The organism is Nonomuraea antri (assembly GCF_013283785.1).
GTDB classification, from domain to species: domain Bacteria; phylum Actinomycetota; class Actinomycetes; order Streptosporangiales; family Streptosporangiaceae; genus Nonomuraea; species Nonomuraea antri.
Window position 1 is genome coordinate 1 of sequence record NZ_JABCPZ010000083.1, and the last position, 41,695, is coordinate 41,695.

42 protein-coding genes, 1 tRNA gene and 2 riboswitches are annotated in these 41,695 nt (G+C 70.6%); of the genes, 28 read left to right on the forward strand and 15 right to left on the reverse strand.

The genetic code is table 11. From position 1 onward, the window contains the following. Positions 1 to 425 precede the first annotated feature (425 nt). Positions 426 to 1,010: an NYN domain-containing protein gene (locus tag HII36_RS25775; protein WP_173525820.1), complete on the forward strand. Its 585-nt coding sequence runs from the start codon at positions 426 to 428 to the stop codon at positions 1,008 to 1,010. 149 nt (positions 1,011 to 1,159) lie between these two features. Here HII36_RS25775 and HII36_RS25780 read toward each other — a convergent pair whose 3' ends face one another. From HII36_RS25780 to HII36_RS25790, 3 genes are all read right to left on the reverse strand, one after another. Then, positions 1,160 to 1,657 (reverse strand): NUDIX domain-containing protein, encoded by a 498-nt coding sequence (locus HII36_RS25780; RefSeq protein ID WP_328807889.1) that lies wholly within the window; start codon positions 1,655 to 1,657, stop codon positions 1,160 to 1,162. A 207-nt stretch (positions 1,658 to 1,864) separates the two neighbouring features. Next, positions 1,865 to 3,205, reverse strand: a complete 1,341-nt coding sequence (locus tag HII36_RS25785) for a hypothetical protein (RefSeq protein WP_173525821.1) — start codon at positions 3,203 to 3,205, stop codon at positions 1,865 to 1,867. A 26-nt stretch (positions 3,206 to 3,231) separates the two neighbouring features. Then, the gene (locus HII36_RS25790) at positions 3,232 to 3,627 is read right to left on the reverse strand and encodes a hypothetical protein (RefSeq protein ID WP_217369967.1); all 396 of its coding nucleotides are present in this window, start codon (positions 3,625 to 3,627) and stop codon (positions 3,232 to 3,234) included. 308 nt (positions 3,628 to 3,935) lie between these two features. Here HII36_RS25790 and HII36_RS25795 point away from each other — a divergent pair, with 308 nt between their 5' ends. The 4 genes from HII36_RS25795 (at position 3,936) to HII36_RS25810 (ending at position 5,250) form a co-directional block, all read left to right on the forward strand. Beyond that, the gene (locus HII36_RS25795; protein ID WP_173525823.1) at positions 3,936 to 4,184 is read left to right on the forward strand and encodes a hypothetical protein; all 249 of its coding nucleotides are present in this window, start codon (positions 3,936 to 3,938) and stop codon (positions 4,182 to 4,184) included. Then, positions 4,174 to 4,434, forward strand: coding sequence for a hypothetical protein (locus HII36_RS25800; protein ID WP_173525824.1), 261 nt, complete (start codon positions 4,174 to 4,176; stop codon positions 4,432 to 4,434). The genes HII36_RS25795 and HII36_RS25800 overlap by 11 nt, the downstream gene beginning before the upstream one ends. Positions 4,435 to 4,495: 61 nt before the next feature. Next, positions 4,496 to 4,711 (forward strand): DUF397 domain-containing protein, encoded by a 216-nt coding sequence (locus HII36_RS56885; RefSeq protein WP_173525825.1) that lies wholly within the window; start codon positions 4,496 to 4,498, stop codon positions 4,709 to 4,711. 140 nt (positions 4,712 to 4,851) lie between these two features. After that, a complete protein-coding gene (locus HII36_RS25810) occupies positions 4,852 to 5,250 on the forward strand; it encodes a hypothetical protein (protein ID WP_173525826.1) in 399 nt (132 codons plus the stop codon). Here the strand turns inward: HII36_RS25810 and HII36_RS25815 are convergent. After that, positions 5,247 to 5,792, reverse strand: a complete 546-nt coding sequence (locus tag HII36_RS25815; protein ID WP_173525827.1) for a GNAT family N-acetyltransferase — start codon at positions 5,790 to 5,792, stop codon at positions 5,247 to 5,249. The genes HII36_RS25810 and HII36_RS25815 overlap by 4 nt on opposite strands. A gap of 230 nt (positions 5,793 to 6,022) precedes the next feature. Between HII36_RS25815 and HII36_RS25820 the strand changes: the two genes are divergently transcribed. Further along, the gene (locus HII36_RS25820) at positions 6,023 to 6,334 is read left to right on the forward strand and encodes a hypothetical protein (protein WP_173525828.1); all 312 of its coding nucleotides are present in this window, start codon (positions 6,023 to 6,025) and stop codon (positions 6,332 to 6,334) included. Between the two features lie 67 nt (positions 6,335 to 6,401). On the opposite strand, the gene HII36_RS25825 is transcribed toward HII36_RS25820, so the two are convergent. Next, complete coding sequence (locus HII36_RS25825) at positions 6,402 to 7,196, reverse strand: ArsR/SmtB family transcription factor (protein WP_173525829.1); 795 nt, start codon at positions 7,194 to 7,196, stop codon at positions 6,402 to 6,404. A 231-nt stretch (positions 7,197 to 7,427) separates the two neighbouring features. Between HII36_RS25825 and HII36_RS25830 the strand changes: the two genes are divergently transcribed. The 4 genes from HII36_RS25830 (at position 7,428) to HII36_RS25845 (ending at position 10,706) form a co-directional block, all read left to right on the forward strand. Next, entirely contained in the window at positions 7,428 to 7,634 is a 207-nt protein-coding gene (locus tag HII36_RS25830; RefSeq protein ID WP_173525830.1) for a hypothetical protein, read from the forward strand. 554 nt (positions 7,635 to 8,188) lie between these two features. Next, positions 8,189 to 9,076 (forward strand): class I SAM-dependent methyltransferase, encoded by an 888-nt coding sequence (locus HII36_RS25835; protein ID WP_173525831.1) that lies wholly within the window; start codon positions 8,189 to 8,191, stop codon positions 9,074 to 9,076. A 146-nt stretch (positions 9,077 to 9,222) separates the two neighbouring features. After that, positions 9,223 to 10,047, forward strand: coding sequence for an acyl carrier protein (locus HII36_RS25840; protein ID WP_173525832.1), 825 nt, complete (start codon positions 9,223 to 9,225; stop codon positions 10,045 to 10,047). A 35-nt stretch (positions 10,048 to 10,082) separates the two neighbouring features. Further along, a complete protein-coding gene (locus tag HII36_RS25845) occupies positions 10,083 to 10,706 on the forward strand; it encodes a DUF4240 domain-containing protein (RefSeq protein ID WP_173525833.1) in 624 nt (207 codons plus the stop codon). A 95-nt stretch (positions 10,707 to 10,801) separates the two neighbouring features. Here the strand turns inward: HII36_RS25845 and HII36_RS25850 are convergent, their stop codons facing one another. After that, positions 10,802 to 11,836 carry a substrate-binding domain-containing protein gene (locus HII36_RS25850; protein WP_173525834.1) on the reverse strand — a complete coding sequence of 345 codons (1,035 nt, stop codon included), beginning with the start codon at positions 11,834 to 11,836 and terminating at the stop codon, positions 10,802 to 10,804. Between the two features lie 125 nt (positions 11,837 to 11,961). Between HII36_RS25850 and HII36_RS25855 the strand changes: the two genes are divergently transcribed. Further along, complete coding sequence (locus tag HII36_RS25855) at positions 11,962 to 13,701, forward strand: DUF2264 domain-containing protein (RefSeq protein WP_173525835.1); 1,740 nt, start codon at positions 11,962 to 11,964, stop codon at positions 13,699 to 13,701. A 2-nt stretch (positions 13,702 to 13,703) separates the two neighbouring features. On the opposite strand, the gene HII36_RS25860 is transcribed toward HII36_RS25855, so the two are convergent. After that, positions 13,704 to 14,408 (reverse strand): FadR/GntR family transcriptional regulator, encoded by a 705-nt coding sequence (locus HII36_RS25860; RefSeq protein ID WP_173525836.1) that lies wholly within the window; start codon positions 14,406 to 14,408, stop codon positions 13,704 to 13,706. 124 nt (positions 14,409 to 14,532) lie between these two features. On the opposite strand from HII36_RS25860, the gene HII36_RS25865 reads away from it, so the two are divergent. From HII36_RS25865 to HII36_RS25895, 7 genes are all read left to right on the forward strand, one after another. Further along, positions 14,533 to 15,897 (forward strand): glutamine synthetase family protein, encoded by a 1,365-nt coding sequence (locus HII36_RS25865; protein WP_328807890.1) that lies wholly within the window; start codon positions 14,533 to 14,535, stop codon positions 15,895 to 15,897. Position 15,898: 1 nt separating this feature from the next. Continuing rightward, entirely contained in the window at positions 15,899 to 17,242 is a 1,344-nt protein-coding gene (locus HII36_RS25870; protein WP_173525837.1) for an aldehyde dehydrogenase family protein, read from the forward strand. A gap of 32 nt (positions 17,243 to 17,274) precedes the next feature. Continuing rightward, positions 17,275 to 18,039, forward strand: a complete 765-nt coding sequence (locus HII36_RS25875) for a 3-oxoacyl-ACP reductase (protein WP_173525838.1) — start codon at positions 17,275 to 17,277, stop codon at positions 18,037 to 18,039. A 21-nt stretch (positions 18,040 to 18,060) separates the two neighbouring features. Then, positions 18,061 to 18,750 carry a gamma-glutamyl-gamma-aminobutyrate hydrolase family protein gene (locus HII36_RS25880; RefSeq protein ID WP_173525839.1) on the forward strand — a complete coding sequence of 230 codons (690 nt, stop codon included), beginning with the start codon at positions 18,061 to 18,063 and terminating at the stop codon, positions 18,748 to 18,750. Between the two features lie 64 nt (positions 18,751 to 18,814). Continuing rightward, the gene (locus HII36_RS25885; RefSeq protein WP_328807891.1) at positions 18,815 to 19,849 is read left to right on the forward strand and encodes a LysR family transcriptional regulator; all 1,035 of its coding nucleotides are present in this window, start codon (positions 18,815 to 18,817) and stop codon (positions 19,847 to 19,849) included. Between the two features lie 134 nt (positions 19,850 to 19,983). Continuing rightward, positions 19,984 to 22,284: a M4 family metallopeptidase gene (locus HII36_RS25890; protein WP_217369968.1), complete on the forward strand. Its 2,301-nt coding sequence runs from the start codon at positions 19,984 to 19,986 to the stop codon at positions 22,282 to 22,284. Between the two features lie 120 nt (positions 22,285 to 22,404). Further along, a complete protein-coding gene (locus HII36_RS25895; RefSeq protein ID WP_328807892.1) occupies positions 22,405 to 24,102 on the forward strand; it encodes a M28 family peptidase in 1,698 nt (565 codons plus the stop codon). Positions 24,103 to 24,275: 173 nt separating this feature from the next. On the opposite strand, the gene HII36_RS25900 is transcribed toward HII36_RS25895, so the two are convergent. After that, positions 24,276 to 25,106 carry a hypothetical protein gene (locus HII36_RS25900; protein WP_173525841.1) on the reverse strand — a complete coding sequence of 277 codons (831 nt, stop codon included), beginning with the start codon at positions 25,104 to 25,106 and terminating at the stop codon, positions 24,276 to 24,278. Between the two features lie 92 nt (positions 25,107 to 25,198). Beyond that, positions 25,199 to 25,296: riboswitch (glycine riboswitch) on the forward strand. Beyond that, a riboswitch (glycine riboswitch) is annotated at positions 25,297 to 25,392 on the forward strand. Positions 25,393 to 25,426: 34 nt separating this feature from the next. Here HII36_RS25900 and gcvT point away from each other — a divergent pair. The 3 genes from gcvT to HII36_RS25915 are packed head-to-tail and all read left to right on the forward strand — an operon-like array spanning position 25,427 to position 28,329. Beyond that, positions 25,427 to 26,512, forward strand: coding sequence for a glycine cleavage system aminomethyltransferase GcvT (gene gcvT / locus HII36_RS25905; RefSeq protein WP_173525842.1), 1,086 nt, complete (start codon positions 25,427 to 25,429; stop codon positions 26,510 to 26,512). Then, positions 26,509 to 26,898: a glycine cleavage system protein GcvH gene (gene gcvH / locus HII36_RS25910; RefSeq protein WP_173525843.1), complete on the forward strand. Its 390-nt coding sequence runs from the start codon at positions 26,509 to 26,511 to the stop codon at positions 26,896 to 26,898. The genes gcvT and gcvH overlap by 4 nt, the downstream gene beginning before the upstream one ends. Before the next feature lie 54 nt (positions 26,899 to 26,952). Further along, a complete protein-coding gene (locus tag HII36_RS25915; protein ID WP_173525844.1) occupies positions 26,953 to 28,329 on the forward strand; it encodes an L-serine ammonia-lyase in 1,377 nt (458 codons plus the stop codon). Between the two features lie 16 nt (positions 28,330 to 28,345). Here HII36_RS25915 and HII36_RS25920 read toward each other — a convergent pair whose 3' ends face one another. Continuing rightward, on the reverse strand, positions 28,346 to 28,846 hold the full coding sequence (locus tag HII36_RS25920) for a hypothetical protein (RefSeq protein ID WP_173525845.1): 501 nt from the start codon (positions 28,844 to 28,846) through the stop codon (positions 28,346 to 28,348). 34 nt (positions 28,847 to 28,880) lie between these two features. Further along, a complete protein-coding gene (locus HII36_RS25925; protein ID WP_173525846.1) occupies positions 28,881 to 29,480 on the reverse strand; it encodes a DUF6286 domain-containing protein in 600 nt (199 codons plus the stop codon). A gap of 138 nt (positions 29,481 to 29,618) precedes the next feature. Here HII36_RS25925 and HII36_RS25930 point away from each other — a divergent pair, with 138 nt between their 5' ends. Next, positions 29,619 to 30,812 carry an amino acid deaminase/aldolase gene (locus tag HII36_RS25930; protein WP_173525847.1) on the forward strand — a complete coding sequence of 398 codons (1,194 nt, stop codon included), beginning with the start codon at positions 29,619 to 29,621 and terminating at the stop codon, positions 30,810 to 30,812. 51 nt (positions 30,813 to 30,863) lie between these two features. Here the strand turns inward: HII36_RS25930 and HII36_RS25935 are convergent, their stop codons facing one another. Further along, a complete protein-coding gene (locus HII36_RS25935) occupies positions 30,864 to 31,196 on the reverse strand; it encodes a DUF3618 domain-containing protein (RefSeq protein ID WP_173525848.1) in 333 nt (110 codons plus the stop codon). Positions 31,197 to 31,346: 150 nt separating this feature from the next. Between HII36_RS25935 and bcp the strand changes: the two genes are divergently transcribed. Continuing rightward, the gene (gene bcp, locus HII36_RS25940; RefSeq protein ID WP_173525849.1) at positions 31,347 to 31,820 is read left to right on the forward strand and encodes a thioredoxin-dependent thiol peroxidase; all 474 of its coding nucleotides are present in this window, start codon (positions 31,347 to 31,349) and stop codon (positions 31,818 to 31,820) included. A 512-nt stretch (positions 31,821 to 32,332) separates the two neighbouring features. Continuing rightward, positions 32,333 to 32,405, forward strand: a tRNA-Leu gene (locus HII36_RS25950). 28 nt (positions 32,406 to 32,433) lie between these two features. Here the strand turns inward: HII36_RS25950 and HII36_RS25955 are convergent. Both HII36_RS25955 and HII36_RS25960 read right to left on the reverse strand, forming a co-directional pair. After that, entirely contained in the window at positions 32,434 to 33,360 is a 927-nt protein-coding gene (locus HII36_RS25955; RefSeq protein WP_173525850.1) for a 2-hydroxyacid dehydrogenase, read from the reverse strand. A 58-nt stretch (positions 33,361 to 33,418) separates the two neighbouring features. Beyond that, positions 33,419 to 33,991, reverse strand: coding sequence for a hypothetical protein (locus tag HII36_RS25960; protein ID WP_173525851.1), 573 nt, complete (start codon positions 33,989 to 33,991; stop codon positions 33,419 to 33,421). Positions 33,992 to 34,150: 159 nt separating this feature from the next. On the opposite strand from HII36_RS25960, the gene HII36_RS25965 reads away from it, so the two are divergent. From HII36_RS25965 to HII36_RS25980, 4 genes are all read left to right on the forward strand, one after another. Continuing rightward, the gene (locus tag HII36_RS25965) at positions 34,151 to 35,326 is read left to right on the forward strand and encodes a sensor histidine kinase (protein WP_173525852.1); all 1,176 of its coding nucleotides are present in this window, start codon (positions 34,151 to 34,153) and stop codon (positions 35,324 to 35,326) included. Positions 35,327 to 35,340: 14 nt separating this feature from the next. Further along, positions 35,341 to 35,991: a response regulator transcription factor gene (locus tag HII36_RS25970; RefSeq protein WP_328807893.1), complete on the forward strand. Its 651-nt coding sequence runs from the start codon at positions 35,341 to 35,343 to the stop codon at positions 35,989 to 35,991. A 103-nt stretch (positions 35,992 to 36,094) separates the two neighbouring features. Then, entirely contained in the window at positions 36,095 to 36,847 is a 753-nt protein-coding gene (locus tag HII36_RS25975) for an ABC transporter ATP-binding protein (protein ID WP_328807894.1), read from the forward strand. A gap of 1 nt (position 36,848) precedes the next feature. Then, entirely contained in the window at positions 36,849 to 39,341 is a 2,493-nt protein-coding gene (locus tag HII36_RS25980; RefSeq protein WP_173525855.1) for an ABC transporter permease, read from the forward strand. 231 nt (positions 39,342 to 39,572) lie between these two features. Here the strand turns inward: HII36_RS25980 and HII36_RS25985 are convergent, their stop codons facing one another. Continuing rightward, a complete protein-coding gene (locus HII36_RS25985) occupies positions 39,573 to 39,842 on the reverse strand; it encodes a hypothetical protein (protein WP_173525856.1) in 270 nt (89 codons plus the stop codon). Beyond that, the gene (locus HII36_RS25990) at positions 39,839 to 40,867 is read right to left on the reverse strand and encodes a toxin glutamine deamidase domain-containing protein (RefSeq protein ID WP_328807895.1); all 1,029 of its coding nucleotides are present in this window, start codon (positions 40,865 to 40,867) and stop codon (positions 39,839 to 39,841) included. The genes HII36_RS25985 and HII36_RS25990 overlap by 4 nt, the downstream gene beginning before the upstream one ends. Between the last annotated feature and the right edge of the window lie 828 nt (positions 40,868 to 41,695).

A 41,695-nucleotide genomic window follows, 5' to 3' on the forward strand; every position in this document is an offset into this window, starting at 1 on the left:
CCCCACCACCCCGCCCAGCCGCCGGGGGCCTGCGTGTAGACCGATTGCGCGGTTGTGATCGGATGAGCGACCGGCGCGGCCGAACCCTGTTATACCTGGTCAGCGGTACTCTTCCAGGGCATCCCGGTTGGGCGGGCGGCATCGTGGCAGCCCAGGACCGGGCACCCGCGAAGCCTGGACGGCTCCACCGAGCACGCCTCTTCCGGCTCCTGCCTGACGGCGCCGCCGACAACGCGCCCGCAAGCACCCGTCGCTCTCCACGATGAAACGCATGCCTTTACCGTGAAGTGGCATGCGGCCCAGCCACCTCACGTGTAACTTGAGCTCTCGGCGAGGCCTACGGCCAAGCAGACTCGTTTGTTAGACTGCACGTATTACTCCCCGCCGTCCTCCGGGACTGGCGGGGCTTTTTTAGTGGGGACGACATGACCGAGCGTGTCGCAGTCTTCCTGGACTTTCAGAATGTCCATCTGAGCGGACACGGCGTCTTCGAAGCCTACGGAACACCTGTGTACAAGTGCGTTCCGGACCCTCACATGATCGCGGAGCTGATCGTCGGCCGACGGTCCCGTCCCAGCGAGTTAGCCGCCGTACGCGTCTATCGGGGCAGGCCAGACCCTAATCGCCAGCCGACGCCCACGGCCGCCAACGACGCACAGGCGTCGGAGTGGACGCGGGACCCACGACTGCACCTAGTGAGGCGGCAGCTCAACTATCGCGGCTGGCCCGATAGTCCACCCCAGGAAAAGGGGATCGACGTGGCCATCGCTGTCGATCTCATACATTTGGCGCTTCGCAAGCAGTATGACGCGCTTGTCTTGTTCTCCAGTGACACGGACCTGCTGCCCGCGATCGAAACCATCAAAGGCATGAGCCTCGGCCACATGGAAGTCGCATGCTGGTCCGGTTTCAAGCCCCTGCGGATCGCTGGAACCCGGCTCCCCTACTGCCACTTTCTCAATCAGCATGACTGGTCAGCGGTGACACAGGACTGGAGCGGACGCGTGTAGCCGCAGACTCAGCGGCACGCTTGAGTGCACCAGGTGCCGCCGGTCTCGTCTGCACCGTGCGGGAACTCGGAACGAACCGGCTGCGCTCCACCGGTCAGCGATTGCGGCTGTATGACACGAGAAAGGTCGGAGGCGCGGCGATCGTCATCTCATCCGAGGTACGGCTCTCCGGAGTCCTCCAGGCCGTGGTCGATCCGCAGCCGGATCGCGGGATGGATCGGGTACTCATCGAGCGTGGCGGGCTCCACCCAGCGCACCTCACGTGCCTCTTCCGGCCCCGGACGGACCTCGCCACCGACGACGCGCGCCCGCAAGCACACGTTAATGGGCTGCCGCACTTCGTCCACGTCATCGCCGTGCAGGTAAACGATCACATGATCCGGGGTGGAGAACACGCCGACCAAGCCGGTCACCGCAACGTCGAGGCCGGTCTCCTCCCGGCACTCCCGAACACCGGCTTCCGCGACCGTCTCCCCCTTCTTCACGCCACCGGTCGGAATCGTCCATAGATCGTGGTCCGTGCGGCGCAACATCAGCACCCGTCCCCCATCGTCCAGGACGAACACGCTCGCGGAGGGTTTGCGGCTGGTCGGCTTGGGCGCCTCGGGGTCTCGCCAGTAGTCGACACGCCTGATCTTCTTCGTCACCCCCGGCCTCCGCGATCCCGCGGCCGCGCGGACGCCCACACGCGCTCGAACGACTCCAGATATGCCCCGTCCAGTCGACGCAGGTGCAGCGTCGGCGTGTAGGCGGCGAGGATTCCATACACGTGCGCATTGACCGGCAACTCGTCGTCAACGCGATAGATCGAGTTGTACCTGGCCAGCCCGTCCCCGGTGTGATCGCCCGGCGGCTCAGGACCGGAGCAGCTTGTCGTGCAGATGCTCGTCCAAATCCGCCACGAAGCGCTCCGACCGCCACGGTCGGAGTTCGCGGCGAACTTGAGCGATCCGCTGCGCCGGTACACGAGCGTGAGCGACAGCCGTAGCGTCGATGCAGTCATGCAGGAGTGCCGCGGCCGCTTCGGGAGCACCCATGTGGAGGCGGGCCATCGCGAGATCGGCGGTGACGATGGCTCGCTGAACGAGTTGCCGCGGCTGTGTGAGTGCCGTCCTCGATCGGGTGAGCAGCGGCTCGGCCACCGCGCCCCGCCGCAGGTGGACGTTGCAGACTCCGTCGAAGCCATCGAGGTGTCCGGGGTCGAAGCTGCCGGGAGCAGGGTCGGCAGTGCGGTCGCCTTCGACGTCGCGCCAGGCGAGATGCAGGGTCGCGAAGGCCCGCCTGTCCTGCTGAGCACGTGCGGCCAGCTCAGCCTGCAGCGCATGGGCACGGGCGCGTACGGATCGGCTGTCGCTCGCGCAGGCGTCGCGTACGGCGGCGTCGGCGATGGCCTGAGCCGATCCGACGTCCTCCCGCGAGTAGAACGTGATGAGCGCGTGGCTGACACGGATCGCGGCACGCTCCCATGCGGGGGAACCGGCTGCGGCTCGGAGAGCTTCGCCGTACAGGGCATGGGAGGTTTCGTCGTCCCTGGTCTCGAAGGCGAGACGAGCCGCGATCATGTACGCGTTGGCGGCCGCCTTCGCGACCAGGTCCTTGACCGGGGTCGCCCGCACCGGAATGAGTAGCGCTCGGTAGGCCTGAATCGCAGGTGCGAGAGCCAGGTGCAGGCGGACACAAGGCACGGTGCCGATCTGGGTGTTGACGTCAGAGACCATCGCGGCCAGCCCATTCACGACTTCCACAGTCAGGGCGCGGGGGTCGGCGATGACGTGAGCCAGGCGCCCGGCCAGATCGGGCGGCAGGAATGCCAGAGGCGAATCACCCGAGGTGACGCAGGTGATCACCTGTGCGCGGATCTCAGCTCGCCGCTCGGGTCGTGTCCCCCACGACTCCAGCAACACCATCAGCCGATCGAAGTCGGATCCCGCGCCCACTCTGGTCTCCTCACCTCGCCGGGCGAAGACGTAGGCGAGCAGGAGCTGGTACCGCTCTCGCGGGATGGTCGGCCGGTCTTCGCGTTCCCAGCGGGCGACGGTGCGAACCAGGCTGGCGGTGGCAAGTCGATCCACCGGACTGATGGACAATCGCTTGGCAGCCGCCTTCAGCGCCCGCGCCTCGTCCGCCCAGGACCAGCCGCGTCGTTCTCGCAGAGACCGCAGTTCGCGAGCGGCCTGCCGCGCCGGCTCCGTCATGGCTTCAGTACAGCACGTCGCGTCCGCTACACGGGGAGTATCAGGCGAGGTAGGCCATGGCCGGCACCGTGTTCGATCGTGTACCAGGTGCCGCTGCTCGTCTCGTCACCGTGCGGAAAGCCGATCACGAACCGGCTGCGCTCCACCATCCAGCGATTGCGGCTGTGGTACGCCTCCGCGGACGGGTGATGTGGGTGACGAAGCTCCACGAGCTCGGCCAGCCGCTCCTGTTCGCGCACCGCCTCGACGGCATGCCGCGCGTCGGCCGGCTGGCCGGTGAGCGTCCCCGGGACGACCACGACCAGGGACGCCTCGGTCTCGGATGCCAGCCACAGCAGAGCCAGTGAGTCGATGCCCTGCGCACCGCCGAGGTAGAACCGCGTCTCCCGCGAGGCGAACGGGGCGAGGTACTCGACGAACAACCGCCGATACTCGCTGAGCGGACGATGACCGATCGCCCTCGTCCCGGTGATCGTTATCGGGCTCGGCATCGAAACCGCCGTCGTGTCATCGAATGTCATCTCCCGCTGTGCAGCCCCTCAAGGGTCTACTCGTTGCCATGACCCGCAACCGCCTGACCGGTCCGATGAATGCGCTCAGGCTCATCGTCCCTCTACCTGGTGAATCCCGGACGCGAACCCCTGTCAGCACCGTTCCAGCAGAACACGCTGACGCAGTGCACGGCACCTCCGCCGGCCACGGGAGGGCGTCATCCCGGTCGGGGTGCCACATGCGTGACGGCTTCTACTCCTGGGTCGCCGGAGAGGACCCGGTATCCGCGCCTTCCGGAATCACCTGTGATCCGTACACGGCGATCCAGCGGCTCTGTGAGACGCTGCCGCCCGGCTCGCGCGGCCGCGTCCAGGCTGTACGCCTGAACAGGTTCTCAAGCCCGGTGGGTTACGCGTACGGCGCGGTGCTGCTCCGGGTACGGCACGACCCGGATACGGGGGACATCGTCGTGGACGGTGACACGTGACGGCCGGGCTGCGATGGGAGCGAGAGGAACAGGACCGGGGTTCCTGCTGCGGGGGCGGGTCGGCCAGGTCCTGGCGTTCGTCATCGAGGTGTCGGACGAGCACGCGGACCTGGGGCGGGCGGCCGAGATCCTCAAGGAGTTCAACGAGGAATGGAACACCGGCTCGGAAGCCCTTCACCTCGCGCTGTCCGAGCAGGGCGCGCCCCTGAACAGCTGGCGCCCATCAATGTCCACGACCGGACGGAGGTGATGCCCGGCTCACACCCGGCACGACCTCGGTGACCCCCACAACCCGATCAAGGAGAGAACACATGCCCGACCTGTACGAACACCCCCTCGGACAGCAGCCGTTCCGTCGCCTGTGCGGCGGTAATCAGGAGGAGGACGAGATGGAGAGTTGCGTGGAGATCGCCCCGATTCCGGGCCTCGCCGACACGTTCGCGCTGCGTGACTCGAAGAACCCGGACGCCGGGACACTCCGTTTCACCGGTACCGAGCTTCGCGCCGCCGGCATGAGCACCATCTAGCACGACAGAAAAACGCACGGACAGAAAACGCACGGACGGCAGACGCACGGACAGCAGACGCACGACATGAGACGGCGGTCCCTGCCTGATCGAAGCAAGCAGGGGCCGCCGCCCGTCAACACTACGGGAGCCACCTGACCATGCATTGGCACGCCTACCAGTGGACCGGCCCGGGCGCGGATCGCGCGAACGAGAACGAGCGCCGCCCGTCCTCGCCCGGCTTCCCCGCCTCGGCGCTGCCGCCGATGCGTACCGGCGACTGGCTGGTCAAGCCGAGATCGCGGCTTTCCGCCACGTTCCACGAGGTGGAGCGGGCCGCGGCCTGGCTGGCGAGCGAGTACGGCAAGGTGCGTTCCGCACTCCCGCTGCCGGAAGGGGTCTCGCTGGACGAACGCCTCCATACCGCCCGTGACCTGCTGCCTCGTGGCGTGGACGTCCAGTGGGGCGAATGGCTGCAGGGCGGCCGCTTCGCCACGATCGGCATGATCTGCTGCCCCAACCGGCACGTCCCCCACCCGTGCCCGACCAGAGCGGGCTAGCGACCCTGCGAGCCCGGCTTCCACTCCTGGACGAGCAGCCCGAGCAGCACCTCGTCCAGGAATTCGCCCAGCACCCAGGACGACGAGCGCAGCACGCCCTCGCGGACGAAACCGTTGCGCTCGGCGGCGCGCAGCATCGCGGTGTTGTCGGACAGCGTCTCGATCTGCAGCCGCTGCAGGCCGCGCACGACGAATCCGTAGTGGCACAGCACCGCGACCACGTCGGTGCCGTATCCCTTGCCGCGGCCCGACGGCAGCAGCCCCAGCCCGATGTGCGCGGAGCGGTTGTGGTTGTCGATCCCCCACAACGTCGCGGTGCCGACCAGCGTGCCGCCGTCCAGCTCCACCACCGAGAACGGGGCGTGCCCCTCCGCGCTGTCGTCCACCACGAACTGCGAGTTCTTCGAGCCGGGCGCGATCGGACGCCACGGCACGCCCACGGAGCGCGAGGTGGCGACCACGTCGTCGTAGAGCTCGGTGTGCAGGATCGGGATGTCGTCCTCGTGCCGGGCCCTGAGCCCGACCTTGTTACCTCTTAGCACGCGGGCTTTCCTATCCGACCAGGCCGTCCGGCGGCAAACCGGCAGGAACTTCCCGGATACGGCTGAGGTAGTCGTGACGCAGGGGTTGACGCGGCCGGAACGCCACGTATCTTTCGCTTAGGAAACTTTCCTAAGAATTCCCTCCATTGCACACCCCTGGGTCAGGCATGAACCAGGGTGCACGGCACGGCACGTGGATCGGTCATCCATCACCAGTACCAGGAGAGGGTATGAGAAGAACCCTGCGCGTCCTCGCCGCGACCGCACTCGCGGCGGGAACCGTCGTCGTCGGCTCGACCATGATGAGCCCGGCGTCGGCGGCGGCCAGCGGCTGCGAATACAGCTTCGGCCAGAACTCGTTCTCCGCCCGCTGCTCGACGCTCGGGCCCGCCTACCAGTACCGCGCGTGGGTCCAGTGCTTCAACGGCCGGCACGACGGCGCCTGGGTGACGACCAACAGCGGCGAGTGGAGCGGAGCGGGCTGCGGACCCTGGTGGATCAACCGCACGAGCCACGGCGTGGACACCCGCCCGGTTCCCTGACGCGCATGAGCACGGCGGTACCGCTGCGAGGGGCGGTACCGCCGTAGAACTCCGACCGGCGGGCAGGTCACCCCTCGTCGGGCAGCGGCTCGCCGGTCTCCAGCAGCGACTTCAGGCTCGCCACCACGTTCGGCCAGCCGTGACTGACCATCTCGGCCATGACCGACTCGGGCTGGAAGCCGTCGTGGACCACGGTCAGCTTCACGACCTGCGCGAACGCCTCCTCGATCGTGAACGTGACCTTCGAGCGGGGCTCGCCGGACAACCCGGCGAGCAGCTCGTCGTCCCAGTCGAAACGCTTGGCGAGCTCCGGGGTGACGGAGTGCCAGGTGTAGGAGAGCCGGCTGTACGGCTCGGACTCCAGCACGACCTGCTCCGGGTCCTCGATCAGCACCCCGTGGTTGTCCCAGGTCATCGACGAGCCCACGGACCAGTCCGTGAGGAACTCGGTGGCCCAGTAGCGGCGAGTGAAGGCCGGCTCGGTCAGCGCCTGCCAGAGCTTCTGCGGGGTGGTGCGGATGTAGGTGGTGTAGACGAAGGTCGGCGCATCCATCGGGGTCTCCTCCAGGGCGAGTTTCAGGTCCGCCAGGGCTTCGACCCTGGCGCGGTCATAGCGACTGATCCACCGGTGGGCGATCTCCTGCACGGGCGCGGCGTTGAGGTAGTGCAGCTTCTCCCTACCCCGCCGCACGGTGGCGACGAGCCCTGCCTCCTCCAGCACCGCGAGATGTTTACTGACGGACTGCCTGGCCATGTCGAGCCCGGCACACAGCTCGCGCAGCGTCTGCCCGTTGCGGGCGTTGAGCGAGTCGAGCAGTGCCCGCCGGCTCGGATCGGCCAGCGCCTTGAACACCTCGTCCATGCCCGCCCCCGTACCCAGATTGCCGCTCTGTCGATATGCAGCCTTCCGGCTGCCTTTAACTTAGGCAGCCATACGGCTGCATGTCAAGCGCACCCATCCCGGACGGACGCCGAACCTGATCGTTCACGACACCGACCGGCGATCGTTCCGGCATGATTTGACGGTGTTGATCGGCCTCATCAGGCAGCCCGCGCAGGCGGCCTCGGGTGACAGTCCGAAGGAGCGTCGTCGTTGAAGCGCAGCAGAACCCGTCGTGGCTCGGCGCGGAGTTTCGTCCTGCTCGGCTGGCTGTTTCTCATCGCGGCCGTCGCGCTCGTGCTGAACAGTGCGTGGGACGTCGTGATCGCCCCGGTGATCGCCCTGGTCGGCTTGGGGCTGGGCTCTCTCGTCACGAGCGTGGTACTCGCGATCGAGGACCTCACCCGGGCTCAGCCCTGACCCCCAGGGGTCGATGACATAGAAGCCGTCGTGGGCGCGGCACGCACCAGGAGGCCGACGAAGGCCGGGAATCTCCGGGACCGGCGGGTTGAACTGGTTCGCCAGAAAATGCGAGCCCCCGCCCTCCAACACATCGCCCTGGAGGATCCACCCGGCTCCAGGGACCTCGACACCGACCCGGCCGTCCCCCGCGCGCACGGGCCTCGTGCCCTCCGGCCATACCGGGACGAAAACCCTGGGCACCTCCCCCGGGTCGCCGATCTCACGCACGACCAGGCAGGACTCGGCCGCCAGCCACTCCAGCCGACCCCGCAACGACATCAGCAGGGACCCGAAGCTCCCCCGGTACACGAGCACGGCGGGCCTGGTGCCGACGACCGCATGACAGACCTCCCCGCCGGGGCACGGCGCAGGCGCAGGCGCGGCTTCGGGGACGGATCGACTCATCGGACTTGGCCTTTCAGTCGTAGGCGCGCCTACAGTCGGGCCGAGCGGACGACCGTCCACGCCTAATTCGGTGGCTGCCATCCGCCGGTCGTCGCTACCGTGTCACGGTGATTCACGAGAGTCCCCTGGCATACGTACTCGGCCTTGAGGGTCTCGCGCTGATGCGGTCGTTCGCCGGCGAGCATGACCGCGCGTTCGTCGAGGCGCGCCTGGCCGAGATCCGCAAGTTCCTCGACGACGACTCCCTGGCAGAAGCGGCCGTCGAGGTGGCCCGGGTGGACACCCTGGAGGGCTACCGGATCTGGTCGCAGACCTACGACGAACCCAATGCCGCCTTCGTCCTGGACGAGCCGTTCATCAGCGAGATTGTCGACGTGCTGCCGGCCGGCGACGCGCTGGACGCCGCGTGCGGCACCGGCAGGATCGCCGCCTACCTGGCCGGACGCGGCCACCGGGTGCGCGGCGTAGACAGCTCGGCCGACATGCTGGAACGGGCGCGCGTGCGGGTGCCGCAGGCGGAGTTCCTGCAGGGCGACCTGACTTCGCTGCCGGTCCCCGACGAGTCCGTCGACCTGGTGGTGTGCTCGCTGGCGCTGACGCATGTGCCCGAGCTGGATCCGGTGCTGGCCGAGTTCGCCCGCGTGCTGCGGCCCGGCGGGCAGGTGGTGATCGCGGACGTTCATCCGGAGGGCGTGGCACTGGGCGGGGTCCCGTCCGTGCGGCTGCCGGACGGCCGGCCCGGGCGGGTGGCCACGTACCGCCACCTGGTCGGCGACTACGTGCGGGCCGCGCTGGCGGCGGGGCTCCAGGTGCGGCGGTGCGAGGAGCCACGGCACCCGGCGGGAGAGCCGGGCGAGCGGATCGACGTCCTGGAGCCGTGGGACGTGTGGCCGTGGGCGCTGCGCGGCCTGGCGCCCGAGGCGGCGCACGCGGTCATCGCAGGAAGCCCGTCGATGCTGTTCTGGCACTTCCAGCGGCAGCCGGCATCCCAGTGATTCCGCCCGCAACCGGCGGGGAATCAGGCCCTTGACCCTGCAGGATCGCGACGGCCAGAAACCGCGCGACCTCAGGACTCCGGCGGGGTCACCCGTTCCGTGATGATCCGCCTCCACGAAGCGGGTCGACGCCGCAGAATGTCCTCATGGATCCCGCGTGGATAGCGGTTGTCGGCACCGCGATCGGTGCCACAGGTGCCACGTGCGCGGCAGCGATCGCAGGCCGGGCGGCACGTCGCCAAGTCAAGAGTCAAAGCGTCAACCAGCAGGCGCAGTGGCGTCGTGAAACAAGGCGCGACGCCTACAGCGCCTTTCTCGACGCCGGTGTTCAGGCGCGCGACGAACTGACGGCCGTTTGGCGCCTGTTCCGCGCGCCGAACCCGGATCTCGCCGAGATCGATGCCAGACTTTCGGCTGCCGAGCCCTTCATCAACTCCGTCAAGCGATCAAGCGCAACGGTCTTCGTCGAGGGCCCCAAGGCCATTCTGGAGCCGACCCGGCGGGCGGAAGAGAACATCACGCTTTTCCGTACCCTGCTCCGCAGAACGCTCACGGACCTGCGCGCCGACCCGGAAGCCCTGGAACACCATTCCTTATGCGCCAGGCAGGAGCACCTCGTCCGCAACCTGCTCGATCGCTTCGCCGCGTTCGCCCGTGCGACGCTTGACGAGGTCGAACCGGATTGGCACCTGCTCAAGACCGACCAGTTCGCCGTTGCGGACGAGGAACTGCGATGGCTGAAGAAGTTGATCAGCGAGCGGCTCAAAATGGATGAGGGTCTGATTCAAGTCAAGGGCACGCCGGTGAGCCAAGGCTTGGATTCGCTCGACATCCTGGTCATACTCCACCGAATAGAAGAGGAATGGGGAATTCGTCCAGACGGCGCGTGGCCGATCTCCTCGTTCTTCGATGAATCCATCGAGGACATCGCCGGTTACATAGCCGCGCAACGAAATCCGCCCAAGGCCTGACAGCCGGACGACCACGAGCGTGGCAGTATGCCGGTGTGGAGCTCGATGACTTCTGGGAGCTGGTCGAGGGCAGCCGTCCGGTGGCCGCGAGTCACGGCCAGGAGGCCCAGATCGACTGGCTGACCGCCCGGCTCGCCGCGGCCTCCCCCGAACGGATCAAGGCTTTCCACCGTCACTGGCTGAGCACCATGAACCGGGCCTACACATGGGATCTCTGGGGCGCCGCCTACCTGGCGAGCGGCGGGTACTGCAGTGACGACGGCTTCGAGTACTTCCGCGCCTGGCTGATCCTCCAGGGGCGCCGGGCCTTCGAGCGGGCGGTCACGGAACCGGATTCGCTGGCCGACCTCGGGCTCCCGCTGGCCGAGGCGGGTTCGGCGCTCGAACTGCCGCTCGGAATCGCGCGCGAGGCTTTCGTCCGGGTCATGGGGCTCGACGATCCCGACGACGCGGACGAACTCTTCGACGTGGCCGACGAGTTGGCGCTGGACGTCCACCCTCGGGGGCCGGCGTGGCCGCCGGACCTGCGGGGGTTCCGCGAACGATGGCCCCGGCTCTGGGCCCGCACCGATCACCGGGGCTGGGCTACACCGCCGCGATCCGGCAACCAGGGGCATCCGGGTTTGATCAACCTCGTCCTACCCCACGACCTGACCTGACCCGCACGCCATCCGGAGGACCGTCACTCGAAACGCCAACCGGCCAACGCCGCGCTCACACGCGGCGGGATGGCGAGGCAGGCGAGAGGACCGGGTCAACGCAGAGGCGCCGTGGACTCCCGTACTCGCAGTTCAGGCAGCAACGCCAAATGCTGCCCCGGCATCTCCACCCCTTGCTCGATCCGCCTCACCAGCAGATCCACCGCATACCGTCCCACCGCCGCCTTGGGCGGTGCCACCGCGGTCAGCGGCGGGTCGCTGAGCGCCGCGACCTCGTCGTCGTACGCCACCAGCGACACCTCGTCCGGTATCCGCACCCCCGCCACCCGCAGGTGCTGCACCAGCCACAGCGCGTCCTCGTCGTTGTGCACCAGTAAAGCGGTGACCCCGCTCCTGATCGCCGCCACCACGTCGGCCACCTGCTGGCGTGACGGCCCTTCCTGCTCGATGTCCAGGTGGACGGGTTCGTCCAGCCCCAGGTCCCGGACCGCCGCCAGGAAGCCGTGCCGCACCCGGGGCGCGGTGGGACTGGCGCGCGAGACCATGGCCAGCCGCCGGTGGCCGAGTTCGGCCAGGTGTCTGGTGCCGAGGAAGGCGCCGTGGGCGTGGTGTGAGGCGGCGGCGTCCAGCAGGGAGGCGGGGCCGCCCAGCTCGGCCCGGCGCTCGACGAGCACCGCGGGCACGCGCAGGTCCGCCAGCCACTGCTCGTGCGAGGCGTCGGGCTGCCTGCTCGGGGTGAGCAGCAGCCCTTCGATGCCGCCGTCGATGAGCTGCTTGACCTGGGTGCGGTCTTCTTCGTCGTCGTAGCGTCCGACGCCGAGGACCAGCCTGGCGCCCAGCCGCTCGGCCTGCTCGCGAGCGCCCTTGATCACGGCCGGGTAGTAGTAGGTCGCCGAGGGGACGAGCATGCCGATCGTGAGTGACCGTTCCTGCGCCTGCCTGGGCGCCGCCTCGGGCAGGGTGATGCCGCCGTGCACCCGGTTGACCAGGCCCTGGCCGGCCAGGTGCTCCACGTCTCTGCGCAGTGTCACCATCGAGACGTTCAGCCGGTCGACCAGTTCGGCCAGCCGCACGGAACCACGCTCGCGCAGCTCGCGCAGGATCAGTTCATGGCGTTGTTCTGCGAACACGGCGACTCCTTCAGCTCCGACGGCAGGATCCTATCGGGCTCTGGTTTCGTTTGTGAACGGATGCTTTCGTTCGATCAAGATGCTAGGGTCCGGGTGGAAAACGGTTTCCCCGCTGGAGTCGCCGCATGTTCCCCCTTCCGCCAGAGGATCGCTCGCTGAGCCCGCACACCGGCTGGACCCGTGCCCACTGGGAGGCAGCGGCCGACGGACTGCTGGCCGCGGTGGAACCGTACCGCTCCGCGGACGGCGCCGTGATCACGTTGCCGGGACGCGAAAGCTGGTCGCGCTGCGACGGCCTCGAGGGTTTCGCGCGGACGTTCCTGCTGGCGGCCTTCCGCGTCGCCGGCGGCGGCCCGCCCGAACTCCTGGAGCCGTACGCGCGCGGCTTCCGCTCCGGCCCGGACGTCTGGCAGCCCATCACCGACCGTACCCAGCCCATGGTCGAGGCCGCCTCGATGGCGCTGGGCCTCTGGCTCACCCGCGCGCACCTCTGGGACCGGCTCACCGCCACCGACCAGGAGCGACTGGCCGGCTACCTGGCCGGCGCGCTGCGTCACGAGCCGGTGGACAACAACTGGTGGCTGTTCCCCGCCATGGCCGGCGGCTTCCTGTCGGCGATCCGCCGGCACCGCAAGGACGCCGACGCCGCCGTCGAACGCGGCCTGGCCCGCATCGAAGCCTGGTACACCGGCGACGGCTGGTACTCCGACGGCGACAACCGCTCCTTCGACCACTACAACGGCTGGGCCATGCACCTCTACCCGGCCCTGCTCGGTCACCTGTCCGGCACGGCGGGCCCGCGCTACCGCGACCGCCTGCGCGAGTTCCTCGCCGGTTACGCCCGCACGTTCGACGCCGGCGGCGGCATGCTCTATCACGGCCGCTCGGTCACCTACCGCTTCGCCTCGGCCGCCGCGCTGTTCACCGGCGCGCTGGTCGACGCCACGCCGCTGACGCCGGGCCAGACCCGATGCGTCGCCTCGGGCGTCCTGCGTCACTTCCTCGATCGCGGCGGCGCGCTCTCCGCCGAAGGGCTGCTCACGCTCGGCTGGTACGGCCCGCACGAGCCCTCGCTGCAGCCGTATTCCGGCTCGGCCTCCCCCTACTGGGCCGCCAAGGGCTTCGTCGGCCTGCTGCTGCCCGCCGACCATCCGGTCTGGACGTCGGTCGAGGAGCCCGGCCCCACCGGCGTCGCCGCGCTGCCGGGCCCCGGTCTGGTCGTCGAGCACACCGGCGGGCTCGCCCGGCTGCTGAACCACGGCAGCCAGCACCACCCGGGCGACCCGCTCTACGACCGCTACGCCTACTCCACCAGGACCGGCCCCACCGCTGACGGAGACGTCCCGGACAACCACTTCGGCGTCGTACAAGCCGACGGCACGCTCCCCGAGCGCGGCGTGATCGTCCCCAGGGGCGCCGGCACGCTGGACGGCGACGTGGCCTGGGCGGCGTCGGCGAGCGACGGCGTGGCGAGCCTGAGCGTGCTCAGGAACGGCGTAGAAGTCCGCGCGCACCGCGTCGCACCGGGCTCGAACGTCCGCCAGACCGGCTGGGCGCTGCCGGGAACCGCGGAGCCCGGCGCCGCCGTCACGATCCGCGCGGACGACGGCCTGATCTCACACCTGACCGCCCGGCACGGCTACACCGGCGCCACGATCGTCGAGGCCGGACAGGGCACCGCGTTCGGCGGCCCGGCTCTGGTCCCGGTGCTCGACGGCGTCGCCGAGGACGGCTGGGCGGTGTCGATCGCCGTGCTCGCCGACGAGATCGGCCCACTCCCGACGGTGGAGATCGCCGAGGACGTCACCGTCACCTGGCCGGACGGCCTCACCCACACCTTCGCCGTCCCCATCACCGTTCCCTGACGTCAGGCCAGGAACGCGCGCAGCAGCGCGGCCGTGCCCTCCAGGTGCTCTGACACGGCGCGCCGGGCCGCGTCCTGGTCTCCGGACAGGATGGCCGTCACGATGGCCTGGTGCTGGGTGGCGGCGTGGTCGAGGTTGACCTGGAGCATCGGGATGGCGTTCAGCAGGTCGCTGACGCGCGAGCGGGCGTCCGCGCAGGCGGTGGCGAGCAGCGGCGAGCCGGTCAGTTCGGCGATCGACAGGTGGAAGGCCGTGTCGAGCCGCCGGTAGTCCTCGGGCGCGGCCTCGTTCAGGTCCTTCAGCCTGCGCCGCAGCAGATCCCGCTGCTCTCCGGTGAGTTCCAGGCCGGCCAGCACCTGGGCCGCGCCGCACTCGACGGCCAGCCGGAAGGTGAGCGCGTCGTTGAGTTCGGCGGTGCCCATCTCGGCGACCACCTGCCGCAGGTCGCCGCTGCCCGGACGCGGCGGGGTGTAGGTGACGAACGCGCCGCCGTAGCGGCCGCGGCGCACGTCGAGGTAGCCGGCGTCCTGCAGCGCGCGGATGGCCTCGCGCAGCGTCACCCGGCTGATGCCCAGCCGCACGGCCAGCTCCCGCTCGGGCGGCAGTTTGTCGCCCGGTGCGACGACGCCCAGCTTGATGGCCTGGAGCAGCCGTTCCACGGTCTCCTCGAAGGCGTTGCCCGCCCGGACCGGGCGCAACACCGTCATCAAACGCGCCGACTCGTCCAACGTGTCCTCAGGTCTTGACAAGCGATCCCGCCATACACATCAATGGTCTAACACTAGCCCAATCAACGGGAAAGCGCCTCAGGCCGGATCGGAGCGACCTAGCGTGAGCGAGCAAGTGGGATTCCTGTCCGTTGACGAACTGCGCGACGAGGTCGGGGCCGGCCGCGTCGACACCGTGCTCCTCGCCATCGCCGACATGCAGGGCCGCTTGCAGGGCAAACGCCTGTCCGCGCGCTACTTCCTGGACGAGGTGCTGCACCACGGCTCCGAGGGCTGCAACTACCTGCTGGCCGTGGACGTGGATATGAACACGGTCTCCGGGTACGCGATGTCGTCATGGGACCGCGGTTACGGCGACTTCGTGATGAAGCCTGACATCTCCACCCTGCGCCGAGTCCCCTGGCAGGACGGCACGGTCATGCTCATGGCCGACCTGACCTGGGAGGACGGCACCGACGTCAGCGCCTCGCCACGGCAGATCCTGCGCAGGCAGATCGCCCGCCTGGCCGAGCGCGGCCTGGCCGCCTACGTCGGCACCGAGCTGGAGTTCGTGGTCTACGACGACAGCTACGAGGACGCCTGGCGGCGCGCCTACCGCGACCTGAACCCGTCGAACCTCTACAACGTCGACTACTCGCTGCTCGGCACCGCCCGCATCGAGCCGCTGCTGCGCCGGATCAGGCGCGACATGGAGGGCGCCGGGCTCTACGTCGAGTCCGCCAAGGGCGAATGCAACCTGGGCCAGCACGAGATCGCCTTCCGCTACGACGAGGCGCTGCGGACCTGCGACAACCACTCCATCTACAAGAACGGCGCCAAGGAGATCGCCGCCCAGGAGGGCCGCTCGATCACCTTCATGGCCAAGCCGAACCAGCGGGAGGGCAACTCCTGCCACATCCACATCTCGCTGCGCGACGCGGACGGCGTCCCGGTCATGGCGGGCGAAGGGCCGCACGGGCTGTCCCCGCTCGGCGCCCGCTTCATCGCCGGGCAACTGGCCGCGATGCGCGAGCTGACGCTGCTGTACGCGCCGAACGTCAACTCGTACAAGCGGTACGTCCCCGGCAGCTTCGCGCCGACGGCGATCAAGTGGGGCGTCGACAACCGCACCTGCTCGCTGCGCCTGGTCGGCCACGGGCCGTCGCTGCGGGTGGAGAACCGGGTGCCGGGCGGCGACGTCAACCCCTACCTGGCGGTCTCCGCGCTCATCGCGGCCGGGCTGCGCGGCATCGACGAGGAGCTGACACTGGAGGAGGCGTGCGAGGGCAACGCCTACGCCTCGGGCGCCGAGACCGTGCCGCACACGCTGCGCGACGCGCTGGGCCTGTTCGAGGGGTCGAAGCTGGCCAGGGAGACGTTCGGCGACGACGTGGTCGCGCACTACGCGAACTACGCGCGGGTGGAGCTGGCCGCGTTCGACGCGGCGGTCACGGACTGGGAGCTGTTCCGCGGATTCGAGAGGTTGTGAATTGAAGATCATCAATCCGGCGACCGAGGAGGTCATCGCCGACGTCGAGCTGGTCGACGCCGCCGAGGTCGACCGGGCCGTGGAGCGTGCCAGGCGAGCGTTCGCGAGCTGGCGGCAGGTGGCGCCGGGCGACCGGGCGCGGCTGCTGCGCCGGTTCGCCGACCTGGTGGACGAGCACCGCGACGAACTGGCCGGGCTGGAGCTGGCCAACGCCGGGCACACGATCGGCAACGCCCGCTGGGAGGCCGGCGCGGTACGCGACGTGCTGCACTTCTACGCCGGCGCGCCGGAGCGCGACCACGGCAGGCAGATCCCGGTGGCCGGCGGCGTGGACATCACGTTCCAGGAGCCGCTGGGCGTCGTCGGGATCATCGTGCCGTGGAACTTCCCCATGCTGATCATGACGTGGGGCGTCGCCCCGGCGCTGGCCGCGGGCAACACGGTGATCGTCAAGCCGGCCGAGTGGACCCCGCTGACCGCGCTGCGGCTGGCCGAGCTGGCCCTGGCCGCGGGGCTCCCGGAAGGGGTGCTCCAGGTGCTGCCGGGCGCGGGCGAGGTGGCCGGCGCCCGGCTGGTCGAGCACCCGGACGTGGCCAAGATCGTGTTCACCGGCTCGACCGAGGTGGGCAAGGAGATCGGGGCCAAGGCGGCGGCCCAGGTCAAGCGCATCACGCTGGAGCTCGGCGGCAAGTCGGCGAACATCGTCTTCGCCGACTCCGACCTGGACAAGGCGGCCAGGAGCGCGCCCTACGCCGTCTTCGACAACTCCGGCCAAGACTGCTGCGCCCGATCCAGGATCCTGGTGCAGGCCGAGGTGTACGACGAGTTCCTGGAGCGGCTCTCGGCCGCCGTCCTCGGCGTCAAGGTGGGCGACCCGCTCGACGAGAGCACCGAGATGGGCCCGCTGATCAGCGCCGAGCACCTCGACCGGGTGCGCGGGTTCGTCACCGAGGAGCCGTACCTGCGGGGCTCGTGCCCGCAGGGCAAGGGGTTCTGGTTCCCGCCGACCGTGCTCACCTCGTCGGTCACCGACCGGGCGTTCACCGAGGAGATCTTCGGCCCGGTCGTGTCCGTGGTGCCGTTCGCGGACGAGGCCGAGGCGGTGCGCATCGCCAACGACACCCCGTACGGGCTCAGCGGCTCGATCTGGACCCGCGACGTCGGCCGGGCGCTGCGCGTGGCCAGGGCGGTGGAGTCGGGCACGCTGTCGGTCAACTCGCACTCCTCGGTGCGCTACTGGACGCCGTTCGGCGGCTTCAAGCAGTCCGGGCTGGGCCGGGAGCTCGGCCCGGACGCGCTGGCCGCCTTCACCGAGACCAAGAACGTGTTCATCTCGTGGGAGTGAGCAGTGGGAGTGACTCAGTGGAAGTGAATCACATGCAGCGTTTGCAGGACCGGGTGGCGGTCATCACCGGCGCGGGCAGCGGGATCGGGCTGGCCACGGCCCGCAGGTTCGCCCAGGAGGGCGCCAAGGTGGTGTGCGCCGACGTCGACGAGGAGTCGGGCAGCAAGGCCGCGGCCGAGGTCGGCGGCATGTTCGTCAAGGCCGACGTGACCAGCGAGGACGACGTCGTCCGGATGTATCAGGCGGCGTTCGACGCCTACGGCAGCGTGGACGTGGCGTTCAACAACGCCGGCATCTCCCCGCCCGACGACGACTCGATCCTGGAGACCGGCATCGACGCGTGGCGCCGGGTCCAGGAGGTCAACCTGACCAGCGTCTACCTGTGCTGCAAGCACGTCATCCCGTACATGCGGCGGCAGGGCAAGGGCTCGATCATCAACACGGCCTCGTTCGTGGCCGTCATGGGCTCGGCCACCTCGCAGATCTCCTACACCGCGTCCAAGGGCGGCGTGCTGGCGATGTCGCGTGAGCTGGGCGTGCAGTTCGCCAGGGAGGGCATCCGGGTCAACGCGCTGTGCCCGGGGCCGGTGAACACGCCGCTGCTGCAGGAGCTGTTCGCCAAGGACCCGGAGCGGGCGCAGCGCCGGCTGGTGCACATCCCGGTCGGGCGGTTCGCCGAGGCGTCGGAGATCGCGGCCGCGGTGGCGTTCCTGGCCAGCGACGACGCCTCGTTCATCACCGGGTCGGAGTTCCTGGTGGACGGCGGAATCTCCGGCGCCTACGTCACCCCGCTCTAAGGAGCTCTAAGGAGGAGCAAGATGAGCCGTCCGGTCATCGGCATCACGACGTACGTGGAGCCGGCCGCGTTCACCGTGTGGGAGCTGGAGGTCGCGCTGCTCCCGTCCATGTACGTGGAGCAGGTGGTGCGCGCCGGCGGGCAGCCGGTGCTGCTGCCGCCCGCGGGCGATCCCGCGGCCGTCGTGCCCCGGCTGGACGGGCTCATCCTGGCCGGGGGCGGCGACATCGACCCCCGGCGCTACGGGGCCGAGCCGCACCGGCGCACCGGGTTCGTCAGGGACTTCCGTGACGGCGCCGAGTTCGCCGCGCTGGCCGCGGCGCTCGACCGGGGCCTGCCGTACCTGGGGATCTGCCGGGGGCTGCAGGTCATGAACGTCGCGCTCGGCGGCACCCTGCACCAGCATCTCCCGGACGTCGTCGGCCACCAAGGCCACTCCCCCGCCCCCGGTGCCTTCGGCCACCTGCCGATCACCCCGGTCGAGGGCACCCGGCTGGCCAAGGTGCTGGGTCCGGGCCCGGTGACGGTGCCGCACTACCACCACCAGGCCGTCGACCGGCTCGCCCCGGAGCTGACGGTGACGGCGACCGCGTCCGACGGCACGATCGAGGCCGTCGAGCTCGATTCGCACCCGTTCGCGCTGGCCGTGCAGTGGCACCCGGAGGCCGCCGCGGACGGCGCGCTCTTCGACGCCCTGGTCGCCGCCTGCTGATCTCCGGGAACCTCTGACGCGTTTGGGCCTTACTGGAAAGCTTCTTTACTTTTAGGCTCGAAGCGTGGATCTCGAAGTGCGTCACCTTCGGGTACTGTGCGCGATCGCGGACAGCGGGAGCATCTCCAGGGCCGCTCCGGCCCTGGGCATGTCCCAGCCCGCGCTCGCCGCCCAGCTACGCCGGCTCGAACGCCGTTTCGGCGGCCCGCTGTTCGACCGCGGGCACGACGGCGTCTCCCCGACCCCGCTCGGGGAGTGGTTGCTGGTCAGGGCGCGGTCCCTGGTGCCCGCGTTCGAGGAGCTGGAACGCGACGCGCGGCGGCGGGCGCAGGGCGAGCCGCCGCTGATCAGGGTGGGCTGCGCGCCCACCAGGCTGGCCATCTACGTGGCCAAGAGCCTGCACAGCCTGCTGCCGGACACCGAGATCAGCCTCAGGACCGAGCAGACCATGGACGTGCTGCCCGGCCTGCTGGCCTCCGAGCGGATCGAGCTGGCCACCCTCGACGACTACCCGGGCCACGAGCTGTCACCGCCGCGCAACGCCGCCTACGCCCCCATCGCGGTCGAGCCGCTGTTCGTGGGGGTCTCGCAGGACCATCCGCTGGCCGGCCGGGAGGAGATCGAGCTCGGCGACCTGCGGGCCGAGGAGTGGGCGCTGCCCGCGCAGGTCGAGGCGGGCCCGCGCGAGCACTTCTGGACGAAGTGCGACGAACGCGGCTTCGTCCCCCGGGTGCCCTTCTCGGTGAACCTGGAGGTGGCGCTCAACCTGATCTCCGAGGGCCGGTGCGTCGGGCTGTTCCAGGCCACCGCCCCGGCCAGGGAGCGGGTGGTGCTGCGGCCGCTGGCCGGCACTCCGCTGCGCTTCCGCCACATCCTGGGCTGGACGCCGCACGGCCCGTTCGCCCGCTACGCCGACGATCTGGTCGCGGCGGTGCAGAAGACGTACTGGGCCGAATCGATGCGCTCTCCGGTCTACCGGGCCTGGCTCAAGCGTCACGGACCCCTCGCGCCGATACCTGGAACAGCCCTACTGGAAAGCTTCTTTACTTTACATTCGCCCCAAAAGCCCAGGAAAACAGGCCATAGCACGAAGTTATAGGAAATTGTTGGGTACCTTTTCCCCTCCTCCAGGTGTCAACCTGAGGTCATCCCCAGCCGGCCGGGGCTCTTCCACTCCACACCCCCCGAGGAGCCACGAGAGTGAACCCCAAACTCAGGTTGGGGGCTGCCGCCATGCTCGCGCTAGCCCTGACCACCAGCTCGCTGGCAGGCGCCACGAGCGCCTTCGCCGGCGCCTCGCAGGTGGCCGATCCTCCCAGCCCCACGGAGCGCGTCAACGCGATCACCTCCGCGAAGAGCGCCCTGCTGGCTGATTCGGCGGCCCTTCGTGCCTCCGACAAGGACTCCTTCACCTTGGAGTCGGCCGTCACCGGCACCCGCGGTCTGCAGTACCTCAGCTACGCCCGCACCTACGCGGGCCTGCCGGTCTACGGCGGCGGCGTGGTCGTCGCCACCGACGAGTCCGGCGCCGTGGTGAACACGGTCGCCAGCGGACAGCAGACCAAGATCAACGTCAGCACCACGCCGAAGGTGGCCGCCGAGGCGGCGGCCGTGACGGCCAGGACCAAGGTGGCCGAGGTCGAGAGCGTGGCCACGCCGGTCCTCTCGGTGCACGCCACCACCACCAAGCCGCGTCTGGCCTGGGAGGTCGTGGTCACCGGCGTCAACGCCGAGAAGTTCCCGACCACCCAGCACGTGTACGTCGACGCCCAGAACGGGCGGATCATCGACGCGTGGGACGAGGTCAGGGCCGCCAGCGGACACGGTTACTACAACGGCCAGGTCACCATCGACACGGCCGCCACGTCCATGACCGACCCGACGCGTTCCGGCATCTCGTGCGGTGGCCAGAACGGCTCCGCGTACACCGGCACCGACAGCAACTGGGGCAACGGCCAGGGCACCAACCTGGAGACGGCCTGCGTCGACGCCCTGTACGGCGCGCAGAAGCAGTGGGACATGCTGCGCTCCTGGCTGAACCGCAACGGCATCAACGGCTCCGGCCGCGGCTACCCGTCCCGGGTCGGTCTCGCCCAGGTCAACGCCTTCTGGAACGGCCAGTACGCCAACTTCGGCCGCTCCCAGGACGGCCAGCGCCAGGTCACCCCGATGGACGTGGTCGCGCACGAGTTCGGTCACGGCATCTTCCAGTTCACCCCCGGCGGCTCCGGCTCCGGCAACGAGGCCGGCGGCCTGAACGAGTCGACCGGTGACATCTTCGGCGCGCTCACCGAGGCCTACGCCCAGAACGCCAGCGACCCGGCGGACTACCTGGTCGGCGAAGAGGTCAACCTCGTCGGCAGCGGCCCGATCCGCAACATGTACAACCCGGCCGCGCTCAGCCACCCCAACTGCTACACCTCGGCGATCCCGAGAACCGAGGTGCACGCCGCGGCAGGCCCGCAGAACCACTGGTTCTACCTGCTGGCCGAGGGCAGCAACCCCGGCGGTGGCAAGCCGTCCAGCCCGATCTGCACCGGCGGTCCCGCCTCGGTGACCGGCATCGGCATCCAGAAGGCCGGCCAGATCTTCATGGGCACGCTGAACCTGAAGACCCAGCCGTGGACCCACGCCAGGGCCAGGGTGGCCTCGCTGAACGCCGCCAAGTCCCTGTTCCCCGGCAGCTGCACCGAGTTCAACACGGTCAAGGCCGCCTGGCTGGCCGTGCAGGTGCCCCAGCAGAGCGGTGAGCCGACCTGCACGCAGGGCGACGACGCGTTCTCGATGGAACTCGCGCCGCCGTCCGGCAGCGTGACGCCTGGCCAGAGCTCGACCACCACGGTCAGGACCACGGTGACCAGCGGTTCCGCGCAGTCGATCACGCTGCGGGTGGGCTCGCTGCCCGCCGGTGTGAACGCCTCGTTCAACCCGCAGACGATCACCGCGGGCCAGACCTCCACGCTGACGGTGACCACGTCGGCGAACAGCCCGCAGGGCACCCACTCGATCACCGTCACGGCTGACGGCACCGCGGTGGACCGTACGGCCAACTACACCCTGCAGATCGGGCCCGGCTCCGAGAACGACTTCTCGGTCAGCGTGAGCCCGACCTCGGCCTCAGTCGAGGCCGGCCAGTCCGCGACGACGGTGCTGAGCACGGTCGTCACCAGCGGGCAGGCGCAGAACGTGGCGCTGACCGCGGCCAACGTGCCGGCGGGCGTCTCCGTCTCGTTCAACCCGCAGACGATCTCTTCGGGCCAGTCCTCGACGGTGACGATCAGCACCACGGGCGATGTCACGCCGAACACCTACGCGATCACCCTGAACGCCGACGGCGCGAGCGCCGACCACTCGGCCTCGTTCAGCCTGACCGTCTCGGGTGACGGCGGTGAGACGACCTGGGCGACGTGGACCCCGTACACGGCCGGACAGACGGTCACGTACCAGGGTGTCAGCTACCGCTGCCTGCAGTCGCACACCAGCCTGCCCGGCTGGGAGCCGCCGAACGTGCCGGCTCTCTGGCAGCGCGTCTGATCACCGGGAGCAACGGCTGATCGCCGGACCGGCCCGGTAAGTCGCAAGACCGGTCCGACGCACGACCAGGGCGGCCACGCCGGGGTGGCCGCCCGTCCCCTCCACCCAGGAGCTCTGAACGTGAACCCCAAGTTCAGGTCGGGCCTGGCCGCGTTATGCGGCCTGGCGCTGACCGTCACCACGCTGGCGAACAGCGCCGGCGCCACCACCGCTGCCGCTCTGGCCGCGCCGGACATCCCGGTGGCCAACGTGCAAGCGCATCTGAGCCAGTTGCAGTCGATCGCCCAGAGCAACGGCGGCAACCGCGCTTCCGGCCGGCCCGGCTACACCGCGTCGGTCAACTTCATCAAGTCGAGGCTGGACGCCGCCGGGTTCACCACCCGGCTGCAGAACTTCAGCGGCGGCCCCAACCTGATCGCCGACTGGCCTGGCGGCCCGACCAACCAGACCATCATGCTCGGCGCCCACCTCGACAGCGTCTCGTCGGGACCGGGCATCAACGACAACGGCACGGGCTCGGCCGCCCTGCTGGAGAACGCGCTCACGCTGGCCAGGACCAACCCGACGCTCACCAAGCACGTCCGCTTCGCCTGGTGGGGCGCCGAGGAGTCCGGGCTGGTCGGCTCCCGCTACTACGTGCAGAACGGCGGCAGCTCAGGCGTCGAGGCGTATCTCAACTTCGACATGATCGCCTCGCCCAACCCCGGCTACTTCGTCTATGACGACGACGCCGGGCTCCAGCAGGCGTTCAACGAGTACTACGCCACCCTCGGCATCCAGACCGACCGGGAGACCGAAGGCGACGGCCGCAGCGACCACGCCCCGTTCAAGAGCGCGGGCGTGCGGGTCGGGGGCGTGTTCACCGGGGCGAGCGCGCGCAAGACCACCGCTCAGGCCGCCAAGTGGGGCGGCACGGCCGGCCAGGCCTTCGACCGCTGCTACCACAGCGCCTGCGACACCTACCCGAGCAACGTCAACGTGACCGCGCTCGACCGCAACTCCGACGCCATCGCGTACGTGCTGTGGAAGCTGGCCGTGGGCTCGAGCCAGTCCAACGACTACTCGATCTCGGTGAGCCCGGCCTCGGCCACCGTGCAGGCCGGTCAGTCGACCACCGCCACGATCAGCACCCGGGTGACGTCCGGCCAGGCGCAGAGCATCACGCTCTCCGCCGGCAACGTGCCCGCAGGCGTCTCCGTCTCCTTCAACCCTCAGACGATCACGGCAGGACAGTCGTCCACCGTCACGTTCACGACCACCTCAGGGGCGGCCGCGAACACATATCCGATCACTCTCAACGGTGACGGCGCGAACGCCGACAGGTCGACCTCGTTCGGCCTGACGGTGCGCAACACTCCCCCCGACAACGACTACTCGATCTCGGTGACCCCGGCCTCGGCCACCGTGCAGGCCGGTCAGTCGACCACCGCCACGGTCAACACCCAGGTCACGTCCGGCCAGGCGCAGAGCATCACGCTCTCCGCAGGCAACGTGCCCGCCGGGGTCACCGTCTCCTTCAACCCTCAGACGATCACGGCAGGACAGTCGTCCACCGTAACGATCGCGACCACCTCAGGGACGGTCGCGAACACATATCCGATCACGCTCAGCGGTGACGGCGCGAACGCGGACCACTCGGCCTCGTACAGCCTCACCGTGACAGGGGACGGCCAGGGAACCTCCTGGGCGCCGTGGACGGCCTACGCCAGCGGCGCGGTCGTCACCTATCAGGGCGTGAGCTACCGCTGCCTGCAGGCGCACACCAGCCTGCCCGGCTGGGAACCGCCGAACGTGCCCGCCCTGTGGCAGGCCTCCTGACGGTTCCGACGGTCACGGGCGCCCCGGCCTGCCCCGAGGCGCCCAGCGAACCACCGCGTGCGGGTTGACCTGCCATGACCGGCCCGCACGCGGTCGAACCTCCGCCCGTTCCCGGCATGCGACCTGCCGGGGACGGGCGGTTTCGCGTTCCGGCCCGCTATCACCGTCGCCGCTCAGTTGACCGGCTGGAGGATTCCGGACAGCTCGACGGCGCCGGGGCCGTACGCGGCGTCCAGCTCGCGGCGCAGCTCGTCGGTCGCCACCCAGACCATGATCACCACCCGGTTGCCGGAGATGTCGGTATACGACCCGACGAAGTCGCCCGCGGCCCGGCGATCCCGAGAGACCCGGCCCTGGAGCGCCCGCAGCTCGGCCTCGGTGCGCTGGGCGCGGCTCAGGCACAGCGGCCCGCCCCAGATCTCGCGGATCCACTCCTCACGCCCCGCCAGGCCGCCGGTGAAGGCGACGTTGACCACGGCCCGGCCGGGATCGTAGGTGTCCTCCGAGACCGGCCCGTCGACCGGGGGCTGGTCGAACCAGGCCCCCGCGAAGTCCCCGGCGCTCTCGGCCCGCGCCATCGCCTCCTTGGCGCTCTGCCAGGTCGTCTTCGCGCCGTCGGCGATCGGCCAGCCGCCGGCCGGCTCCGGGCACGGGGTCAGGTCCTCGTCCGCCATCGGTCCATGGCGCGCGGGCTCGCCGGGCGGCTCGGTGATGGTGAGCCTGGCGCCGTCCCAGGTGCCGACCAGCCGGTAGTCGCCCCAGCGCACGCCTTCGCGCGCCTCGTGCCGCACCGCGCTCCAGTCCCAGCCGGCCACGTCCAGGCCCGTGCACTGGGGCGGGTCGGAGAACTGCACGCCCACGCACAGTTGCGGACCGTGCTCGGGCGACTCCAGCACGGTCAGCGAGGCCGTGTAACGAGCAGGCGCGGCGGCAGGTGCGGCGGAGGACGAGGAGACGGTCGTCAGGGCGGCGGCCAGAGCCAGAACCGCCGTTCGCCGATTCATACTTCTAAGACGTGAGCGCCCCCGGATCGGTTCGCTCTTCCTGAGACGCGACAACACCCCCGGGACGGCACTAGGCTGACGGACATCACCGACGAAACCGTGCGGGAGAGCGCTCTGACATCCGGTCAGGGCCCCTGAAGGAGCAAGCCCTCCCCGCGAACCTCTCAAGGCAAAGGACCGCACGGACGAGGTGTCCTCTGGAAAGCAGGCCTGCTGGCCTCGCCGAAGGTGAAAGTCCGGCAAAACTCGGGCGAAGCTCTCAGGCATCGATGACAGAGGGGGAGGATGCTGGCATCCGATCCTGTCCTGAGGTGCGACAAATGTCCCGACCGACACCGCTGCGAGACGTTCACGCTGATCTCGGCGCAACGCTGACCGACTTCGCCGGCTGGCTCATGCCCCTCCGCTACGGCAGCGAGTCCGCCGAGCACAACGCCGTGCGCACGGCGGCGGGCCTGTTCGACCTCTCGCACATGGGCGAGATCTTCCTGACCGGCCCGCAGGCCGCGGACGCGCTGGACTACGCCCTGGTGGGCCACCTGTCCGCGCTCGCGCCCGGCCGCGCCAGGTACACCATGATCGTGAACGAGCGCGGCGGGGTGCTCGACGACCTCATCGTCTACCGGCTGGCGGACGAGGAGTTCATGGTCGTCGCCAACGCGTCGAACTACCAGAAGGTCGCCGCCGAGCTGACCGAGCGCGCCAAGTCGTACGACGCGGTGGTCGAGGACCGCTCCGACCAGTACGCGCTGATCGCCGTCCAGGGGCCGCGCGCGCAGGAGATCCTGGCCACGCTCACCGACGCCGACCTGCCCGGGCTGAAGTACTACGCCGGCCTGCCCGGCGTGGTCGACGGCAGGCAGGCGTTGATCGCCAGGACCGGCTACACCGGCGAGGACGGCTTCGAGCTGTTCGTGGCCAACCAGGACGCCGTGCCGCTCTGGCACGCCCTGATGGCCGCCGGCGAGCCGCACGGGATCGTCCCGGCCGGACTGTCCAGCCGCGACACGCTCCGCCTCGAGGCGGGTATGCCGCTGTACGGCAACGAACTCAGCGTGGAGCTGACCCCGTTCGACGCGGGGCTGGGCAGGGTGGTGAAATTCGACAAGCCGGGCGACTTCGTCGGCAGGGCGGCGCTGGAGGCGGTCAAGGACGACCAGCCACGGCGGCGGCTCGTCGGCCTGGTCGCGCGCAACCGCCGGGTACCCCGTCACGGGTTCCCGGTCACCAAGGACGGCGCCGTCGTCGGCGAGGTCACCAGCGGGGCCCCCTCCCAGACTCTGGGCAAGCCCATCGCGATGGCCTACGTCGACACCGGGGTCAACGAAGGTCTGGCCGTGGACATTCGGGGCAGCCATGAACCCATGGACCTGGTCGAGCTGCCCTTCTACAGGAGGAACAAGTGAGCAACATCCCTGACGACCTGAACTACACCAAGGAACACGAATGGGTGGCCGGCGTGGACGACGGGATCACCGTGACCGTCGGCATCACGGCCTTCGCCGCCGAGGCCCTTGGTGACGTCGTCTACGTGCAGCTCCCGGACGTCGGTGCGACCTTCGCGGCGGGCGACTCGGTCGGTGAGGTCGAGTCGACCAAGTCGGTGAGCGAGATCTACACCCCGGTCGGCGGTGAGATCGTCGAGGTCAACCAGGCCGTCCTGGACGACCCGGGTCTTGCCAACAGCGACCCGTACGGTGAGGGCTGGATGTTCCGGGTCCGCATGGAGGGCGACCCCGAGGACCTGCTGTCCGCCGAGGAGTACGCGGCGCTCACCTCAGGCGAGTCCTGATCAACCCGCCGGGGCCCGGCACGGGCCCCGGCCTTTTCTGAAGGGCGCACATCAATGGCGATCAGCGTCTTCGACCTCTTCAAGATCGGCATCGGCCCGTCGAGCTCCCACACCGGCGGACCGATGGCCGCCGCGCACAAGTTCGCCCGCGGCCTGTCCGACGACGGCCTGCTGGAGCGCGTGGCCCGGGTCGAGGCCATCCTGTACGGCTCGCTCGGCCTGACCGGCAAGGGCCACGGCAGCGACAAGGCGGTCCTGCTCGGCCTGTCCGGCGAGAAGCCCGAACTGGTGGACGTCGACGGCATCGACGACCGCCTGGCCGAGATGCGCGCCGCGGGCCGGGTGAAGCTGTACGGCACGCACGAGATCCCGTTCGTGGTGGGCGAGGACCTGGTCTTCGAGCGGAAGATCTCGCTGCCCGAGCACCCGAACGGCATGCGTTTCACCGCCTTCGACGCCGCCGGCGAGAAGCTGCGCGAGAAGGTGTACTTCTCGGTGGGCGGCGGCTTCGTCGTGGACGAGAAGGCCACCGGCGCCGACCGCATCAAGCCCGACGACACCGTGCTCCCCTACCTGTTCACCACCGGGGAGGAGCTGCTCAAGCACTGCTCGAACACCGGTCTGTCGATCTCCGGCCTGATGCTGGAGAACGAGAAGGCCTTCGGCCGCTCCGAGGAGGAGATCAGGGCCGGGATCCTGAACCTGTGGCGGGTCATGTCGGAGTGCGTGCGCCGCGGCATCTCCAAGGAGGGCGTGCTGCCCGGCGGGCTGAAGGTCAAGCGCCGCGCCAACCAGCTGCACCGCCGCCTTCAGTCGGAGTCGGCGGAGAAGGACCCGCTGCAGGCCATGGACTGGGTGGCGCTGTTCGCCCTGGCCGTCAACGAGGAGAACGCCGCCGGCGGACGCATCGTCACCGCGCCCACGAACGGCGCGGCCGGCATCATCCCGGCCGTCCTGACGTACTACACCCGGTTCGTCCCGCACGCCGACGATGAGGGCGTCGTCCGGTTCTTCCTCACCGCCGCCGCCATCGGCGTGCTGTTCAAGGAGAACGCCTCGATCTCCGGCGCCGAGGTCGGCTGCCAGGGCGAGGTCGGCTCGGCCTGCTCGATGGCCGCCGCCGGACTCACCGAGGTGCTGGGCGGCAGCCCCGAGCAGGTGGAGAACGCCGCCGAGATCGGCATCGAGCACAACCTGGGGCTGACCTGCGACCCGATCGGCGGTCTCGTCCAGATCCCGTGCATCGAGCGGAACGCGGTGGCCTCCAACAAGGCCATCACCGCGGCCAGGATCGCGCTACGCGGCGACGGCCGCCACTACGTGGCCCTGGACAAGGCCATCAAGACGATGCGCGACACCGGCCGCGACATGCTGGACAAGTACAAGGAGACCTCACGCGGCGGCCTGGCCGTCAACGTCATCGAGTGCTGAGACCGGGCGCGGGAGGTCACTTGCGGCGGACGTGGAGGCGGACCACCGTGGCCGCCTCGTCGTCGCGGATCTCCCTGCGGATCTTGCCCACCACGTCCTGGTCGAGCTTGCCGACGACCGCGCCCACGTCCGCGGCGGGCGGGCAGGTGACCGCGATGCGCACCCCGTCCTCGCCGGCTCGCACGCCGGCCTTGCTCAGCCCGTCCACGCCTTTGAGCCCGACGAAGAGCATGGCGGTGCCGGTGTCCTCGCGGGTGCCGCGGCGGCCCCAGCCGAGGCTGATCAGCAGCCAGCGCAGCGCCGTCAGCGCGGTCAGCAGCAGGACGAGCGCGAGCAGCCACAGCGGCCACGGCTCCTCCGCGATCGGGCGGGTGAGCTGGGCGGGCAGGATCTTGGCGTGCGGCGCGAGCCCGAAGAGGCGGTCGTGGCCGCGCAGCCAGGCGAGCGTGCCCGCGGCCAGCAGGATCCCGCCCACCACGGCCAGCCCGATGCGGTTGCCCGCGTACTGACGCATCACGGCCCCTCCCCCTTACTCTTCGCCGGCTCGCCCGTCACAGGCCCCTCCTGCGCAGGCGCACCATGACCTCGCCGGTGCCGAGCGTGCCCACGCCGGCCAGCCGGTCGCCGACGGCGGTGCCGACCTGCCTGAGCATCGAGCCCGAGCTCTCCCCGCAGGTCACCACCGTGACCTCGATGGCCCGCCGGCGCAGCCGCACCCGGGCCTTGGCCACGCCGTCCACCTGCTGGGCCGCCGCCCGCAGCGTGCGCCGCAGGCCCGAACGGGTGATGCCGATGACGATCCGCTGGTCGGACGTCTCCACCGGCACCATCCGCGAGCGTCCCGGCACGATCGCCAGGAGCAGCATCAGCAGGCCCGCGCCAGCCGCGGCCACCGCGACGCCGGACACCTCGCGCCAGGTGTGCCGGCCGGCGAGATCGGCCAGTTCGTTCACCGGGATCCAGCCGAGCGGCTTGCCCAGCAGCCCCGCCACGATCTCCGCCGAGGTCAGGCCCAGCCCGGCGGCCAGCGTGAGCGCCACGACGGCCCCCGGCACGGTACGCGCCGGCCGGAGCGCCCGGTTCGCCGTGCGCAGTCCCGTGTGCTGGGTGGTGACGGCGGCACGGGGCAGTATCTGCTGCAGTGTGGTCATCACAACGACCAGACGTACACGGGTCCGGCATCGGCTGAACCGCGCCCCCGCCGCCCATTTGCCCGATCATTACGGGCGACCCGATTAATATGAACCCTCCTCATATTCATTTGCCCGATATGCCGTTACGCTGCTGGTATGGAGGACCGCCGGCGCTACGATCGCGCCACCGCCGCGCTCGAACCGCCGTTCGCCATCCTCGATCTGGCCGCCATGCGCGCCAACGCCGCGGACCTGGTACGGCGGGCCGCCGGCAAGCCGATCAGGGTGGCCAGCAAGTCGGTGCGCAGCCGGCCGGTGCTCGAACGCATCCTGGCCATGGACGGCTTCCGCGGCATCATGGCCTTCACCCTGCCCGAGGCGCTCTGGCTGGTCTCCCAGGGATTTACGGACGTCCTCGTGGCGTACCCGACGGCCGACAGGCAGGCGCTCGCCGCGCTGGCCGCCGACCCGCGCGCGGCCGCGGAGATCGCGCTGACCGTCGACTCGGCCGAGCACCTGGACCTGATCGAGTCGGCGGTGTCCGGGGTGCGGCCACGGGCGGAGATCCGGGTCTCGATCGACATCGACGCCGGATATATCACCTTCGGGGGGAAGTTCCGGGCGGGGGCGCTGCGCTCCACCATCCGCGAACCCGACCAGGCCGCCGACCTGGCCGCCGCCGTCGCCAAGCGGCCGGGGCTGCGCCTGGTGGGCCTGATGGCGTACGAGGCGCAGATCGCCGGCGTCGGCGACGACCCGCCGGGCAACGCGGCGTTCGCCCGGGTCGTGCGCCTCATGCAGTCACGCTCGGCCAGGGACCTCATCGTGCGCCGCGGCCGCATCGTGAACGCCGTACGCCAGTACGCCGACCTGGAGTTCGTCAACGGCGGCGGCACCGGCTCGATCGAGCGCACGGTACGCGAGAAGGCGGTCACCGAGGTCGCCGCCGGTTCCGGCTTCTTCCATCCGCGGCTGTTCGACTTCTACCGGCGCTTCACCGGCCGTCCGGCGGCGCTGTTCGCCCTGCCGGTGGTGCGCCGCCCAGGACGCGACACGGTCACCGTGCTCGGCGGCGGCTACCTCGCCTCGGGGCCCGCCGGGCCGACCCGGCTGCCGCAGCCGTACCTGCCCGCCGGGCTGCGCTACGCGCCGGACGAAGGGGCCGGCGAGGTGCAGACGCCGCTGCTCGGCCAGGCGGCCGAGGACCTGCGGGTGGGCGACAGGGTCTGGTTCAGGCACGCCAAGGCGGGCGAGATGTGCGAACGCTTCGACGCGCTGCACCTCATCGACGGCGAGAGCCTGGTGGAGACGGTGCCCACGTACCGGGGCGAGGGCAAGACGTTCCTCTGACCCCCGCCTGCCGGCAAGCCCCGGTCAGCCCCGCGTGCCGACAAGCCCCGGTCAGCGGCGACGGCGGCGCCGCCACAACATGATGGCGGCCCCCACCACCAGCACCGCGCCCACACCGATCAGCACCGGCGCCAGGTTCGGCTGCTCCTCCTCCCACAGCCGGTCCGGGTCGTCGCCGTACTCGACCGGGCGCCGCGGCGACACGCCGAGCGCGTCACCCACCGAGGCGACGAACGTCCCCGCCCGGGTCTTCACGTCGGCGACCGTGCGCTCGGCGACCCGCTTGGGGCTCACCCGCTCGGCGATGGCGTCGACCGTCTGCGCCAACTCCGCGCGCGTCCGCGCGATCCGCCGCTCCAACTCGTCGGGATCGGTGTCAGCCATGGCTCTCCTTTCGACCGTACTCGTGGTCACGCCCGCGTCCGTTCCGTGCGAGCTGCGACCGTTCTGGTCGTGATCAGTCTGTCAGGTCGGCGCACCGTACGGCACGGCGGCCAGCCAGGTAGGTTTTCCTGGAAGAACTCTGGAGGGCCCATGACAGAAACCAAGCTCGCGCCCGGCGACGCCGCGCCCGAGTTCGCGCTACCCACCGCCGACGGCGGCACCGTCTCGCTGGACGACTTCCGCGGCAAGCGGGTGATCCTCTATTTCTACCCCGCCGCGATGACGCCCGGCTGCACCAAGCAGGCCTGCGATTTCCGCGACAACCTGAGCCAGTTGACCGACGAGGGTTTCGTCGTGCTCGGCGTGTCGAAGGACAAGCCGGCCAAGCTGGCCAAGTTCGTCGAGCGCGACGCGCTGACCTTCCCCCTGCTGTCCGACCCCGAGCTGGACGTGCACCGGGCCTACAGCGCGTACGGGCCCAAGAAGCTGTACGGCAAGGAGGTGGTCGGGGTGATCCGCTCCACCTTCGTCATCGACGCCGACGGGAAGATCGAGCAGGCGCTCTACAACGTGAAGGCCACCGGCCACGTGGCCGCGCTCAAGAAGAAGCTCGGCCTGGCCTGACCGCCCGGGACGTGGGCCCTCGACCGAGGGCCCGCCACCGGCACGATTTCGAAGAAAAGGCCAATTAAGTCGGATATGCCGCAAGAATAGGCGCGGCACCGTCGCCGACGTGCTTCGGCACCTGGGCATCAAGTGGACCGGCGGCGGCCACGCCCACATCAGCCGCCGGTTGAAGCATTTCGGAATCGACACCTCGCACTTCGTCGGCCAGGCGCACGGGCGCGGCAAGCGCCCGCCGACCATGCGCTCCCACCAGGAGATTCTCGTGGTGCGCGAGCCCGGATCCAACCGCGAGAAGGCCCCGGTGCTCCGCCGTGCGCTGTCCGAAGCAGGGGTCCCGTACGCGTGCGCAGGCTGTAGGATTGACGGCACGTGGCAGGGAAGGCCGCTGACACTCCACGTCGACCACGTCAATGGAGACTGGCTCGACAACCGCGTGGAGAATCTACGCTTCCTCTGTCCGAACTGCCATTCTCAAACCGATACCTTCGCCGGTAAGGGAAAGGCGAAAAGGGGTCGTAGCCCAATGGCAGAGGCGCAGTCTTTAGGTGGCTGTTAGTGTGGGTTCGAATCCCACCGGCCCTACACATTCCCCGGTTCTGGCCACGTCCGATCAGGTGACCAGGTTCGCGGGCTGCCGCCCTCGGGCGTACATCGCGATCTGGGCCGCGGCCACCTCCCACGCGCGGGCGTCCGCGGTGGGCACGTCGCCGGCCACGTGCGGGGTGATCAGCACGCCGGGCGCGTGCCACAGCGGGTGGTCGTCGGGCAGGGGTTCGGGGTCGGTCACGTCGAGCACCGCGCGCAGCCGGCCCGCGCCGGTCTCCGCCAGCAGCGCCTCGGTGTCGACGATCGGGCCGCGGGCGGCGTTCACCAGGATCGCGCCGTCCTTCATGCGGGCCAGGAAGTCCTTGTCGACCAGCCACCGGGTCTGCTCGGTGAGCGGCACCATGACGACGACCACGTCGTGCTCGGGCAGCAGCGACGGCAGGTCGGCGAGCGCGCGGACGCCGTCTCGGGCGCTCCTGCCCACCATCGTGGCACGCGCGCCGAACGGTTCGAGCCGGGAGCGCAGGTTCTCGGCCAGGTCGCCGGCGCCCACGACGAGCACGTGCTTGCCGCACAGCGTGTCGGTGACCCGGGGCCGCCAGCGGCCGTCGGCCTGGCTGCGGCCGAAGGCGGGCAGTTCGCGGTAGACGGCCAGGAGCGTGGCCACGGCCCATTCCGCGACCGCGGGGCCGTGTGCGCCCCTGGCGTTCGACAGCGCGACGCGGGCGGGGAGCCGGCCGGTCCACTGGTCGGTGCCCGCGCTCAGGGTCTGGACGAGCCGCAGCCCGGGCAGCCAGGAGATCACCGACAGCACCTCGTCGACCGGCCGCGACGGCACCACGATCACCTCGGCCTCGGCCGCACCGTCGGGCAGCGGCCGCGCCACGTCGTACAGGAGGGGCTCGACGCCGGGCACCTCCGACAGCGCGGCCAGGCCCCGGCGCTCGGGGACCAGGGCGATGACGCGGCCCGTTTCGTCGTTGCCCGCCATGTCACCCCCGCTTCGCCGGCACCACAGGTGTCATTCCCCAGGCGGGAGGAGGAAACCTCTAGCCCGTCCTGGTGGGGACGGGGGTCGGCACCCGGGTGGGCGGCGCCAGCGTGACGGTCCTGGTGGGCATCGGCCGCGGCTCGACCCTGGGCTGGACCGGGTAGGGCGGCGGATACGGGTACGGGTACATCGACGGCATCGGGTGCACCGGGTACTGCGGGAAGACGCAGTAGCTCCCGCTCGGGTGCGGCAGGCAGTCGGAGCCGGGGATCCGCTGCACGCGGGGATAGTCCTGCCAGCGGTCGTGGCGGTCGTCCAGGCTGGTCAGCGCGGCCACGGCACCGCCGCCCAGCAGCACGCCGAACAGCAGGCCGAGCAGGCCGGCGGCAAGGATCTGAGCGGGTTTCTGCCGGAAGAAGTCCTTGAAGGTGTCGGAGCGCGGCGGCGGCTCGGCTCCCCAGCCGGGCGGCGCGCCGCCGGGCATGGTGTGGGCGTAGGAGGTGTATCCGTAGCTCGTCGAGGTCGGGGGCTCGCCGGGCGGTAACGCGGCCGGCTGTTCCTCTCCCGGGGTCGGGTCGCGCGGCGCTTCCTCTTCGCCGCGCGACCCGGCGTCTCGATCATGATCCGCCATCACGATCTCCCTTTACTCGCCCAGTTGGGCGCTCCCAGAGACAACGGTGCCCGATCCAGCGTAAGACCGGTGTAAGAGCCGGGCCACAGGTAAGACCTGGGTCGTACCCGGAGTTCCCCCTTGAGACGGACCAAGCGGCGACCGGGGCTACATATCGTGATGGGTGTGTTCGGCAGCGTACGGGCGTGGTCGCGGCGCCATGAGAAGACGTTCGGCTTTCTGCGGGTCCTGCCGCTGGCCGTGTTGTGCACGATCCTGGCCGTCCCGTACGTCACGAACGGGCCGATCGACGACGGCACGTACCTCAGCGCGGGCGGCTACCTGTCGCTGAGCGCGGTGCTGCTGGTGCCGCTGGCCTGGCGGCACCGGCCGCTGGCGGCGTTCGCGATCATCGCGGCGCTGTGCTTCGGCCAGTGGCTGGCACACGTCGATCCGGTGCCGGCCAACCTGTCGGTGCTGGTGGCGCTGTGGGCGGTGGCCTACCAGTGCAGGTTCGGCTGGGCGGTGGCCGCCGGGCTGGTGGCCGAGCTGGGCGTCTTCCTGATGCTGGTGCACTGGGATACGGCCACGTTCGGGACGTTCTTCAGCTGCTCGATCTTCGTCATCACCATCTGGCTGACCGGCCTGTACGCCAACACCCGCCGCCGCTACCTGGAGGGCCTGGAGGAACGCGCCGAGCGTGCCGAGCGCGAGCGCGACCAGCAGGCCAGGATCGCCGCCGCGGCCGAGCGCACCAGGATCGCCAGGGAGCTGCACGACGTGGTCGCGCACAACGTGAGCGTCATGGTGGTGCAGGCCGACGGCGCTGGCTTCGCCCTCGACAGCGACCCCGAGCAGGCGCGGCAGGCGGTGCGCAACATCTCCAAGACCGGCCGCGCCGCGCTGGCCGAGATGCGCAGGCTGGTCGGCGTGCTGCGCGAAGACGACTCCGAGAGCACCGACTACACCCCGCAGCCCGGCCTGGCCCAGTTGGAGGAGCTGGTACGCGGCTCGAACGTGCCGGCCAGGCTGCTGGTCGACGGCGTGCCGGGTGAGCTGCCGGAAGGCCAGCAGCTGGCGGTCTACCGCATCGTCCAGGAAGCGCTCACCAACGCGCTCAAGCACGGCGGGCCGGGGGTGCGGGCGACGGTGGAGATCAGCTACGACCGTCCCGAGCTGGTCGTCCGCGTCACCGACGACGGCCGCGGCGCGTCGGCCCCGGCCAGCGCCGACGGGCACGGCCTGATCGGCATGCGCGAACGTGTCGGCATGTACGGTGGCGCAGTCAGCGCGGGCCCCCGCCCGGGCGGCGGCTTCGAGGTCCTGGCCAGGCTCCCCCTGGCCGCGGCGGCATAGCGGGAGGCGGTCAGGTGATCCGGGTGATGCTCGTCGACGATCAGGAGCTGCTGCGCGCCGGCTTCAAGATGGTGCTGGGCGCGCAGCCGGACATCGAGGTGGTGGCCGAGGCCGGCGACGGCGCCGCCGCCCTGGAGCGGCTGCGGAGCGTCGACGTGGACGTCGTGCTCATGGACGTGCGCATGCCCGTCATGGACGGCGTCGAGGCCACCAGGCGGATCGACGGGCCGAAGGTGCTCATCCTGACCACGTTCGACCTGGACGAATACGCCTTCAACGCGGTCAAGGCAGGCGCGTCCGGCTTCCTGCTGAAGGACGTGCCGCCGGCCGACCTGGTCGACGCGATCAGGGCGGTGCACGCGGGCGAGGCGGTGATGGCGCCGAGCACGCTGCGCAGGATGCTCGACGCGTTCGCCGCCCAGCTGCCGGTGGAGCGGCCCCCGGCGGCCGACGACCTGACGCCGCGCGAGCGCGAGGTCCTGCTCATGGTGGCGCGCGGGCTGTCGAACCTGGAGATCGCCGGTCGGCTGGAGGTGGCCGAGGCGACCGTCAAGACGCATCTGGGCCGGGTGCTGGCCAAGCTGGGGCTGCGCGACCGGGCCCAGGTCGTCGTGTACGCCTACGAGAGCGGCCTGGTCGTGCCGTCGCATCGGCCGAAAGGCTGACCGGGGTCATCTCTGGTCCTACATCAAGTCCCTCCTCAAGGCCCACGAATACCGCGAAATCCACTCCTAGCGTTGCCTTGTCCCGACAACGCAAGGAGTGAACGTGACCCTCACCGAGACCCCGCGCCAGGCCCCACCGGCTGTGGTCGCCCGGGGGCTGACGAAGACGTACGGCCAAGGCGACGCCCAGGTGCACGCCCTGCGCGGAGTGGACGTGGCCTTCGCCACCGGTGCGTTCACCGCGATCATGGGTCCGTCCGGTTCCGGCAAGTCCACGCTGATGCACTGCCTGGCCGGGCTCGACGCGGCCACCTCGGGCAGCGTGCGCATCGGCGACGTGGAGCTGACCGGGCTGAGCGACAAGCAGCTCACGCTGCTGCGGCGCGAGCGGATCGGGTTCATCTTCCAGGCGTTCAACCTGCTGCCGACGCTCACCGCCGAGCAGAACATCCGCCTGCCGCTGGAGATCTCCGCCCGCCAGGCCGACCAGGCGCTGTTCGACCGGGTCATCGCGACCGTGGGGCTGCAGGACCGGCTCGGGCACAAGCCGTCGGAGCTGTCCGGCGGCCAGCAGCAGCGCGTGGCCGTGGCCAGGGCGCTGATCAGCAAGCCTCAGGTGATCTTCGCGGACGAGCCCACGGGCAACCTGGACTCGCGCAGCGGCGCCGAGGTGTTGTCGTTCCTGCGCACCTCGGTGCGTGAGCTGCACCAGACCATCGTCATGGTCACCCACGACCCGGTGGCGGCCTCGTACGCCGACCGGGTGGTGTTCCTGCGCGACGGCGAGCTGGTCACCGAGATCGCCGCGCCGTCGCCGCAGTCCGTGCTCGACACGCTGATGCGGCTGGAGGCCTGAGTTGCTGAAGACGGCTCTGGCCGGGCTGCGCGCGCACAAGCTGCGCCTGCTGCTCACCGCGCTGGCGATCACGCTGGGCGTGGGGTTCATCGCGGGGACGTTCGTGCTGAACGACACCATCCAGGCGGGTTTCTCCGAGCGGGTCACGGCGGACGCGGACAAGGTGAGCGTCGCCGTCCTGCCAGGGAAGAACGACAAGGCGCTCTCCGCGCGCACGCTGGAGCGCATCCGCGCGCTCGACGGCGTGACCGAGGCGCAGGGCCTGGTCCGCGCGCCCGCGCCACTGCTCGGCAAGAACGGCAAGGCCGTCGGCAACGCGGCCACCACGGCGCTGTCCGTCGTCCCCGGGCCGCTGGACCGCACCACGATCACCCAGGGCTCCGGCCCGGGCACCGACGACCAGGCGGCCGTGCTCGACGAGAACACCGCCAAGGCCCAGGGGCTCAAGCCCGGCGACACCGTCACCGTGCTCGACCACAAGGGCGCCAAGCACCAGTTCAAGCTGGTCGGGCTGCTCGACCCGGGGGTGGACCAGGAGCTCGCCTACACCGGCGCGCTCGGCTTCACCCTCGACACCGCGCAGCGGATGACCGGCGCGAAGGGCTACGCCGAGATCGACGTCGCCGGCGCCGCCCCGGACGCGCTCAAGCGGGCCGTCGCCGCGGCCGCCGGGCCGGGGCTCCGGGTCATGACGGGCGCCGAGCTGGCCGACGCGCTGGCCAATGAGGCCGGGGTGTCCGCGCAGGCGCTCACCATGGGCCTGCTGATGTTCGGCATCGTGGCGATGGTGGTGGCCGCGCTGGTCATCTACAACACCTTCAACATCCTGGTGGCGCAGCGCACCAGGGAGATGGCGCTGCTGCGGTGCATCGGGGCGACGCGCGGGCAGGTGTTCGGCTCGATCCTGCTGGAGTCCGCGGTCGTCGGGCTGCTCGCCTCGGCGCTCGGCCTGCTCGTCGGGTACGGCCTGGCCACGCTCACGCTGACCGTGCTCGGCGCGTTCGACGCGCCGCTGCCGACCGACGCGGCCGTCGCGCTGGCGCCGGCGACCGTCGCGATCGGCCTGGTCACCGGCCTGGTGGTGACGGTGGTCGCGGCCGTGCTGCCGGCCCGCGCGGCCACCAGGGTGGCGCCGATCGCGGCGCTGCGCACCCAGGTGGAGGAGCAGACGTTCCGCACCGGGCTGCTGCGGACGATCTTCGCCGGGCTCTTCCTGCTGGCCGGGCTGGGCACGACCGCCCTGGGCGCGCCGGCGATGACGCCGGGCGAGCAGACCTCGCTGTTCGTCGTCATGGGCGGGGGCGCGCTGACCTTCCTGGCCGTGCTCATCCTCGGTCCCGTGCTGGTCAAGCCGCTGAGCGCGTTCGTCGGCTGGGTCCCGCGCCGGCTGTTCGGCGTGCCCGGACGGCTGGCCGTGGACAACTCGGGACGCAACCCCAAGCGGGCGGCCACCACCACGGTGGCCCTGACCATCGGCGTGACGCTGATGACGCTGATCTCGGTGGTGACCGCGTCCACCCGGGTGACGATGACGGACAAGCTGGACGACCAGTTCCCGATCGACTACATGCTGATGACCCAGGAACGCGACTCCGCCATCCCGCGCTCGGTGGCCGAGGGGCTGCGGGCCACGCCGGAGCTGGAGTCGGTGGTGCAGATCCGCGAGGCCGTCGGCGAGGTGGGCGGCAAGGACGTCCAGACCGGGACGTTCACCGGCCCGATCGACCCGTTCGTGAAGACCGGGACCATGAAGGGCTTCGGCGCCGGGCAGGTGGCCGTGGTCGACTACGCGGCCGACCGGCTCGGCGCGCGGCTCGGCGACACCCTGACCGTCAAGACGGAGAAGGGACGCGAGCTGTCGCTGAAGGTCGTCGCCATCCTGAGCGGTACCCAGACCACGCTGACCGACCTCACCCTGAGCGAGCGCGAGTTCGACGCCTCCTTCGGCGCGGTCCCCGACTCCCGGGTGCTGGTCAACAGCAAGGACGGCGTGCCGCCCGAGCGGGCCCGCGAGCTGGTGGACGCGGCGGCGGCGCCGTACCCGACGGTGCTGGTGCAGAGCTCGACCGACGTGCGCGGGCAGTTCGACGAGACGCTGGACATGCTGTTGATGATCATCACCGGGCTGCTCGGGCTGGCGATCCTGATCTCGCTGCTGGGCATCGCGAACACGCTGTCCCTGTCGGTGCACGAGCGGACCAAGGAGTCCGCGCTGCTGCGGGCGCTCGGGCTGACCCGGCCGCAGCTGCGGCGGATGCTCTCGGTGGAGGCGCTGGTGCTCGGGCTGATCGGGGCGCTGGTCGGCGTGGTGCTCGGCGTCATGTTCGGGTGGGCGGCGGTACGCGCGATGATCGACGGCGCCGTCTTCTCCGCGCCGGTGGCGCAGATCGGGCTGTTCATGGTGCTGTCCGGGCTGGCGGGGGTGCTGGCCGCGGTGCTGCCGGCGCGGCGGGCGGCCAAGGCGTCGATCGTCGGGTCGCTGGCGGCCGGGTAGCCGGGGGCGGCCGGGTAGCCGGGCGCCGGGGCGCCGGGCGCCGGGGCGCCGGGGCGGGATAAAGGCGAATAAATCCGAAATTTATGGATAGAGGGTGCACATCGGGTCGCGCGGCCAGGGCGCGGCCCGCAGCCCGGCGCGACCCGAGGGCCGGGCGTCTCATGGGGGCGGCGCCCGGCCTTCCCCGCCCCGGACGCCGTCGCGTGCCGCGCGGGTTCATCTCACGGCGGCTCACCTGGTGGTGCGGCCTGGCCAGAGCTCGGCGACGGACTCCGGTTCGAGCAGCGGGCGCGTGGCCACCTCGCCGGTGTGCTTGTCGATCACGACGCACCCGCCGCCCACCGTGTCGGGCAGCGCGGCGGGATCGTCCGGGCCGAACTCGCGCACCCAGGCGACGTACCCCTCGCTGAACGTGTGGATCCCGACCGACAGCGGCTCATCGGCCGGACGGACGCTGTTGAAGTACTCCTCCACCAGGGCCCGGGCCTGATCGAGGTTCATCGCGCGTGCCCCTTCCTGTCGAGGATCACGCAGAACACCCCGGTCACCCGCGTATAGGGCGGTTCGACGGACATGTGGCCGCGCTGGGCGTCGATCCAGATCACCTCGCCACCGGAGTTGACCGCGTTCCAGGCGTGCGCGCCGCCGCTGGGCCAGCGCACCACGATGACCGCCGCGGCCCCGTGCCCGGCCTCCAGCAGCCGCCTGGCCAGCAGGGGGTAGGTCTGGGCGCCCTGGCCCGCGTACTGGAAGCGGTGGCCGACCCACCGCTCGATCCTGGCCACGCCGCCCTTCTCGCCGGTGAGCAGCGGCCTGCCGATCCTGTCGTACTCGGGCAGCCGGGCCGCCGCCGCCGTGGGATCGCCGTGCCAGGTGGACAGGACGGCCAGCGCGCAGTCCGCGGCATTGGACGCCCGGAACGGATCGTCGGCCGGGCCGCCGCCGTTCACCAGACGCACCCAGGTGCCGCGCGGATCGGGGAAGCGGGTGCCGGGCGGCAACGCCTGCGTCAGGTCCCGCTCCACCTGCGGGTCGGCCTGCGCCAGACCCCCTGGCACGCCGTACGGCCGGAAGTCGGCCAGCCTGCGCGGGCGGCGCGGCCCGTCGAACCAGTCACGTACGACGGGACCGCGCGGCCCCTCCTCGTCGTCCCACCCACGCTCACCGGCCACGGCCTGGGCCCCGGCAGCGCAGTCGAGTTCCCCGGGACCGGCCTGCGACCCGGCCGACCAGGGGCAACCGAACGGCGGCAACACCCCCGCCCAACCCCGCTCACCCAATGCACCGGCGATCCCCTCCGACCGCTCGCGCCCGCCGTGGTTTCGACGCGCCGCATCCAGCCGTTCCGTCTCGCCCTGGGTCCGGTGCGGTGCGTCCAGTCGGTTGCGTTCGTCTTGCGTGGGGGGTGTGGCGGCGAGCCGTTCGCGCTCGACGAACGCCCGCCGTGCCTCCTCGCGCAGTTCCAGCGCCCGCCGGACCCGTTCGGGCCGCTCCAGCGCCCGCCGTGCCTCCGCCGACCGCTCCAACTCGCGGCGCGTTCCCTGGGAGGCCGCAGCGCGGTGCGACGCCCCGCCGGGGCGCCCGGCCTCCTCGGTCGCCGCCGACTCGGACCGAACCTCCTCGGCCCGCCCATCCCCCAGGCGCGCCTTCTCCGGTCGCGCCTCCTGAGCACGCGCTTCCTGAGCACGCGTCTCCGGAGGGCGCGCGTCCAGAGTGCGGTCCTCCTGGGGTCGCGTCCCCTCCGATCGCGTGCCCTCAGCCCGCGTGCCCTCAGCCCGCGCACCCTCGGCTCGCACGCCCTCAGCCCGCCGACCCTCCGACCGCCTGCCCTCGGGACGGGCGTCTTCCGACCGTGCGCGCTCCGACCGCGTCCGCCTGGCCTGGGGGTCCGCCGAGCCGGGTGCCACCCGGTGGTCGGCCGTGTCAAGGATCTCATCGACCCGGCGCAGCGTGCCCCGCGCCTCCTTGAGGCGGTCGAGGACGCTTCGGGCCTCCTTCGGCCGCTCGGGCGCACGTCGCGACCCCTTGGGACGATCCGGCCTGCGCGGTGCGTCCGGGGAACGGTCGGTGGCGCGGCGCGCCTCCTGCTGAAGTCGTTCGAGTTCCGGCGGCGTCTTCTCGGTCTGGGAGGCCGCGCGCCGAGCCCCCTCGGCGCGGCCGTTCACGGCGCGCGCCACGGCGACGGCCCCCACGAGCGCCGCTTCCCGCGCGCTCCCCGGCTCAGCGGACGTATCCGAGGCCGGGCCCGACACCCCCGATGCGCCCGATGCGCCAGACCCCGTGGCCGCGCTCGACGCCTCTGATGCCCCCGATACCTCCGATGCCTCCGAAACCCCCGATGACCCCCGCGATAC

Coding starts and splice junctions, on each gene's coding strand:
- HII36_RS25900 (WP_173525841.1), bottom strand. CDS start 25,106: ATGAATCGGCGAACGGCGGTTCTGGCTCTGGCCGCCGCCCTGACGACC.
- bcp (WP_173525849.1), top strand. CDS start 31,347: ATGACAGAAACCAAGCTCGCGCCCGGCGACGCCGCGCCCGAGTTCGCG.
- HII36_RS25965 (WP_173525852.1), top strand. CDS start 34,151: ATGGGTGTGTTCGGCAGCGTACGGGCGTGGTCGCGGCGCCATGAGAAG.
- HII36_RS25915 (WP_173525844.1), top strand. CDS start 26,953: ATGGCGATCAGCGTCTTCGACCTCTTCAAGATCGGCATCGGCCCGTCG.
- HII36_RS25955 (WP_173525850.1), bottom strand. CDS start 33,360: ATGGCGGGCAACGACGAAACGGGCCGCGTCATCGCCCTGGTCCCCGAG.
- HII36_RS25925 (WP_173525846.1), bottom strand. CDS start 29,480: ATGACCACACTGCAGCAGATACTGCCCCGTGCCGCCGTCACCACCCAG.
- HII36_RS25935 (WP_173525848.1), bottom strand. CDS start 31,196: ATGGCTGACACCGATCCCGACGAGTTGGAGCGGCGGATCGCGCGGACG.
- HII36_RS25880 (WP_173525839.1), top strand. CDS start 18,061: ATGAGCCGTCCGGTCATCGGCATCACGACGTACGTGGAGCCGGCCGCG.
- HII36_RS25985 (WP_173525856.1), bottom strand. CDS start 39,842: ATGAACCTCGATCAGGCCCGGGCCCTGGTGGAGGAGTACTTCAACAGC.
- HII36_RS25960 (WP_173525851.1), bottom strand. CDS start 33,991: ATGGCGGATCATGATCGAGACGCCGGGTCGCGCGGCGAAGAGGAAGCG.
- HII36_RS25775 (WP_173525820.1), top strand. CDS start 426: ATGACCGAGCGTGTCGCAGTCTTCCTGGACTTTCAGAATGTCCATCTG.
- HII36_RS25875 (WP_173525838.1), top strand. CDS start 17,275: ATGCAGCGTTTGCAGGACCGGGTGGCGGTCATCACCGGCGCGGGCAGC.
- HII36_RS56885 (WP_173525825.1), top strand. CDS start 4,496: ATGCCCGACCTGTACGAACACCCCCTCGGACAGCAGCCGTTCCGTCGC.
- HII36_RS25855 (WP_173525835.1), top strand. CDS start 11,962: ATGTTCCCCCTTCCGCCAGAGGATCGCTCGCTGAGCCCGCACACCGGC.
- HII36_RS25840 (WP_173525832.1), top strand. CDS start 9,223: ATGGATCCCGCGTGGATAGCGGTTGTCGGCACCGCGATCGGTGCCACA.
- HII36_RS25825 (WP_173525829.1), bottom strand. CDS start 7,196: ATGGACGAGGTGTTCAAGGCGCTGGCCGATCCGAGCCGGCGGGCACTG.
- gcvT (WP_173525842.1), top strand. CDS start 25,427: ATGTCCCGACCGACACCGCTGCGAGACGTTCACGCTGATCTCGGCGCA.
- HII36_RS25860 (WP_173525836.1), bottom strand. CDS start 14,408: ATGACGGTGTTGCGCCCGGTCCGGGCGGGCAACGCCTTCGAGGAGACC.
- HII36_RS25810 (WP_173525826.1), top strand. CDS start 4,852: ATGCATTGGCACGCCTACCAGTGGACCGGCCCGGGCGCGGATCGCGCG.
- HII36_RS25795 (WP_173525823.1), top strand. CDS start 3,936: ATGCGTGACGGCTTCTACTCCTGGGTCGCCGGAGAGGACCCGGTATCC.
- HII36_RS25820 (WP_173525828.1), top strand. CDS start 6,023: ATGAGAAGAACCCTGCGCGTCCTCGCCGCGACCGCACTCGCGGCGGGA.
- HII36_RS25930 (WP_173525847.1), top strand. CDS start 29,619: ATGGAGGACCGCCGGCGCTACGATCGCGCCACCGCCGCGCTCGAACCG.
- HII36_RS25785 (WP_173525821.1), bottom strand. CDS start 3,205: ATGACGGAGCCGGCGCGGCAGGCCGCTCGCGAACTGCGGTCTCTGCGA.
- HII36_RS25890 (WP_217369968.1), top strand. CDS start 19,984: ATGCTCGCGCTAGCCCTGACCACCAGCTCGCTGGCAGGCGCCACGAGC.